The sequence below is a fragment of the Anaerococcus sp. Marseille-P9784 genome, from assembly GCF_902500265.1.
Lineage (GTDB): Bacteria > Bacillota > Clostridia > Tissierellales > Peptoniphilaceae > Anaerococcus.
In genome coordinates this window covers 437,501-495,171 of the sequence record NZ_CABVOZ010000003.1, presented here as the reverse complement: position 1 = coordinate 495,171, position 57,671 = coordinate 437,501, and the positions used below count along the sequence as shown (strand labels likewise).

43 protein-coding genes and 5 pseudogenes (2 of these 48 running past the window's edge) are annotated in these 57,671 nt (G+C 31.5%); 41 read left to right on the top strand and 7 right to left on the bottom strand.

What is annotated here, in order from left to right; genetic code table 11:
• Together GAN53_RS08995 and GAN53_RS08990 are read left to right on the top strand one after the other, a co-directional pair.
• Positions 1-8,373: the 3' portion of a helicase-related protein gene (locus tag GAN53_RS08995; protein WP_151410734.1), read on the top strand. 348 nt of this gene lie to the left of the window's left edge; only the last 8,373 of its 8,721 coding nucleotides appear in the window; the start codon falls outside the window, past its left edge; it ends in the stop codon at positions 8,371-8,373.
• A gap of 40 nt (positions 8,374-8,413) precedes the next feature.
• Positions 8,414-9,073 carry a single-stranded DNA-binding protein gene (locus GAN53_RS08990; RefSeq protein WP_151410733.1) on the top strand — a complete coding sequence of 220 codons (660 nt, stop codon included), beginning with the start codon at positions 8,414-8,416 and terminating at the stop codon, positions 9,071-9,073.
• A gap of 68 nt (positions 9,074-9,141) precedes the next feature.
• Here the strand turns inward: GAN53_RS08990 and GAN53_RS08985 are convergent, their stop codons facing one another.
• From GAN53_RS08985 to GAN53_RS08975, 3 genes are all read right to left on the bottom strand, one after another.
• Positions 9,142-10,473, bottom strand: coding sequence for a relaxase/mobilization nuclease domain-containing protein (locus tag GAN53_RS08985; protein WP_151410732.1), 1,332 nt, complete (start codon positions 10,471-10,473; stop codon positions 9,142-9,144).
• 2 nt (positions 10,474-10,475) lie between these two features.
• Positions 10,476-10,832: a plasmid mobilization protein gene (locus GAN53_RS08980; protein ID WP_000013381.1), complete on the bottom strand. Its 357-nt coding sequence runs from the start codon at positions 10,830-10,832 to the stop codon at positions 10,476-10,478.
• Positions 10,833-11,027: 195 nt separating this feature from the next.
• Positions 11,028-11,999 carry a helix-turn-helix transcriptional regulator gene (locus GAN53_RS08975; protein ID WP_000376298.1) on the bottom strand — a complete coding sequence of 324 codons (972 nt, stop codon included), beginning with the start codon at positions 11,997-11,999 and terminating at the stop codon, positions 11,028-11,030.
• A 216-nt stretch (positions 12,000-12,215) separates the two neighbouring features.
• Between GAN53_RS08975 and GAN53_RS08970 the strand changes: the two genes are divergently transcribed.
• Genes GAN53_RS08970 through GAN53_RS08950 form a run of 5 tightly spaced genes read left to right on the top strand, consistent with a single transcriptional unit; the run spans position 12,216 to position 18,205 of the window.
• Positions 12,216-13,982 carry an ABC transporter ATP-binding protein gene (locus tag GAN53_RS08970; protein ID WP_151410731.1) on the top strand — a complete coding sequence of 589 codons (1,767 nt, stop codon included), beginning with the start codon at positions 12,216-12,218 and terminating at the stop codon, positions 13,980-13,982.
• On the top strand, positions 13,975-15,723 hold the full coding sequence (locus GAN53_RS08965) for an ABC transporter ATP-binding protein (RefSeq protein WP_000912753.1): 1,749 nt from the start codon (positions 13,975-13,977) through the stop codon (positions 15,721-15,723). The genes GAN53_RS08970 and GAN53_RS08965 overlap by 8 nt, the downstream gene beginning before the upstream one ends.
• A complete protein-coding gene (locus GAN53_RS08960; protein ID WP_000440564.1) occupies positions 15,710-15,934 on the top strand; it encodes a FeoA family protein in 225 nt (74 codons plus the stop codon). Before GAN53_RS08965 ends, GAN53_RS08960 begins: the two co-directional genes overlap by 14 nt.
• 3 nt (positions 15,935-15,937) lie before the next feature.
• Positions 15,938-17,959 (top strand): ferrous iron transport protein B, encoded by a 2,022-nt coding sequence (gene feoB / locus GAN53_RS08955; protein ID WP_000724384.1) that lies wholly within the window; start codon positions 15,938-15,940, stop codon positions 17,957-17,959.
• Between the two features lie 12 nt (positions 17,960-17,971).
• Entirely contained in the window at positions 17,972-18,205 is a 234-nt protein-coding gene (locus GAN53_RS08950) for a hypothetical protein (protein WP_000908215.1), read from the top strand.
• A gap of 202 nt (positions 18,206-18,407) precedes the next feature.
• Here the strand turns inward: GAN53_RS08950 and GAN53_RS08945 are convergent, their stop codons facing one another.
• Together GAN53_RS08945 and GAN53_RS08940 are read right to left on the bottom strand one after the other, a co-directional pair.
• Positions 18,408-19,277, bottom strand: a complete 870-nt coding sequence (locus GAN53_RS08945; RefSeq protein WP_263969942.1) for an IS3 family transposase — start codon at positions 19,275-19,277, stop codon at positions 18,408-18,410.
• Positions 19,265-19,858 carry a helix-turn-helix domain-containing protein gene (locus GAN53_RS08940; RefSeq protein ID WP_151409095.1) on the bottom strand — a complete coding sequence of 198 codons (594 nt, stop codon included), beginning with the start codon at positions 19,856-19,858 and terminating at the stop codon, positions 19,265-19,267. The genes GAN53_RS08945 and GAN53_RS08940 overlap by 13 nt, the downstream gene beginning before the upstream one ends.
• Positions 19,859-20,073: 215 nt before the next feature.
• On the opposite strand from GAN53_RS08940, the gene GAN53_RS08930 reads away from it, so the two are divergent.
• The 29 genes and pseudogenes from GAN53_RS08930 to GAN53_RS08770 all read left to right on the top strand — a co-directional run bounded on the left by GAN53_RS08930 (position 20,074) and on the right by GAN53_RS08770 (position 51,527).
• On the top strand, positions 20,074-20,490 hold the full coding sequence (locus tag GAN53_RS08930) for a sigma factor-like helix-turn-helix DNA-binding protein (protein ID WP_001051307.1): 417 nt from the start codon (positions 20,074-20,076) through the stop codon (positions 20,488-20,490).
• A gap of 477 nt (positions 20,491-20,967) precedes the next feature.
• Positions 20,968-21,129, top strand: coding sequence for a hypothetical protein (locus GAN53_RS08925; RefSeq protein ID WP_000376605.1), 162 nt, complete (start codon positions 20,968-20,970; stop codon positions 21,127-21,129).
• Positions 21,130-21,219: 90 nt separating this feature from the next.
• The gene (locus GAN53_RS08920; RefSeq protein WP_151410730.1) at positions 21,220-22,896 is read left to right on the top strand and encodes a recombinase family protein; all 1,677 of its coding nucleotides are present in this window, start codon (positions 21,220-21,222) and stop codon (positions 22,894-22,896) included.
• A 314-nt stretch (positions 22,897-23,210) separates the two neighbouring features.
• The gene (locus GAN53_RS08915) at positions 23,211-23,798 is read left to right on the top strand and encodes a type IV toxin-antitoxin system AbiEi family antitoxin domain-containing protein (RefSeq protein WP_023054946.1); all 588 of its coding nucleotides are present in this window, start codon (positions 23,211-23,213) and stop codon (positions 23,796-23,798) included.
• A gap of 334 nt (positions 23,799-24,132) precedes the next feature.
• Positions 24,133-24,435 (top strand): annotated as a pseudogene (locus GAN53_RS09960) (nucleotidyl transferase AbiEii/AbiGii toxin family protein); the annotation flags it as partial.
• Between the two features lie 393 nt (positions 24,436-24,828).
• Positions 24,829-26,742 carry an ATP-dependent nuclease gene (locus tag GAN53_RS08895; protein ID WP_151410728.1) on the top strand — a complete coding sequence of 638 codons (1,914 nt, stop codon included), beginning with the start codon at positions 24,829-24,831 and terminating at the stop codon, positions 26,740-26,742.
• A 13-nt stretch (positions 26,743-26,755) separates the two neighbouring features.
• Complete coding sequence (locus GAN53_RS08890) at positions 26,756-28,651, top strand: UvrD-helicase domain-containing protein (protein WP_192574108.1); 1,896 nt, start codon at positions 26,756-26,758, stop codon at positions 28,649-28,651.
• A 481-nt stretch (positions 28,652-29,132) separates the two neighbouring features.
• Positions 29,133-29,717, top strand: coding sequence for a TetR/AcrR family transcriptional regulator (locus GAN53_RS08885; protein WP_151410726.1), 585 nt, complete (start codon positions 29,133-29,135; stop codon positions 29,715-29,717).
• 9 nt (positions 29,718-29,726) lie between these two features.
• The gene (locus GAN53_RS08880) at positions 29,727-30,704 is read left to right on the top strand and encodes a helix-turn-helix domain-containing protein (protein WP_151410725.1); all 978 of its coding nucleotides are present in this window, start codon (positions 29,727-29,729) and stop codon (positions 30,702-30,704) included.
• Positions 30,705-30,770: 66 nt separating this feature from the next.
• Positions 30,771-31,361: an MptD family putative ECF transporter S component gene (locus GAN53_RS08875; protein ID WP_151410724.1), complete on the top strand. Its 591-nt coding sequence runs from the start codon at positions 30,771-30,773 to the stop codon at positions 31,359-31,361.
• Positions 31,358-32,029, top strand: a complete 672-nt coding sequence (locus GAN53_RS08870; protein WP_002834816.1) for an energy-coupling factor transporter transmembrane component T family protein — start codon at positions 31,358-31,360, stop codon at positions 32,027-32,029. Before GAN53_RS08875 ends, GAN53_RS08870 begins: the two co-directional genes overlap by 4 nt.
• 1 nt (position 32,030) lies before the next feature.
• Positions 32,031-33,482, top strand: a complete 1,452-nt coding sequence (locus tag GAN53_RS08865) for an ABC transporter ATP-binding protein (RefSeq protein WP_151410723.1) — start codon at positions 32,031-32,033, stop codon at positions 33,480-33,482.
• A gap of 11 nt (positions 33,483-33,493) precedes the next feature.
• Positions 33,494-35,215 carry an ABC transporter ATP-binding protein gene (locus tag GAN53_RS08860; RefSeq protein ID WP_151410722.1) on the top strand — a complete coding sequence of 574 codons (1,722 nt, stop codon included), beginning with the start codon at positions 33,494-33,496 and terminating at the stop codon, positions 35,213-35,215.
• Positions 35,208-36,944, top strand: a complete 1,737-nt coding sequence (locus GAN53_RS08855; protein ID WP_151410721.1) for an ABC transporter ATP-binding protein — start codon at positions 35,208-35,210, stop codon at positions 36,942-36,944. Before GAN53_RS08860 ends, GAN53_RS08855 begins: the two co-directional genes overlap by 8 nt.
• A 19-nt stretch (positions 36,945-36,963) precedes the next feature.
• A pseudogene (locus GAN53_RS08845) lies at positions 36,964-37,726 on the top strand (recombinase family protein); the annotation flags it as partial.
• Positions 37,726-39,287: pseudogene (locus tag GAN53_RS08840) on the top strand (recombinase family protein). The pseudogenes GAN53_RS08845 and GAN53_RS08840, both read left to right, overlap by 1 nt.
• Positions 39,288-39,605: 318 nt before the next feature.
• Positions 39,606-40,520, top strand: coding sequence for an ATP-binding protein (locus tag GAN53_RS08835; protein ID WP_225791860.1), 915 nt, complete (start codon positions 39,606-39,608; stop codon positions 40,518-40,520).
• Positions 40,521-40,659: 139 nt separating this feature from the next.
• The gene (locus tag GAN53_RS08830; protein WP_151410718.1) at positions 40,660-41,487 is read left to right on the top strand and encodes a hypothetical protein; all 828 of its coding nucleotides are present in this window, start codon (positions 40,660-40,662) and stop codon (positions 41,485-41,487) included.
• Positions 41,450-42,007, top strand: coding sequence for a hypothetical protein (locus GAN53_RS08825; protein WP_151410717.1), 558 nt, complete (start codon positions 41,450-41,452; stop codon positions 42,005-42,007). Before GAN53_RS08830 ends, GAN53_RS08825 begins: the two co-directional genes overlap by 38 nt.
• A gap of 176 nt (positions 42,008-42,183) precedes the next feature.
• Positions 42,184-42,576 carry an HNH endonuclease gene (locus GAN53_RS08820; protein ID WP_225791859.1) on the top strand — a complete coding sequence of 131 codons (393 nt, stop codon included), beginning with the start codon at positions 42,184-42,186 and terminating at the stop codon, positions 42,574-42,576.
• A gap of 591 nt (positions 42,577-43,167) precedes the next feature.
• Positions 43,168-43,350, top strand: a complete 183-nt coding sequence (locus GAN53_RS09885; RefSeq protein WP_225791858.1) for a hypothetical protein — start codon at positions 43,168-43,170, stop codon at positions 43,348-43,350.
• Positions 43,351-43,501: 151 nt separating this feature from the next.
• A complete protein-coding gene (locus GAN53_RS08805) occupies positions 43,502-43,723 on the top strand; it encodes a helix-turn-helix domain-containing protein (RefSeq protein WP_070606340.1) in 222 nt (73 codons plus the stop codon).
• Positions 43,713-46,220 (top strand): DNA cytosine methyltransferase, encoded by a 2,508-nt coding sequence (locus GAN53_RS08800; RefSeq protein WP_151410716.1) that lies wholly within the window; start codon positions 43,713-43,715, stop codon positions 46,218-46,220. The genes GAN53_RS08805 and GAN53_RS08800 overlap by 11 nt, the downstream gene beginning before the upstream one ends.
• Before the next feature lie 16 nt (positions 46,221-46,236).
• A complete protein-coding gene (locus tag GAN53_RS08795; RefSeq protein WP_151410715.1) occupies positions 46,237-46,740 on the top strand; it encodes a hypothetical protein in 504 nt (167 codons plus the stop codon).
• Between the two features lie 16 nt (positions 46,741-46,756).
• A complete protein-coding gene (locus tag GAN53_RS08790) occupies positions 46,757-48,088 on the top strand; it encodes a hypothetical protein (protein WP_225791857.1) in 1,332 nt (443 codons plus the stop codon).
• Positions 48,089-48,231: 143 nt separating this feature from the next.
• Positions 48,232-49,230, top strand: a pseudogene (locus tag GAN53_RS08785) (recombinase family protein); the annotation flags it as partial.
• Positions 49,231-49,318: 88 nt separating this feature from the next.
• Positions 49,319-49,900, top strand: coding sequence for an ImmA/IrrE family metallo-endopeptidase (locus tag GAN53_RS08780; RefSeq protein ID WP_151410714.1), 582 nt, complete (start codon positions 49,319-49,321; stop codon positions 49,898-49,900).
• Complete coding sequence (locus GAN53_RS08775; protein ID WP_151410713.1) at positions 49,890-51,041, top strand: FRG domain-containing protein; 1,152 nt, start codon at positions 49,890-49,892, stop codon at positions 51,039-51,041. The genes GAN53_RS08780 and GAN53_RS08775 overlap by 11 nt, the downstream gene beginning before the upstream one ends.
• Before the next feature lie 192 nt (positions 51,042-51,233).
• Complete coding sequence (locus GAN53_RS08770; RefSeq protein WP_192574107.1) at positions 51,234-51,527, top strand: TetR/AcrR family transcriptional regulator; 294 nt, start codon at positions 51,234-51,236, stop codon at positions 51,525-51,527.
• A gap of 36 nt (positions 51,528-51,563) precedes the next feature.
• On the opposite strand, the gene GAN53_RS08765 is transcribed toward GAN53_RS08770, so the two are convergent.
• Positions 51,564-52,487, bottom strand: coding sequence for an IS3 family transposase (locus tag GAN53_RS08765; protein ID WP_151409469.1), 924 nt, complete (start codon positions 52,485-52,487; stop codon positions 51,564-51,566).
• The gene (locus GAN53_RS08760; RefSeq protein ID WP_151409470.1) at positions 52,421-52,960 is read right to left on the bottom strand and encodes a helix-turn-helix domain-containing protein; all 540 of its coding nucleotides are present in this window, start codon (positions 52,958-52,960) and stop codon (positions 52,421-52,423) included. Before GAN53_RS08760 ends, GAN53_RS08765 begins: the two co-directional genes overlap by 67 nt.
• Positions 52,961-52,990: 30 nt before the next feature.
• On the opposite strand from GAN53_RS08760, the gene GAN53_RS09780 reads away from it, so the two are divergent.
• The 5 genes and pseudogenes from GAN53_RS09780 to GAN53_RS08745 form a co-directional block, all read left to right on the top strand.
• Complete coding sequence (locus tag GAN53_RS09780) at positions 52,991-53,308, top strand: TetR-like C-terminal domain-containing protein (RefSeq protein WP_225791856.1); 318 nt, start codon at positions 52,991-52,993, stop codon at positions 53,306-53,308.
• Between the two features lie 99 nt (positions 53,309-53,407).
• Positions 53,408-55,201: pseudogene (locus tag GAN53_RS08755) on the top strand (oleate hydratase).
• A gap of 65 nt (positions 55,202-55,266) precedes the next feature.
• On the top strand, positions 55,267-55,440 hold the full coding sequence (locus GAN53_RS09880; RefSeq protein WP_225791855.1) for a hypothetical protein: 174 nt from the start codon (positions 55,267-55,269) through the stop codon (positions 55,438-55,440).
• An 84-nt stretch (positions 55,441-55,524) separates the two neighbouring features.
• Positions 55,525-57,336, top strand: a complete 1,812-nt coding sequence (locus GAN53_RS08750) for a hypothetical protein (protein WP_225791854.1) — start codon at positions 55,525-55,527, stop codon at positions 57,334-57,336.
• 317 nt (positions 57,337-57,653) lie between these two features.
• A protein-coding gene (locus GAN53_RS08745) for a hypothetical protein (RefSeq protein ID WP_151410712.1) crosses the window boundary here: on the top strand, positions 57,654-57,671 show its beginning. The gene runs 879 nt beyond the window's last position; the window shows 18 of its 897 coding nt (coding positions 1-18); it begins with the start codon at positions 57,654-57,656; the stop codon falls past the right edge of the window.

The window sequence follows — 57,671 nt, the reverse complement described above, 5'->3', positions numbered from 1 at the left end:
CATCAAGAAGTGTTAAAGGAAATGATTAAAAGCGAGGGCTATGAGGAAAGTAAAAGCACACTTGAAAACATCTTTTCTTTAAGCAGACTCTACGGTGATGAAAAAATAGATACCTTAATGAATGAACTTAGAGTAGCGGATGAGGATAGAATATCCTTTACCAAGTTTGTAAGGGACTCGGTAAGTTATACGGTAGCGTCAAGATTTAAGTTAGATTATTCGATAAATTATGAGCTTTTAAGAGAGAATTTTCAAAGACTTGACAGCATATCTCTAATGAGTCTTGGTGAAACCGTATCGGATATTAGCGGAAAGATTATTGATGCGACCATTCAAAAAAGCAAAGAACTTGAGCTTCAAAAAGAAGTTTTAAGAGGAAAAGAAGCGGGATATAATAAGATTAAAGAAGAATTAGAGGAGGTAGAAGCATATGTACTTCGACGAGATGATCAGGGAAGAAATGAAAACGAGCGAGTTCTCCGAAATGGAGAGTACGGACGAGATAATAGAGAAAATCAAGGAGAATACGCTAAACAGCTTGGAGGAAGAGACGGACTTCATAAGGAAGTATCCAAATCCGACCTACGCAGTGATGAGGCTGGAGTTTCTTTCACAGAGCGAGGAGCAGAGCCACTTCGAGATGTTAGTAGATCTATACAAGGAGAAGAAGTTGACAGGACACCTGATGGACATTCAGAAACAGGCGATAGAATTTATGAGAACAGAGAAACCGAAACTGATGGCAGCTTGGAAGATAGAGGACGAGAACAATCCGCAGTATGGGGCGATGATTTCAGCCCTCAAAGAAATGACCATCAAGGAAGTCGTGGAAATCTAAAAGAAAATACTGAGGCAGAGATAAGAGAAGCTGAAAAGGCTTCTTTTTCTTTACCTGAAAATCCCTATGGACAGATACGCCTTACGATTCCACTAACTGAGAAGGATATAGATACCGTCCTTATTAATGGAGGAAATCACGATGGCGGTAGACTTCCTGTTATTGCTGAGTTTTCCAAAGAAAAAACAGTAGAAGAATTGGGAGAATACCTCAAAGATACCTTTAAAGGAGGAAATGGATTTTACATTGATGAAAAAGAAGTATCTTCCTGGTATTCGAATAAAGGCATTCATTTAGCTTACGGAACATCGGCAAGAGAAGATGATACGCAGGTCTTAAACTGGAATGATGCTGCAAAGAGGATAAATGAACTTCTTAATAGTGGGGAATTTGCTACAAATGTAGAGCTTTTAGAAGCTCTTGATTATGAAAGAGATCGGATTTCAGAATCTCTATGGTATCTATCGCATGATTTAAGTGAAGAAGGAAAAGAGCAAGGATATTTTGAATTTTATGAAAGAGGTGGGGGCTTTCCGGAAGAAACAAAAAGACTCTCTGAGGCATTAAAAAATCCTGAATACCTAAAACAAATAATCAAAGAATACAGCAGATTTTTAGCAGGATACAAAGAAAATAGGAATGTACTAAGGTTTCACTATCACAAGGTAGATAGCCTTTATCAGAAATTACAGGAACTTGAGCTGCCACGAAAGGAATATAGCACCAATTTGACAGAACTTCCGAAGGTAAAGTCCTTTATTACAGAAGATGAAGTCCTTGAAAGTCTTTCAAGAGGAAGTGGCGTTGATAGAGGAAAAGAACGAATCACCAAGTTTTTTAAAGAAAATCATACGCTTCAGGAAAAAGCGAATTTCTTAAAAGACGAATATGGAATTGGAGGACATTCCCATGCTGTTTCCGGAGCAATGGGAAGTGATGAATGGCACGATGCTAAGGGACTTAAATTACAGAAAAATGATTGTAATGATGTGTTTCTTACTTGGACAAGTGTTGCAAAGCATATCGACGAGCTGTTTTCTAAAAATCTTTATCTTGAAGAAAAGGAAACAGAAAACAAGTCAGAGATTGAAGAACCACAATATTATTCCAAAGATGATCCTGAAAACCTAATGACCGATGAAATGCTTGAAAGAGTGCCGGAGCTTTACGCACAGGAGGATGTAGCATTACCGGATAAAGAGGTTCATGCTGCATATATCATTCCTTTCCGTTCAAATTGGACTTGGTATATGACGGAGTATGACAGGGAAAGCGGTGATGCCTTTGGACTTGTTCTTGGGATTGAGCCTGAATGGGGATATTTTAATCTTGAGGAGCTGAAGGAACTAAACGCACAAAGGCTTATTTTAGAGGATTTCCCAAAGACCTTTAGAGAGCTTAAAGACAGTGAACTTAAAAAACAGATGGATCAGCAGGAGCTTCAGTCTGTCTTTAACGGAGAACTTAGCTTTGAAAATAAAGCAGAGCTTGAAGCACCTGAAGAAACAGAAGAAGTTAAACGGGTTGACACAGTTCAGGCTACCTTATTTGATTACCTAAAGGATAGAGAAGAAGTTGAGCTGAATGAAAAAGAGGAAAGCCCTTTAGATGATTTGGCAGTTAAAGCAGGTGATACCGTCTATTTTCATCATGAAGAATACAAAGTCAGAGAAATTTCTAAAAATGAAATCACAGGAAGAAATGACTTATGGCTTGATCCGGTAAGAAGTGGTAATCATCAAATACCGATTGTAACATTTGATGATAATGAGGACTTATTAGAGCAGGTAAGCCTTGAAAGACCAAACTTTATCGTTGGAGATGAAGTCAGATACAAGGATAAAGACTATACCATCACACGCTTTGATGATATGGGAAATAACCTAAAGACGGTAACAGTTAAAGATAATACTGAATATCTTGGCGGTATGATAACAGGCTCCGATGTCATTCCTTATCGTCTGGAAAGCGACCTTGAGAGGATATTTGAAAATCTGACATATAAACATCCAGAGCAGACTACTGAAGAAGTAGAAATAAAGAAAGCAGAAGCTCATAACTTCAAAATTACGGAAGAAACGCTCCCTAACAAACTATCACCAAGTGAAAGGTTAAACAATAACCTTGAAGCAATCTCGATGTTAAATCGAATTGAAAGAGGTGAGAGAGATTTAGATATTACCGCTCAGGAAGTTTTAGCAAGGTATGTTGGCTGGGGAGGACTTGCTGATGTATTCGATGAAGAAAAAGGCGGACAGTGGAAAGAAGTGAGGAGCTTTCTAAAAGAGAACTTATCTCAGGCAGAATATGAAGCTGCAAGAGAATCTACTTTAACGAGCTTTTACACACCGAAAACAGTGATTGACGGAGTGTATAAGACGCTTTCGGATATGGGATTTAAACAGGGAAACATTTTAGAGCCAAGTATGGGAATAGGGAACTTTATAGGCAATATCCCTGATGAAATGAATAAGTCTAAGTTTTATGGTGTAGAGCTTGACTCTGTAAGCGGTCGAATTGGAAAACTCTTATACCCTGAAAGTGATATACAGATTAAGGGGCTTGAAGAAACTTCTTTCTCAAATAACTTCTTTGATGCGATTATCGGCAATGTACCCTTTGGAGAATACAAGGTAAATGACAGGGAGTATAACAAAAATAACTTCCTTATCCATGATTATTTCTTTGCCAAGTCCATTGATAAAGTAAGAAACGGCGGTATTATCGCCTTTATTACATCAAGTGGAACGATGGATAAAAAGGACGAAAGTGTAAGACGCTACCTTGCAGCAAGAGCAGAGTTTTTAGGAGCGATAAGACTTCCGAGCGATACCTTTAAGGGCGTAGCAGGAACAGAAGTAACCTCAGATATTATCTTCCTAAAGAAAAGGGACAGTATCAGAGAAAGGGATGAGGACTGGATTCACCTTGCTGAAGATGAAAACGGGCTTTTATATAACAAATACTTTGTTGATCATCCTGAACAGGTGCTTGGTTCTATGGAAGAAATATCTGGAAGATTTGGGAATACAATAGCTTGCCTGCCAAAAGAAAACACAGACTTAAAGGAGCTACTGACAAAAGCAAGCGAAGAAATCTCTAAAAATGCTAATTATGAAGAAATAGAGCTACTTGATGATGAAATTACCTCAATTCCTGCCACAGATGATGTTAAAAACTTTTCATATACCATTATTGATGATGAAGTTTATTACAGAGAAAATTCCCTGTTTGTAAAGAAAGAAGTAACGGATAAAAACAAGGAAAAGATTAAAGACTATCTTGAGTTAAATGCTGCCTTAAAGGATGTTATTTCCAAACAGAAAGAAGATTTTTCAGATGATGAAGTAAAGAAAGCTCAGGAAAAACTAAATGAAATTTATGACAGCTTTTCTAAGAAGCATGGATATGTCAATAACCTTTCTAATACCAGAGCCTTAAAAGAGGATAGCAACTTCCCGCTTGTTTCTTCCATTGAAATCCTTGACGAAGAAGAAAACTTCAAAGCAAAGGGAGATATTTTCTCCAAGCGAACAATCACAAAGGCGAAGGTTATCGACCATGTAGACACTTCCCTTGAAGCTCTTGTTTTATCGGTATCTGAAAAAGGATATGTGGATTTTGAGTATATGGGAAGCCTTACAGATAAAAACAGACCGACTTTGATAGAAGAACTTAGAGGGGAAATCTATCTAAACATCAGAGAAGAACAAAACTTTTATAGACCATTATCTTTTAACCTTGAAGATGGAGATCTACCTTTTGCCTGTGCAAACGGCAGTAATTCATATAAGTACGGCTATGTAACAAAGGATGAGTATTTAAGCGGAAATATCAGGGACAAAATTGCCATAGTAGACAGTTACCTTGCAAAGTTAAGGGAAACGGAAAGAGAGTTGCCTCATCTTGGCTATGCGGAAGATGGGAAAGAAAAAGAGCTGATAAGCTATGAGATGAACCGTTTGGAATATCAAAAGGCAGAGCTTACAAAAGTTCTTCCAAAGGAGCTTGAAGCAAGTGAAATCAATGTAAGACTCGGAGCTACTTGGATACCGATTAAGGATATTGAAAAATTCATCTTTGAAACGCTGAAAACTCCGGGATATGCCAAATGGGATATTAAGGTTAAGTTTTCAAATCTGACAAGTGAATGGAATGTTGAAGGAAAGAGCAGGGACAGAGGAAATGACCTTGCAGAGATGACCTACGGCACCTCAAGGGTAAATGCCTATAAGCTGATTGAAGATGCTCTAAATTTAAAAGAAACAAAGGTATTTGACCAGATTGTAAATCCGGACGGCTCGAAAACTTCTGTATTAAATAAAAAGGAAACGCTTCTTGCAGGGCAAAAGCAGGAGCTTCTAAAAGAAGAATTTAAGAACTGGATATTTAACGATCAGGAAAGAAGAAACCGTCTTGTAAAGATATATAACGAGCGTTTTAACTCTATCCGTAACAGAGAATATGACGGCAGCAACCTTTCTTTTGAGGGAATGACCACAGAAATTGATTTAAGACCTCATCAAAGAAATGCCATAGCAAGAAGCCTTTATGGAGGAAATACCTTGCTTGCCCATGTGGTAGGTAGTGGTAAGACCTTTGAAATGGTGGCGTCTGCGATGGAAAGTAAAAGGCTTGGAATGTGCAGTAAGTCCTTGTTTGTTGTCCCCAATCACTTAACAGGTCAAATCGGTCGTGAGTTTATGCAGCTATATCCGTCAGCTAATATTATGGTTGCAGATAAGAAAGACTTTGAGCCGAAAAACAGAAAAAGATTTATCGGAAGAATTGCCACAGGAGAGTATGATGCCGTTGTAATCGGGCATACACAGTTTGAAAAGATCCCGATGAGTAAGGAATATCAGGAGAAGCATATCCAAGATCAGATTGATGAAATTATAAACTATGTGGAGGAATATAAGCATGACAGAAATCAGAACTTTACGGTAAAGCAGCTTGAAAAAACAAAAAAGAAGCTGGAAACAAGGCTTGAAAAGTTAAACGATGATTTTAAAAAAGATGATGTCATTACCTTTGAAGAATTAGGTGTAGATAAGCTCTTTATTGACGAGGCACATAATTACAAAAATCTATACCTTTACACAAAAATGAGGAATGTAGCAGGTATTGGACAGTCTGAAGCCTTTAAGTCCTCCGATATGTTTATGAAGTGCAGATACATGGATGAAATGACAGGTGGAAAAGGTATTGTCTTTGCCACAGGAACGCCTGTCAGTAACTCGATGACAGAGCTTTATACTATGCAGCGTTATCTTCAGTATGAAAGCCTTAAAAAGAATAATTTGGAGCATTTTGATAGCTGGGCTTCTACCTTTGGTGAAACGCAGTCAGCTTTTGAATTATCTCCTGAAGGTACAGGGTATAGAGTAAAGACAAGATTTTCCAAGTTCTATAACCTTCCTGAACTAATGTCTATGTTTAAAGAAGTTGCGGATATTCAGACAGCAGATATGCTAAATCTTCCAACACCTGAAGCACACTATGAAGTTATTAAAACTTTGCCAAGTGAGGAGCAAAAGGAAATCCTAAAGAGCTTATCGGAAAGAGCTGATGATGTGAGAAACAGGGTAGTAGAGCCTGACGAAGATAATATGCTTAAAATTACCAATGACGGTAAGAAACTCGCCTTAGATCAGCGTTTAATCAATCCTTTACTTCCTGACAATCCTGACAGCAAGGTCAATGTGTGCGTGAAAAATGTCTTTTCCATTTGGGATAAGACAAGAGAAAATAAGTCCACACAGCTTCTTTTCTCCGATATGTCAACTCCAAAAGGAGATGGAGAGTTTAATATTTACGATGATATTAGAGAAAAACTTGTGGCAATGGGAATACCGAAAGAAGAAATAGCCTTTATCCATGAAGCAAATTCCGATAAGCAAAAGGATGAACTCTTTGCAAAGGTAAGAAAAGGCGAAATTCGTATTTTGATGGGTTCTACACAGAAAATGGGAGCCGGAACGAATGTGCAAAACAAGCTGATTGCACTTCATGACCTCGATGTCCCATGGCGTCCTGCCGACCTTGAGCAGAGAGCCGGAAGAATTGTAAGACAGGGAAATGAAAACAAAGAAGTTAGCATATACAGATATGTAACGGAGAATACCTTTGATGCGTACCTTTGGCAGACCATCGAGAATAAACAGAAGTTCATTTCTCAGATTATGACAAGTAAAACACCTGTAAGAGTGGCGGAAGATGTGGACGAAAGCAGCTTAAACTATGCAGAGATTAAAGCCCTTGCTACAGGTGATCCGAAAATCAAGGAAAAGATGGATTTGGATAATGAGGTTACAAAACTTAAAATGCTTGAAGCAAACTACAAGTCCAACCGTTACAGATTAGAGGATAAGGTTGCTAAAAACTATCCGGAAGAAATTTCAAGAACGGAAAAACTCATAGAAGCTGTCAAGAAAGATATATCAGAAGTTGAACCTAAAGCGGAAGGAGAGGAAAAGTTTACTTATATTACTATCGGTGGTGAGAAGATATTAGATAAAAAGTTAGCCGGAGAAAAGCTGCTTGAAGCTATTTCTACAGTAAAAATCAATGAAAGCAAAGTTATCGGGAAGTATAGAAACATGGATTTAGAGGTAAGTTACAACTTTTTCACCAATGAGCATAACTTCAGTTTAAACGGTGCTGCAAAGCATTCAGGAGAGCTTGGAACGAGTGCGGACGGTAATATTACAAGGCTTGATAATGCTCTTGAGAAAATGCCTGAGAAATTAAAGAGACTTGAAGAAAAACTCATCAGCACAAAGGAACAACTGGAAAATGCCAAAGAAGAATTAAAAAAGCCATTTGAAAAAGCGGAAGAATTAAAGTCTAAGATACTAAGGCTTGCTGAGTTAAATAAGCTCCTTGATATGGGAGAAGTGGAAGAAGAGAGAAATGACAATCCTCTTGTGGAAGATGTAAAACGAGCCATCATAGACTTCTGCAACAGAGAATATGAAGAAAACCATAGTTATGATGAGTTTGATACTCTATATCCTGACTTAAAGCATATCGGCATCGCCTATACCAATACACCTGACGAAAGACACGGCATCCAATATGAGCTTAATTTAGAAGCTAAAACATGGACACAGTATATTGATGATACTCCAATCAAAACAGAGAGCTTTGACTATGAAAGCAAGGGAGAAAATGAAGCTCTAAGGAATATGAAAAATGAAATAGAGCTATCCTCTTTTGAAGATTTAGTCTATGTGGATTCCGAGGACTTAAAGGCAACTCTGGGACTGGACATTGATGATGAAGGTAACTTCTATGATCCACTTTCTAAAGACCTTGATAATGATGGAATTGCTGACAGATATGACAATGACTTTAAGGACAGCGATTATTTTGAGTCAACCTATGATGTTGAAGATAATTTGCATACCAAAGAAGAAGCCACACAGAAAACGGGTGATAAACCATCTATCTTAGGACAGATAAGAGCCTATCAGGAAGAAAGTAAAACAGAAGAAAAGCAAACTGCAAAAGAACAGGAATATGTACGATAAGGGAGGGAAACCTCCCTTTTACCATGAAAGGAGATAAAACATGGATTACAAAACAATGAGAAATCAGATAGAAGATATGGTAAGTGATAATCACAAGGACTTTGTTAAGGCAGTTATCAGCATGGAAAAAGGTATCAACGATGAAAGTGCTTTGGATAAGCTCTATGAGGCTTATATGGACAATGACAGCCTTAATTTACTGCATGAGGAATTTGATTACATGATTGAAGATTTAAGAGAACAGGGGCAGATTAAAGATCTTCCTTATGTTCAAGAGGAGAAAGATAATCTTGTCAATATCGTTGGAAATATTGTAGGAAAGATCGATGTAGTTGAAAGAGAAAATAAGAACGGCGAAGCCTTTAAGGTAGTAAACTTCTCTGTGGCATCTAAAGATGATGAGGGCAATAAGGTATATCATAATTGCTCCGCATACGGAGAAAAGGGTGATATTCCAAAAGACTTTAAGCAGGGAGATTTTGTAAAACTCTTTGGACAGATCAGAACTTCCGTTGACGATAACGGCAAGGAACATACTAACATCAGGATACTTTCTTCAAAGCTCTTAAAGGCAAAAGAACAGATGAAAGGTCGAGATGAAAAGAAAGAGTCTGTGCTTGGAGCTATCAAAAAATATCAGGCTGAAGATAAGGAAAAGCCTAAAGAAAAGAAAGAAACATCAAAAGAAGCTGAAAGATAAACTTATGGTCGGTGTGGTCTTGGGACTGCACCGACTCTTTTTTTATTTGCGAAAAAAGGAGATGAAGATTATCTCTCCATCTCCTTACCCATATAAATTCCGTAATTTTTTCGTATCTTATAAAGCTCGTCCATAGTGGATTTTGAGGAAGAATACTCTTGCATAAGGGTGTTCTTTTTTTCTTGTAATTTATCAAGCTCAGCTAAAATATCCTTTGAATTTGGGAGCTTGGAATAGGATTTTTTAAGCTCTGAGAGAGCATTTTCATATAGGGTAATCTGAGCTTTGTACTCTTCAAAAAATGCCTTGTCAGACGGATTAGCAGTATATTCCTTGTAGCACGCTCTGTATTTTTTAACGGTATGAACTTGCTCCATAGTGGTAGAAAGCTTCTGCATTTCCTTATCAATAGCCTTGATTTTCTCTTGTATATTTTGCCTTTCATCGGCTGCTTTTTGAATATACTCGTCAAGCTGTTTAACGGATTTAATGCCATGTTCTCTGATATAAATAACAGACTCAGCCATTGTATGAAGGTTATGTTTGGTTGCCCAATATTCATAGCCTTTGCTTTCTTTTACTTTAACATTTGTGTTCATGTCAATAACATTGCCGATGCGTTTTTTGACGGCAGGAGTCTTGATAAACTCTCTTTCTGCAATTCGTTCTTTTAATCTTTCTTCGGTATAATCTTCTCCGATTGTTTTAGCCCTTGTAAATCTCGCCTTATCTTTTGGCTTAAAAGCAATGTGCTTACCGTATTTGATTTCATAGCCAAAATCAGCCATCTTCTTTAAAAATTCGTCCCAATCCTTAGACTGTTTAATCATTCTGTCAATGTCAAATTGAAGTTTACTTTTCCAAGAAGTTCCATGCTTTGCCTGTTCATTTTCATACCAAGATTTACCGTTAATCTTATATTTTTTCTTATAGCTTTCGTAAAACTCGTCAATGACAGATAGGCTATTTTCTTTGCAGAGTTTATCACTCTGATAACGGATTTGGTGGTAGCTTTTCTTGTTAGACTGGTAGCACCTACCTGTTACCATATTTACATTATTGAAGATGATGTGATTGTGGATATGCCCCTTATCTACGTGAGTAGATAAGACAAATTCGTACTCATCTTTGAGTATCTTTTTACACAGCTCCATACCAATCTGGTGAGCCAATTCAGGACTTGTTTCTCCCGGTAAAAATGATTGAATGAGATGTCTTGCAAGAACGGTTCCTTTTGTTCCTGCGTCATTTCGTGTCCTTAAAAACTGAGTATGAGCAGTTGATTCGTGGCATTTATGAGTGCTTACTAAAAGCTGCTCGTCTGTTTTATCTCCATTTACAATGTAGTCGATAGCAAGATTAAGAGTCGATTTTATTGGATGTATTTTTGTAATAGCCATTATTATTCACCTTCCGTTTCAGATGTTCTTTTCAGAAGTAGTGAATGAATTTGCCACAGCTCTTTTGAGAAATGTTCAATCTCTTTTTTTATATCACCGATGTCCTCTTTGTAGATTACACCTGTCGAATTTACTCGCTTTGCAATCTGATTGATGTTGTTTGTTGCATTAGAAAGTAAGCCTTGTAAATCTCTGAAAGGCTCTAAATCCACTTGATAAATTTCCTTTTCCAAAACGCATTTGCGGATGAAATGGCTCATGTTTCTACACTTCGCAAGTCTTTTTTTCTCTTCAAAAAGAGCCTTTTCTTCTTCAGTTAGTTTAATTTCAAGTCTTTCGTTTCTTATTCTATTTGCCATAGTTAGTTCCTCCTTTGAATGTATTTCGGGGTCTTAGGGTTCTCCCTAACAAGCTAAAAATTGATAAAAAAAGAAGCAGATCCCAAAGGGCTGCTTCATCAATTTTTCCGTAAGTGTCCGTACACTTACTGTGCTTGCTACAAAAGACTGATTATGGTAGCAAGCGTTAAGCACATATTGAATTCTAATATTAGTTTAAGTAATTGTACTTCTATATTTACTTGGTGTGATACCATAAGTTGATTTGAATATTTTAGCAAAATGTCCTGTGTGTGTATAGCCAACTTTTTCTGCTATCGTAGATATTTTATACTCAGGATTTTTCAGCAATAATAATGCCTTATTAAGCCTTAATTCTTTTAAGTACTCGTAGGGAGGAACACCGTAGTATTTGCGAAAAGCTAATTGAAATCGTGCAGGACTCATTAAAGCAATTTTAGAGAGTTCAAGTCCGTCAATATGAACCGATAAATCTTTTTTCATAGCCGATACAGCCCTTTTCAGATTTTGCTTATCTTTTTTAGTTAAAACAACGGATATATTTTTTTCCTTTTCTTCTAACTCTGTAATTATGATAGATAATAGTTCCATAACTTTGCTTTCCAAATATAAAGGCAAAATCTTTCCTTCAGCTTGGGATTCTCTTATCTGTTGAAATATAAAATTCAACTGCGGAGAATTTTGAGTTTTTAACAAATAAGAATTGAGAATCTTTGCTTTTTCATATTCAAAATCATCATATTTTAATTTTAAGAAAGTATCAAAGTATTCTTTGGTTAAGATTATTTTCGTAAACTTTACAGGCTTATTTGCCTCACAATAGGTATAAGTTTTCTTTTCTGTATTTAAGTAGCAATAGATACCTTTTTCTACATTATTTAACTTCCTTCCACCAACTTTAAATGAGCTACTTTCTGTTTCAAATTGACTAATCTCTAAATACTTTTCAGATACTTCAGTTATTTTTTCAAGTGTTTTGTTTGGAGTAAAGTTAGCGATTAAAATTAGAATTAAACTGCTGTCAAATTTTAGTATGCGAAAAGTACCTTTGCCAAAATGGGGATCTATTTGAAAGATTTGTTTGTTTTCAGTTGATAAAGTTGGAACAGGAATAAAAGGAGCGTCATGTACTAAGTTTGTTAAATAATCAATTACTGTTCTATCCATCAATTCTGCTCACCTCTTTTAATATCACAAATTTATTTAATTATATCACAAATTTATAAAAATGTAAATAGAAATACTGATGAAAAGCTTACAAATAAAGGGGTTACAAGGAATACCGAAATTCGTGGTTAGATTTTGAGTTATAAAAAATTAGCTTTATAATAAATGTAGTTAGTTAGATATAGCTAACGGTCAGGAAAGGAGATGGAATAACTAATGGAAAAAAAGAAGACAGGGATATCTTATGTATTCCAATTAGCAAAAAATGAGAGAAAAAAGCTACATTTAGGAATGTTTTTATCTGTCATTTCTGCGGCTTTATCATTAGTTCCTTATTTTGTAGTTTATAAGATATTACTAATGATATTCCAGAAAAATATTTCGTATACAGAAATTTTAATGTGGGCAGGTATAGGAATTATAAGTGCTGTTTTGCAAGCAATACTAATGTCCTTTGCGGGCATTTTATCTCATACAGCAGCTTTTAACACAATACACAGAATTAAGCTGAAAGTTGTAAATCATATTTCAAAATTTAATTTGGGATTCTTTCAAGAGCATGCCCCCGGAGAAATTAAAACATTGTTGTTTGATGATGTAGATAGAGTTGAAAATTTTTTGGCTCATAGCACTTTGGAATTAGCTCAGGCAGCAGTTGTTCCGGTTATTATGTTCATTTTCATGTTGAAATTAAATTGGATGATGGCACTTGTTATGCTTATTCCTATGATTTTGGGATTAGGAATTCCTATGATGCTAATGAAAAATTATCCGGATATGTCAATGGAGCTATCCGAAGATATTGCTGATTTAAATGCTTCGGCAAACGAATTTATAAAGGCTATGCCTGTAATAAAAATGTATCATTTAACAGCAGAAAAATTTGAACAATATAGAAGCTCATTGAATGCGTATATTACTTGTTGGAAAAAGATGTGTATGAGCTCTTGCTATCCTTTATCAATAACCTTAGTGGTTTTGGATTCAGCAATCTTATTTACATTGCCGTTCGGAGGATATTTCTTTTTGAGAAATTCTTTATCAGCAACATCCTATTTGCTATTTATTATGCTTACAATGTGCTTTTTTGTTTCGTTCTTAAATATGGTAACAATCTTTATGCAATCTATGGAGCTTGGAAGCGGATTGGATAACATAAAAAAAATAATGGATATGGATGAATTGAAAGACGGAACAAAAATCATAAACAAGAATGAGTGTATGAAAATAGATTTTAAAGACGTTACTTTCAGTTATGACGATGAAGAAACAAAAAATAAAGCATTACAACATATAAATTTATCCTTAAAACCGAATACAATAAATGCTTTTGTGGGACCTTCCGGTGCAGGCAAGACAACTGCTGCACAATTGATTGGGAGGTACTGGGATGTAACAAGTGGAGCAATTAAAATTAACGACATACCGATCAATGAATTAAAAATAGATAATTTGATGGACATTACATCATTTGTTTTTCAAGATGTATTTCTTTTGGAGGACACTCTCTATGAGAATATTCGTATGGGAACAGATACAGATGAAAATAAGATTATTGAGGCTGCAAAAGCAGCACAAATTCATGACTTTATTATGAGTTTACCGAATGGATATCAGACAAGAATCGGGGATCAAGGGGTGAAATTGTCAGGTGGACAGCAACAAAGAATCTCAATCGCAAGGGCAATACTCAAAGATTCTCCAATTATTATTTTTGATGAAGCAACTTCCTATTCAGATATAGAAAATGAGTATCAGATACAGTTAGCACTTCAAAACTTGTTGAAAAATAAAACAATCATTATGATTGCTCATCGTTTGCATACTATTAAGAATGCAGATCAAATTGTTGTATTTGATGAAGGGGAAGTCGTAGAGGTTGGAACACATAAAACTCTTTTAGAAAGAAAAGGGGTCTATGAAAGTATGTGGAATACATACACAAAAGATTACTTTGGAGAGGGGGTAAGTGCAAATGCTTAAGATTATTAGAACACTTCTGAAAGATAAAAAAGAAAAATTGTATTTACCGATTTTTCTAATGGTTATTGATTCGATAGGAAGCATTGTTTTGTATTTAATGCTCTATTTTACCGTTGTTAATATATTGCAAAATACATTAACTAAAACCTTAATCATAGAATATACGGTAATATGTTTCATCAGTATGGTTGCAAGGATACTGATTTATAGGCATGCATACTATTTGAGCTTTTCAAGAGGAGCTGAAATGTGTGGAGATATGCGTTTGGATTTAGCAAATCATTATAGGAGTTTGAGCCTTGGTCATTTCCAAAAAAATAGTAGTGGTTATCTATTATCAACTCTTACAAAGGATTTGAGTAGTTTTGAACTGATCATAACGCACACTTTACCATCGGTTATTAAAACGGCAGTTACAGCAATATTGATTTTATTAGGCACATTTTTTATCGATTGGAAGCTCGCATTATTAGAGTGTTTAGTATTGCTTATCGCATATCCTATGTTGATATGGGGCAACAAATTGATAGAAAAATACGGGGCAAGAAAAAGAAATTTAAATTCTAAGATGATTTCTATTATTTTAGAGTACATTCAAGGTATGAAAGCGTTTAAGTCAGCTAATATGACAAGTGAACATTTTGAAAGAATGATAAATACACTTGAAAATGTTAGAAAGACAAGCGTAAACGCAGAAAAGAAAATGGCGTTACCTACAAGTATGTACTTTATCACAGTTAACTTTTTGCTTCCGATAGTTCTTCTTATAGGAGGATATTTGCTTATAGATGGTAGTGTTAGAACTGAACAGTTTGTGGCTTTTATGCTTATGAGTTTAGCATTATCTGCACTTCTTATTGCCTTTCAACATTCCTATGGACTATTGAAAGATTTGAAATTAGCTGCAAGTAATCTTGAGAAAGCTTATGAAACGAAGCCATTGCCTTATTCTGAAAATGAAGTTGAATTAGAAAATTTTGATATTCAATTTAAGAATGTAAATTTTTCTTATGATAGAAATAAAACGATTCTGAACAATATTTCTTTTGAAGCAAAAGAAGGAACTTCTACAGCTTTAATTGGTCCTTCCGGTGGAGGAAAAACTACAATCGCTAATTTGATTGCAAGATTTTGGGATGTAAATAGTGGAGAAATTATAATTGGTGGAAAAAATATAAAATCCATAAAACCTGATGTGTTGCTTAAATATGTTAGTCAGGTTTTTCAAGATAATGTACTGTTAACCGATACTGTTTATAACAATATCAGGGTTGGAAAACCTAATGCAACAAAGGAAGAGGTTTATCAAGCTGCAAAATTAGCTTGTTGCCATGAATTTATTTTGAAAATGAAGGATGGATATGAAACGGAAATAAAAGATGGAGGAAGTACATTATCCGGCGGTGAACGACAAAGGATTGCTATTGCAAGAGCGATTCTGAAGGATGCACCAATTCTTTTGTTGGATGAATCTACAGCTTCTCTTGATCCTGATAATGAAGCTAAAATCAATAATGCTTTGGAGCATTTAATGCAAGGAAAGACAGTTTTTGTTATTGCTCACAGATTGAATACCATTAAAAACGCTAATCAAATTATTTTGATAAATAACGGAAGAATTGAAGAACAAGGAAATCATAATGAACTTTATGGAAAAAAAGGACATTACTATGAAATGGTAAATACACAGGAAAGAGCGAAAAAGTGGATGATAAAGGAGAATAGTTATGGAGAGGCTTAGTACTTTGAAAGAAAAGACAAAAGGTAAAGTTGTTGAAATTATTGGTGATACACATTTTCAAAGCAGAATAATATCTATCGGAATAACTGTCGGAAGCGATGTTGAAGTTATCCAGAATTATAAAAAGCAACCTATTCTCATTTATTGTAGAGATACGATGATAGCTGTCAATAAGATAGAGGCAGAGAAAATAATGATGGAGGAACTTTGAGATATGAAGAAAATAACGATTGCTTTGCTGGGGCAGCCTAATTCCGGAAAATCGACTTTGTTTAATGGGTTGACAGGCTCAAATCAACATGTTGGAAATTGGCCGGGTAAAACCGTTGAGAAAAAAGAAGGCGAATTTTCGTATAAAGATACCAATTATACGATTGTGGATTTACCAGGAACTTACGGATTATCAGCAAATTCAGAGGAAGAAGTTATAACAAGAGAATATATAGAAACCGGGAACGCAGACTTAATTGCTATTATGGCAGATGCTTCACAATTAAATCGAAGTCTATTTATGCTCTCTGACTACATTGGAATAAATATTCCGGTTGTCTTAATCATGAACATGATGGATGTTGCTACAAGTCAAGGGAAAAATATAAATATAAAGGGGTTACAAAAATCCTTGAATATACCTGTCATTCCTATCGTTGCGGCAGATAAAAAGGAATACAAAGAGTTTTATGCTTTTCTGGAGCATTCAGATAGAGGAAAAATTTTATCTGACGAAAATTTAGAAAGGGCATATGAAAATATTGTTGGAGATAACTATAAGCTATTAAAAAAACATATCCCTGATAAAGGTATAGGTGTATTTTCAAAGTCGTGGATTATCGGAAAATTATTAGATCAGGATGCAAAAGTAATTGCGTTAGTAAAAGATAATGTTGAAAAAGTCGAATTTGAAGAAATAGAGAACGTATTAAAAAGCATAAAAAATGGCAATTTAATAACCGGTAATTGTAAATTTGAATGGATAGATAAACTGCTAAATGCAAATGTTGTTCAGAAAAAGAGAGTATTTAAGAGAAGCAAATTTGATCGTATAGCCACAAGTAAAGCTTTCGGAAAACCTATGGCTATCGGAGTTATCATTTTAGGATTAGTTGCTTCTATGCTCATCGGATTTCCGCTAATGGGGTTATTTGGGTTTGTTATACCTAAAATATCAACATTGTTGGCAAAGGGGCTTGTTGCCATTGGAGTATCAAATTGGCTGATTTCACTTTTGTGTGGAGCCGTAATGACTGCAATTACTTTTGCATTGCAAATGGCAAGTTATGTATTGGGAATTAGCTTAGTATTTGGATTCTTGGAAGATGTAGGATATATGGCAAGAGTTTCCTATGTCTTTGACAACACTATGTCGAAATTAGGATTGCAAGGAAAAGCAATTATGCCGTTCTTGTTAAGTTTCGGTTGTAATATAGGTGGAATCACAGGAACGAGAGTAATTGATTCATGGGGACAGAGGGTTATGACGATTGCATTATCTTGGGTAGTCCCTTGCGGGTCAACATGGGGAGTAGTCGGGCTTGTTACAGGAACATTCTTCGGAAAACAGGCAGTATTTGTGATATTAAGCCTATTTGCAGTTGCTTTTCTACATTTACTAATCACATATAGGATTTTTAGAAAATCGCTTTATGAGGGAAGTGAACATTTTGGAATGATTATGGAACTTCCACCATATCACAAGCCACATTGGAAAAATTTACTTTCTTCTGTAATGAATAGGATGGGAAATGTACTGAAAAGGGCATTGAGTATCATTATCCTTATTTCTGTTATATTTTGGATTCTTGCCTATACGCCTGATGGAAATATAGCTAACAGCCTTATTTATAAAGTAGGAACATTTATAGAGCCTGTAACAAAATTGTTTGGGTTACCATGGCAATTATTTATGGCTTTTGTTGCTTCTGCAATGGGAAAAGAATCGGCATTAGGAGTAATGGCATCATTATTTACTTCTTCAGGAATATGGCATGCAGTTGAGGTTAAAGGGACAGTAGATACCGCTATTCTAAGCAATAATATGTTGACAATGATTTCAAAGCCGGAAGCCTTAGCATTTACTTTTGCCTTTTTCTTCAATATGCCTTGTTTAATGGCTCTTGCAGCTACTGCACAAGAAACACATTCAAAAAAATGGACGATAAAAATAGCACTGTATTATATATTATCGGCTCTAATTATATCTTGTGTTGCATATCATATTGGACTACTGATTTTTTAAGGTGTGATAAGTATGCTTATACAACTATTAGAAGTATTGAAAAAGAAAAAGACTTGCACTTTGCAAGAACTTGCTGAACTGACAGGTGAGGATTTAGATAGTGTAAAAATGAAAATTGAATATCTCGAAAATAATGGATATTTGGTAAAAACTAAAAGGTCTGCAACAAGTAAATGCCAAAGTCAATGTTCGGGATGCTCGAATTGTGTTGTTAATCAAGATGATATTTGGATTGTAAAAGATTGATAATAAACGGTAAATAAATGGAGGAATAAAATGGGAAAGTCTATATGTTTATTTCAAATAATAAGTCGCAATAAAAATAGCCCTTTTTCTATAAACTTTATATCTTAAGGTGACCCCACAAAGTTGGACCTAATACCAGAGTTAGAACTAAACTAGCCCTGGTATTTCTTTGTCCTATCCTACCCCTAGGGGTAGGAAATTTTTATGCTGCATTCTTCTTTCTGTATTCTATTGGTGATAAGTATCCTAATTTTTCTTTTATTCTTTCTTCGTTGTAATATTTTATGAAATCTTCAATTGTTTGTTTTAAGTGCTCGTATGAATAGAATTTATTTCCGTAATATATTTCTTGTTTTAATATCCCAAAGAAATTTTCCATTGGTGAGTTGTCTAAGCAATTTCCTTTTCTTGACATGGATTGAGTGATGTCATTTTCTTCTAGTTTTGATGTGTATTGCTTTACTTGGTATGCCCAGCCTTGATCAGAGTGGAATATTCTTTTTTCTTTATTTTTATTAGTTACCTCTATTGCTTTGTCTAAGGCTTTTAAGATTGGTTCTATTGTTGGGTGTTTTGATATTTCATAGCTAAGTATTTCACTGTTGTACATATCTAGGTATGGGTTTAGATAGAGTTTCTTTATTTGATATGTTCCTGTTTTATCTTTTTCTAAATACTTAAATTCTGTTGTGTCTGTTGTTATTTGTGTGTATGGTGTTTCCACTTTAAAGTTTCTTTTTATTTTGTTGTCTGATATTTTTCCTACCTGTCCTTTGTAGGATGAGTATTTTCTTGTTTTTCTTGAATAGCTTTTTACTTGAAGTTTTAACTTTTGAACTAATCGTTGTACTTTCTTTTTGTTTATTATCAGTCCTGATCTTTTTAACATTGCTGTTATTCTTCTGTAGCCGTAGTTTGGATTGTCTTTTCTTATTTTAAGTATTTTCTTTTCTAATTCTAGATCTTTATTTGGTTTATTTAAGCGTTTTTGCCAATACATGTATGTTGATTTGGCAATGTTAAAGTATTTTAACAAGTCTTTTAGTTTGTATTTATCTCTTAAGACTTTGATTGTTTCAGCAATTGTCTTATTTCTGTATCTGTCATTTGAGACAATTCTATCTTTTTTTTTATTGCATCATTTTCTAATTGAAGCCAATAGTTTTCTTCTTCTAATTTCTTTATCTTTTCTTTTAGTTGTGCTTGTGTTAATGATTCATTTTCTAAATTAGTTATGTTTGCTGATGATTCTATTTTAGTGTCTTTTGATCTCTTTGGGGATTTTGGCATTTTTGAAGGTCTTCCTCTCTTTTTAGATCTAAGTCCTTCAATTCCTTTTTCTCTATATTCATTGACCCATCGGGTGATTATTGATGGATTATTGATTTTAAGATTGTTTGCTAGGCTTTGATAGGACATTTCTCCTGTTAAGTACAAGTTTACTACATTTAACTTGAATTCCAAAGTATATTGTGTATTTTTTCTTTTTACTTTTAGTCCTTCATAGCCTTGTGATTTGTATGCATTTACCCAGCTTTTCACTACGCTTTCTGATGGTATGCAATATTTGTCTGATAAAGATTTATATGAGATGTTTGATTCTAAATATTCTTTTACTACTTTCATTTTGAATTCTGTGCTATATTTTGCCATTAAAAAACTGACCTCCGTTAGTTAGTTTTTAGGTCTAACTTTTGGGGGTCAGTTCAATCTGTCAGTCTTTTCATATACTCACTCGTCTAAACAATTAAATACAATTAAGGAAAGAACGGGTTTCGTTCATTTTAGAGGACTTTTTATGCCTATGTGCAGAAGTCCTCCTTTTTTTGTCTAAAAACGCAGACAAAAAAAGAAATGGAGGAAACTTTATGGCAAAAGAGTATTACCTTTATGTCAGAGGGCAAAAGGTAAAAGTCAGTGAAGATATTTATAAAGTCTACTGGCGAGAAAAAGAACACGAAAAGTATTTAGAGCAGGTGGACAAGAAAAACCACTTGCTCTTTTTTTCATCATTGGATCATGACGGGAATTTTGTGGATAACCTTGCTGATGAAAGTGTGGATGTAGAAAAAATAATTGAAACTCAGATCTTAATTGAAACAGTCAGAAAGGCTATGTCAAGGCTGAATGATGAAGAAAGGGACATCATAGAGCGTTTGTATTTTAATGATGAAACATTATCGAGTGTAGCAAGAAGTAAGAAAGTAAGCTATCAAGCTATACAATGGCGAAAAAACAATATTCTTAAAAAGCTAAAGGTGCTTTTGAAAGAATTTATAAAGTAAACGCCTTGTAGATGGGGGCAGATTTTCCTTTATAAATTGAAGGGAGATCTGTCCTTATATTTTTTTAAAGAAGTGATGAAAACAATAAAGTTGAAGAGAATCTCTCTTAAAGCCGTTAGGCTATTGTTCCTTGAAAACTGAATAGACCAAGGTAGGACTTTATCTACTTGTGGAGGATTATGACTTACGCCATGACCTTTCTGCTGAGAATAATTTCGGTTTAATGAATACTGAGTGAGTCAAGGAAACAAGAAAGCGAGCGATAAATAAGAATACATAAAAACAGATTTGGCAACCTGTTCAATGAAGCAAGTAGTGATAATGATACTTCAATAGTTTAAGCCGGCTCGTCTGGAATAAGAGGCGGAGGTGAGATTCCTATGTTGCTGCCAAGCACCTATCAATGTCGTTAAACTTAAAATGTAGAAGAAAACATATTTTGATTATAGAAAGTTTGTAAAGGAAGGAGGGGGGTCTGTGGATAGTGACTGGAATGGATTGGCTGATTTAATAGCAAATCTGATTACAAAATATGCTGGTGTTTTAGATTTAGATAATCTGCCCGATCCAACGCCAGCAAAAAATCAAGAGATTAAAAATAGTTTTGACATGGCAAAAACACTAATTGAGGCGGACTAATAAAGGTGTTATAATATACTTGAAATGATAGTCCAAACTTAAATTCAAAAAATTATATATGATATAGAAAGTTATATTGAGGTTAATGCTATGTCAAAAGAAAAAATAAAAGTATACCTCTATACACGAGTATCTACGTCAATACAGATAGAGGGGTATTCGTTAGAGGCACAAAAATCACGAATGAAAGCTTTTGCTATTTACAACGATTATGAAATTGTTGGAGAGTATGAAGATGCCGGAAAGTCAGGAAGGTCTATTGAAGGTAGAATACAGTTCAATCGAATGATGGAAGATATAAAATCTGGAAAGGATGGAGTATCTTTTGTTCTTGTGTTTAAGTTAGCAAGATTTGCAAGAAATGCCGCTGATGTTCTTTCTACACTTCAGATAATGCAGGATTATGGAGTTAATCTTATCTGCGTTGATGATGGCATTGATTCATCTAAAGATGCCGGGAAACTAATGATTTCTGTTTTATCAGCTGTGGCTGAAATAGAAAGAGAAAACATCCGTATTCAAACAATGGAAGGTCGCATTCAAAAAGCAAGGGAAGGAAAATGGAATGGTGGCTTTGCTCCGTATGGATATAAACTTGAAGATGGCAAGCTGTTTATAAATGAGGAAGAGGCAGTTGCAATAAGAACGATTTTCGACCAGTATGTAAATACTACGATAGGAGCCAATGGGCTATCTAAATACTTAGAGAATCATGGAATTAGAAAAATCCCAAGACAGAATGGAAAGAATCCTTTGTTTGATGCAGGTCTTATAAGAAAGATATTAAAGAATCCTGTATATAATGGGAAAATAGCATTTGGAAGAAGAACTTTAGAAAAAGTTCATGGTACAAGAAATGAATATAAGCAGGTTGAACAAGATGAATATCTAATATCTGAAGGTATACATGAAGCTATAGTTTCCGATGAAGTTTGGCAAGCTGCTCAGGTTAAGCTAAAATCTCAAGCAAAGAAATATGAGCATGTGAATAAAGGAAAAGATACACGCACACACTTGCTTTCTGGAATTGTAAAATGCCCTATATGTGGAGTGGGAATGTTTGGAAACAAGTGTACCAAGAAAAAGAAAGATGGCACAAAATATAAAGATTTTTATTACTATGGTTGTAAACATAGGCAGATGATAAGAGGTCATAAGTGTACATTCAGTAAGCAAATTAGAGAAGAATTGTTAGATGATGCTGTTGCAGAGGTGATTGTCAAGATTGTAAGTAATCCGAAATTTGCTTCTATGATGCAAGAAAAAATCAACATGAAGGTGGATACCTCTGAAATAGAAAAAGAAATAGATAATTACCAAAAGGAATTGAGGAAGTGTCATTCTACAAAGTTTAAGCTAATTGAGGAAATAGATAATTTAGATGTTGAAGATAAGCACTATAAGAGAAGGAAACAGGATTTAGATGATAGACTATATCGTATGTATGACAAAATAGATGAATTAGAATCATCACTAATTGATGCGAAAGCAAAGAAACAGACTATTGAAGCTGAAAAACTCACAGGAGATAACATATATAAGGTTCTGATCTATTTTGATAAACTCTATAAAGTCATGAATGATGTAGAGCGTAGACAGTTAATTACAGCTTTGATTTCTGAAATTCAAGTTTATGAAGAAAAACAACCTAACGGACAGTGGCTAAAATCAATTACTTTCAAGCTCCCAATTATAGACGATGACTTGAATATAAGTTTGGACAATAATGAACAAGTTGAGACTATAGCGTTGATACAAAAGATGTAAATTTAGAAATCCTGTATTTTAAGCAGTTTTATAAGCATTTTGTCTTTGATAGAGATGAAGAAGGATACGTCAAAAAGACTCAAAAAAACTACATGGACGTAAGAACAGTTTTGCAACTGGTATGAGGAGACACAAAAAATAATATAAACTCATTTTGTACTTTCTACAAGAGTAGCTTAAAAGGCTGCTCTTTTTTTATTAAAGGGTGTAAGGTTTCGTTACATCCTTTTTCAAAAGATGGAAAACTCATAAGCAACTTTACATATTCGCTTTTATAACATATAATAAAAGCGGAAATGAGAGGAGAGAGGACTATGAATACACTTAAAGAATATATCCAAGAAAATTTAGTAATCACCAACAAAGAAGCAGAAGAACTTGGATATACTAGGCATAATCTATCAGAATTAACAAAAATCGGACAATTAGAAAGATTAAGACCAGGTCTATATCAATTAAAAGGAAAAGTAATAGACGATTTTGTTTTAATATCATCAAATAGTAATCGAATTATATTTTCACATCAAACAGCCCTCTATCTCCACGACCTATCAGATAGAACTCCAAATGTATTTCATATATCTGTGCCCCAAGGCTATAATGCAAGCCATATCAAAAAAAGATATGAGGATCTACAAGTTCACTATGTAAAAAAAGACTTATACGAACTAGGAAAGACAGAAATAAAATCACCACAAGGCAACCTTATTCCAGTTTACGATATAGATCGAACAATTTGCGATATCATAATAGACAGAGAAAAAATAGATAAGCAAATTTTTACAGAAGCCATAAAAAGATACTTTAAATCACAAAATAAAAATCTAAGACGACTCATAAAATACAGTAGATTATTTAAAATAGAAAATGAAATTAGAAAATACATGGAGGTATTATCGTGATTATTATCGAGAGTATAAAGGGAAAGATAAGAAGTTTAGCAGAGAAGAAAAATACGTTCTTAAGAGCCTTAAAGTATAATATATTTGTACTTTTTATTTTTGGCGTTTCTTATTTTTTGAAATATGATATAAATAAGACACATACAAAAGAAATATTATTAATATTATTTCTATGTGAGGTTTCTTATTGGTTAACGGTTATAATTGGATCATTGGTTATTAAGAAGTTAAAAGTTAATAAATAAATTTTGGCACCTATTTTACAAAATGATAGGTTCTTTTTTGATTTCGGAAAATTAATGATGGGATATTGGCTAATATAATATGAAGTCGTAGAAGAAATATAACAACAACACGAATGCGAGATTTCTACGACCTATAAACCCTCTACAAGCTAAAAAAAGACCAGATAGACTATGAAATTTTAAAAGAAGCAATAGAGAGAACCTCAAACAAAAGAGGAAGCCAGGATATAATACAAGACTATGAGGAAATAATCGAGGACATAAAAGAGGATTCATACCTAAGATCCTTGTGGGAAATATATATCAGTGAAAATAAGTATATTGGAGATCTGAGCTTTGATAAGGTTGTTGATGTAGTGATAATTATTTCAAATAGGATTAATGAGATGTAATTAAACGGACACTGTCTGGCAAATTGTATACAAGAAAATAATAAGTATGAGAAGTGGAATTAATCTACTTCTTTTTTAATACTTAAATGTTATTTCAAGGAGAACGTTTTTATATTAAGCGGACATTTAATGGTATAATATAATAAATATTAGTTTTCAATGTAAGGTATATAGAGAATTTTTAGTTATAAAAGATTATTCTAAAAAACAATAGATCTATATATGAAAAATTTTGAGCTAATGGAAGAGTGGAAGTCAGCATAAGTACTTTTATAAAATGAAGAATTTAAAATATATAAATACGGATGTTTTGCTTGGAATCTTCTATTTTGGGGTTAGTTTTATTGAGGAAATAGTTGAATGCATTATTGGAAATAAATAGGAGTATTGGACATGTATTTATCAGAATTAAAAATTAAAAACTTTAGATGTTTTGATGATGGTGATTATGTAATTAAGTTTAATAATGGACTTAATGTTTTAGTTGGAGAGAATGATTCGGGTAAATCAGCAATAATAGATGCTATAAGATACGTATTAGGAACTACTGACATGAGTTGGAACAAATTAACTCCAGAAGATTTTTATAATGAAGACACGTCTTTAGAAATTGATATAGTGTGCAAATTTCAAGATTTAAATGTAGAGGAAAGGTCAGCATTCTTAGAATGCCTTACTTACGAGGGAGAAAATGGAAAAAAAGAATGTTTATATATAAATTGGAAAGCTAGGTATTTAAATACATATAATCCACCTAGAGCTTTAACTAGAATTACAACAGGATATAGTGGATCTGGAAATAATATTTCTCAAGAAGCTAGAGAACTGTTGAGAACAACTTATTTACATCCCTTAAGAGATGCTTATAGCGAAATGCGTTCTGGAAAAAATTCAAGGTTATCGAGAGTTATGCAAAATATTTCAAGTATCGATACTGGAAACGATAGCTATAACTATGGTGATGATTTAAATAAACTTTCTTTATTAGGAATTGCAAATTTATCAAATTATTTATTATCTAATCATAAAGCTTTGAGTGAAATTAATTTAGAAATGACTAAAATTATAAAAGAAAAAATGTTACTTGAAACTGATACCTTTAACACAACGCTGGAAGTTGCAGGATCAAATTTAAATGACAAGAGAAAGGTAATGTCATTACTAGAAAAATTAGATTTGGTAGTTGACAAAGATAGTAGTAGTTTAATGGGAAAAGTTGGTTTAGGAACTAGTAATTTAATGAGTATGGCTTGTGAACTTCTGTTACATAAAGATTCAAAGAATAATAATAAACCATGTTTTTTATTGATTGAAGAACCAGAAGCGCATATTCATGCTCAAAGGCAATTAAAATTAATTCAGTCTTTTGAAGATGATTCTGAAACTAATAATATACAAGTGATAATGACGACACATTCACCTTTGCTAGCATCTGTTATAAAGCTATCAAATATTATTATTGTTAAAAAGGGAAAAACGTACTCATTATCAAAAGAACATACTAATTTATGTGAAGATGATTATGTTTATTTAGAAAAATATTTAGACGCAACAAAGTCTAATCTTTTTTTTGCAAGAAGTGTAATGATTGTTGAAGGACCAGGAGAATCCCTATTATTACCAACTATAGCAGAGTTACTGGGTTGCAGCTTTACTAATTATGGCGTTTCTTTAATCGATGTTAGAAGTACGGGTTTAAGAAGATATGCAAGAATTTTTCAAAGGAAAAATGATAAAGAATTATTGGATATTAATGTTTCTTGCATTACAGATAGAGATATTATGCCTGATTGTGCTCCGCATATTTGTATAAATCAAAACTACAAAAATATTGAAAATTGGCCGGACAAGAAGATACGTAATTGGAGAGTAGAATCTGATTTTTCAGATGATGAAAAATGTAGACATTTATCGAATATAGATTCTAAAGCAAGTGGTCAAAGTGTTAAAACTTTTATTTCAGAACATTGGACTTTAGAGTATGATTTGGCATATGAAGGTTTGCAAGATAAGGAAATGACTAAAATATTAATAACTTCTCTTATTAATGTGAGTTATAAGCCAATAAACAGAGATAAAAAAAATAAAGAGCTAAATAATATGCTTAATAGTTATGAAACAATAGAGGAAAGGGCTTCATATTTTTACAGCTATTTTACTTCAAAAAAAGCATCTAAAGCGGATTTCGCGCAAGAGCTTTCAATAAATTTAGAAAAAGAATATTCAGATAAAGATAGTAATGAAATTGCAAGAGTAATCCCTAAATATCTGATAGAAGCAATAAAATATGTTACAAAGGGAGCATAGTATGAGAGGGATATTGAATGATTTGGAAATAACATCTCAAGACATTGAGTGGATTACAAGTGCAATTGGTAACAATATAAAGTTTGACGAATCAAGGATTGAAATAATTAAAAATATGGAATCTGTTGATATACAAGCATTTCCAGGAAGTGGAAAAACAACAATATTGATTTCAAAATTAGCAATACTTGCTAAAAAATGGAAATATTCAACTCGTGGTATTTGTGTATTATCTCATACTAATGTAGCAAGAGAAGAGATAGAACGGAGATTAGGAAATACAGAAGTAGGTCAAAAAATTTTATTGTACCCACACTTTATAGGAACTTTTCATTCTTTTTTTGATACTTTTGTCACTATACCATGGTTAAAATCAAGCGGATATAAAATAAGCATTATTGATAGTGAAATGGTGATGAGATATAGATGGAAAAAGATTCCGTATAGTACTAAATTGTATTTACAAAAACAGTATAAAAATGAAAATATATGCGAGTACAAAGGAGATATTGGTAAAATAGATTGGAATAAGAATGGAAAAACGAAAGAAATTATTTTATCTATTATTGAAGATACTCAAAAAGACGGATATTTTACATTTGGAGAAATGTTACTTTTTGCTAAAAAAATATTGAATGAAAATAGAAATATTGCGAAATCAATACAGCATAGGTTTCCTATTTTATTTATCGATGAAGCACAAGATACAGATGAGTTTCAATGGGAGCTATTAAATATGGTATTTGAGTATGATTCTAATGTTGTTATGCAATGTTATGGTGATATGAATCAGGCTATATATAACAGTGTATTTATTAAGAACAATTCTAATTATTTCCCTAGAAATGCTCCATTATTATTGAAAGAAAGTAAGAGATTCAATCATAAAATCGCAGAATTAGCTAATTCAGTAGCAGTATCTGAAGAAAGAATGAATGGGACTGATAATGATTTTTCTGATAATATAAAAAATACTATATTCCTATTTGAAAAAGATAGTATTAATAAAGTTATTGATGAATTTGGGAGATTGGTTTTAAATTCTTTTACAGACGATGAGATAAAACGATACGATAAAGATGGAATACATGTAATAGGTATGATACATGATAAAAAAGAAGAAACAACAGAAAAGCAATTTCCAAAAGGTGTCTATGATTATTGGACAGATTATAGATTTTGCTCAGATAGTAAATATAAAAATCCTAATTATATAATTACTTATTTTAGAAGAGGAAATGAAGCATTTAATTATTCTGGAGAAAATGAGGAACGAGTAGACTATATATGTAAAGGAATTATGAAACTAATAAACAATATAAATGGTACTATCAAAATATACGATAAAGGGAACTTATTTAATTCAATGCTTAGGGAATTACAAGAAGATAAAGCAAAAATATTTCGAAATAAGATGTTGGATTTGATAAGTTGTATCAATGATTTATCGGAAGACAACTGGGCAAATTTATTATATAAAATTCAGAGTATAATTAGTTTGTTTTTAGATCAAGAAAAAAGCATTGAAGGGCTTGAATGTGTTAAATGGGTTAAAAATGAGATTGATATTAAAAATGAAAAAAATGTTATATATAAATACGTTGACAATGAAAAGAATAGAAGTGTAGATATGATATTTGGTAGTATTCACTCGGTAAAAGGAAAAACACATTTAGCCACACTTGTTGTTGAAACATTTATGAGATCACATAATATAAAGTCAATAAACAATTATTTATATGGAGGAAAATCTAATATTAATAAAACTATAGAGAAAAGATTAAAATGTCAATATGTTGCGTTGTCAAGAGCCAGAGGATTAGTTTGTATGGCTATCCCAAAAGATTCTATAAACAACGATATTAAAGAAGGATTACAAAAGGATGGATGGAATATAGTTAATGTATAAATAAATGGATTTTTAATTCTATATTAATTCAGAGAATTTCTAATAATTATGCTGTAGTTAACCGTTAATTCGATGAATAAAACTCTTTTATGAAAATATTCTTTTTTCTATCCTCTCATAAAACTATTTGCTATTTTATTCTTCATTATAAAATATATTTTGGGGTCTTAGGGTTCTCCCTAACAAGGTAAAAATTAAAAAAATGGAGCATTCCGTAAAGGGCTGCTCCATTAATTTTTTCGTAAGTGTCCGTACACTTACTGTGCTTGCTACTAAAGTTATAAGCGTTAAGCCTGTATTAAGTTTTATTGATTATACCGCATTTAAAGAAATTAATAAAGAATTATAAAGGGCGTTCAAACAAATATCTTAAATAAGATTACTAAAATCTAAAAGAATCTTGTATTGAAATTAATTATCAAATGAGTTACAATAAAACTGACGGTATCGTCGGAATTATTTATTGTTAGGAGATAAAGTTTTGAATGATAAAAAATTGAAAGTAGGAGAAAAAAGGAAGTTAGAAATTCTAGAAGCGGCAAAGAAATGTTTCTTAGATAAGGGTTTCCAAAATACAACTATGGAAGATGTTATAGAAAAAGTCAGTTTAAGTAAAGGTGGTGTTTACTATCATTATGGTTCAACCTATGAAATGATTTATGATTTTATGAAATCAGGTATCAAATATAGAGGAGAAAAAAACAAAACTATCGACACATCTAAGTTAACGACTTTAGACGCAATTACTGAGATGATGATGGAAAGAATTTATGATGAAAATGAATTTAAAAGCATATATGCAATTTTTTTGAAACTACAAAATGAAGATAAAAGATTGTGTGAAATGTTTGAAAATTTAAAAGAAACAAACACAGAAATTTTATCGTCTGCATTTCCTCCAAACGATAAGCTCTCATCTATTTTTGAAGATGAGTTTTTAGTGACCTTTGTAAATACTTTGATTTTAGGATATGAAAGTTTAAATCAAAAAGAAATTTTTATTGAAAATAAAGAAACAATCAAAAAGATGTTAGAAGGTTATTTGAGAGAAAAACTCATTAATTAGGAGATTTTTATGGGTAAGGAGTTAATGTGCCATCTTTATGGAAGAAATTTAGAAAAAATAATAGAAAATTCTAAAGGGAGAATTTGTGAATTTTATAATTTGGAAAATGGGAAGTATATAGTTTCGAAGTACGAAATTTTCAAAGGGGTAACAGTTTTTTATAATGATATACACACTTCTGTCATAAAGAAAAAATTATCAAAAAATTTAAATCAAAGCTATGAGATTAATCATTGTAGAGAAGGAAGATTTGAATGCGTGTTAAGCGATGGAACTATTACTTATATGGAATCGGGAGATTTTGCAATCAATGCAAGTAGTAACAGCTCTGAGGAATCTTTTTTTCCTATATCTCATTATCATGGTGTGACTTTTTATATTAATCCAAAAGAATTTGATAGCGAAATATATTTTTTAGAGGAAATGTTAGGGATTAAATTTGAAGGTGTTTTAAGAAAATTATGCAAAAAGGACAAAGTTTTTGTACAAAGAGCTACTCGGCATATTGAACATATTTTTTATGAAGTTTATAAAGTTCCAGATGAAATTCTAATTGAATATCTAAGGGTAAAATTTCAAGAACTTTTCCTATATATTTCAAGCCTTGATACCAGTAACAAGATAAGCGATAGGAAATATTTTATTAAGACAAATGTTGATATTGTAAAGAAAATAGATGAATTTATAAAGAATAATTACGAAAAAAATATAACTTATGATAAACTATCAGAAATCTTTAAGATAAATTCTACCACAATGAAATCTTGCTATAAGAGTGTTTTTGGGCAAACAATTAAGGAAGCTATAACAAGTAAAAGATTGGAGGTAGCAGCTGATTTTTTGAATAATACATCAATTTCAATTACGGAAATTGCTATTAGGGTAGGTTTCACAGATCATGCTAAATTTTCAAATACTTTTAAAAATAAGTTTAATCTCACTCCTTCAGAATACAGAAAAATATCTAAAACAGCACATTTAGTCTAAATAGTCAAGAAAATAAGCTTAGTCTATTATAGAATGATAATTGTTATCAAATAAGGAGGTTGAATTATGGAAAGTAAAAAATTAACTATAAAAGATTTAGCAACCATAGGAATCTTTTCTGCAATCATGATTGTTGTATTCATTGCTTTTTCAATGATCACAGGGGCATCATTATTTTTCAATATGATTTTTAATGCTGTGTTTACTGCACTAATTTTAGGACCATTTTTTGTTTATATGGCTATGAAAGTAGGCAAACCGGGAGTTGCATTAATTTATAATATTATACAAGCTATATTAGCAACTGTCTTTATGGGCCCTTTTATGATTCCATGGTTTGTAGGTGGCGGGATAATTGCAGAGTTATCTATGCTTGGTACAGGTAGCTATAGGAATATAAAAAGAATTACTATTGCTTGGATAATTACATCATTAACTAGAGCGGCTCATGGTATGAGCGAAATATGGTTTTTTAAAGATGCCTTCATTAAGTCTGGCGTATCTCCAGAACAAGTTCAAATACAAACTCAGTATTATACAAATCCAAAATGGATTCTTATTTCTTTAGCATGTACTATTGTGGCGGCAATTATTGGTTGCTATTTAGGAAATAAGATGACAGAAAAGCATTTCAAAAAGACAGGCATAATAAAATGATGCATTTGGACTTACGTTCCAAATTAGTAGTATTTTTAAGTACAGTATTTTTGGTTTCAGTATTGTCCAAAGATACTGTACTTTTTTTATTAGCCGCCATTTTAGTTATTTATGTATCACTGCAAGGATATAGCAAATCTACTATAAAACTAATTATTGCAATGGGCGTTTTAAGTTTTTTGAGATTTGTCTCAAATGGTGAAGGTTTTGGCATTTTGATTCCTGATATGTTTCTGTTTATGGTTATAAGAACATTAGTTATAGTTCTATCAGTAATACCAATTTTAAAAACACCTCCAGGAGAGATAATGGCAATAATGAAAAAAATGAAAATTCATAGAAATGTTGCTTTGCCACTTATTTTCATGATGAGATTTTTCCCAGTAGTTAAAAGTGAGTTTAAAGAAATTATCGACTCGTTGAGATTAAGGGGATTAATTTCTATTAAAAAACCATTTTTAACGATGGAATATTTATTTGTTCCTATGATGTTTTCATCTTCAAAAATAGCTGAAGAACTTGCCGCCGCATCGGAAGTAAGAGGAATTTCTGCATCTGGAAAACATAGCTCAAGAAGAGAAATAAAATTTAGAAATCTTGATGTTATTGTTTGTTTAATCACCATCTTTATCACAATGAGCATGATTTTTCTGGAGAGGAGTTATTAAGATGATCAAGTTAAAAAATGTAAGCTTTGCCTACAGTAAAGATTCAGCAAACATCTTAAAAAATATTAATTTGGAAATTAATGATGGGGAATGTGTTGCCTTTATAGGGGCGAGTGGTTGTGGTAAAACTACCCTTACAAGACTTATAAATGGTCTTGCTTATAAATTCTATGGAGGGAAATTAAAGGGAGAAATTTCCATAGATGGAATAAATCCCCTGGAAAAAGAATTATATGAAATAGGGAGGAAAGTAGGATCTATTTTTCAAAATCCCAAGAGTCAATTTTTTGCAGAAAATGTAGAAGACGAAATTGCCTTCGGGCTTGAAAATTATGGGATAGAAAGAGAAAAAATAGATGAAATAATCAATAATTCCTTAAAATCTATTAATGGAGAAGATTTAAAAGATAAAAACTTATTTCATCTTTCAAGTGGAGAAAGACAAAAAATAGCAATTGCTTCAATAAATGCACTTAATCCACCTATTTATGTTTTTGATGAACCGTCTGCTAACCTAGATATGAAAAGTGTAGAAGCTTTAAGAAAACTTATGCTTTTATTAAAGAAAAATAAAAAGACAATAATCATTTCAGAGCATAGGCTATACTACCTTAGAGGAGTAGTGGATAAATATTATTATCTTGAAAATGGGGAAATTAGCAATGTTTTTACAGAGGAAGAACTATTATCAAAAAGTGAAGATTTTTTCAATAAGTTAGGATTAAGATTCTTTTCTTTAAATAAAATATCTCCTAAAATAAATAAGTTAAAAGAGATAAATTCTATGAACTTAGAAAAAATTTCTTTTTCCTATAATAAGAATGTCCTTATAAAAGATTTGACCTACGAATTTAAAAGTGGAAATATTTATGGAATTATTGGGGATAATGGCATAGGCAAATCTACTCTATTTAAAATTTTAAGTGGACTTATGAAAAAAGATAGTGGTTTTATATCTATAAATGGAGAAAAATTAAACAAAAGAAATAGGCAAAAAAGAATATACTACCTGTCAAATAATCCTGATAGTAATCTTTTTGAAGTTTCAGCAGAAGACGAGTTAAAACTAAATAATAAAGATGCAGATACAGATAAAATATTAGATGATTTTAACTTAGAAAATATAAAAGACATCCATCCACAAATCATGTCAGGCGGACAAAAACAAAGATTAACTATCGCTTCAGCAGAACTTTTAGAAAGAGATGTTTATTTATTTGATGAGCCAACAAGTGGTTTAGATGGACATAATATGCAAATTATTTCAGAAAGAATGAAAAAATTACAAGAAAAAGAAAAAATTATACTTATAATTTCCCATGATTATGAATTTTTGTGTAATTCCTGCAATAAAATTCTTTATTTAGACGGATACTCTTTTGAGGAATTTTCTACAAAGGAGGATAAAGAAAAAATATTAGCTATATTAATTGGAAAAAAATTTAATATTTAGGAGGGGATTTGATGGATTTAATAAAACAATATGTAAGTAAAAGAAAAGGATCATATTTTGCATCCGTACTACTAGCCATAGTGGGAGTAGTGGCAGGACTTTTATCTTATATATACATGGCAAAAATCATTGTAAATTTGATTAATGGCGTAAGCGGCATGAATTTATACACTCCACTTTGCATAAGTATTTTAATAACATTTGTTATTAAAGAAGTGGCAGCTGGAATATCAACAAGTATTTCCCATACGGCAACCTTTAATTCATTAGGAGAAATCAGAAATGATATTTCCAAAAAATTATTTAAGATGCCATTGGGAGATGTATTATCAAGATCATCTGGAGAATTAAAAAATATTATAGTTGAGCAAGTTGATTCTATGGAAACTTCACTTGCCCACTTAGTGCCGGAATTTACGGCAAATTTAGTAGGACCTATTCTATTGTTTATTTACATGTTTACATTAGATTGGCGATTGACCTTGCTATCACTAATTCCATTTGTGGTAGGAATGTCTATTATGATGTCTGTTATGAATGCTCATTATAAGGAAATGTTTGGAAAGTCAGTTGCTATTGGTCAACACATGAATAATTCTATTGTCGAGTATATAAATGGTATTGAAGTAATCAAGACCTTTAATCAAAGCGAATCATCTTATAAAAAATATGCTGATGCAGTTTATGATAATGCAAACTTTTATTATAACTGGATGGGTGAATCTATGAATAGGGTTGCCATAGGTAGATTACTTTCTCCTATGGGAATTATTACAATCATACCCTTTGGGATTTTATTTTATATAAAGGGAAGTATTGATTTAGAAAATTTAATTACCTTAATCGTCTTATCCTTTGCTACAGTTTCTAGCATTTTAAAAATCATGAACTATATGGATGATATGTCAAGAATATCAACTATAACTTCTGAAATAGGAAAAATTTTAGATTCAAGAGAGTTAGAAAATATTGACAAGGGAGAAAAAATAGAATCCTATAATATAGAACTTCAAGACGTAGACTTTTCTTACGATGGAAAAAAGAAAGTCATTGATAATCTTTCTATGGAAATAAAAGAATCTAATGTTTCAGCACTTGTTGGTCCTTCTGGGTCAGGCAAGTCCACAATAGCAAAACTCATTGCGGGATTTTGGAATGTAGATAAGGGATCTATTAAAATTGGCGGAGTAGAAACAAAAGATGTGTCGCTCGAAAACTTGTCTTCACTTATTTCTTTTGTATCCCAAGACAATTTCCTCTTTGATATGACTATAAAGGAAAATATTAGGCTTGGAAATAAGAATGCCTCTGACGAAGAAATTATAGATGTATGTAAAAAATCTGCCTGCCATGATTTTATTATGAATCTATCTAATGGTTATGATACAAGAGTTGGTGAAGGTGGAGGTCATCTATCTGGAGGAGAAAGACAAAGAATATCTAATGCTCGTGCCATGCTAAAGAATGCACCAATCGTAATTTTAGATGAAGCAACTTCTTATATAGATCCTGAAAATGAAGCTCTCATACAAAACGCCTTGGCAAATCTAGTTAAGGGTAAAACTTTAATCATAATAGCTCATAGATTAAAGACAATTGTTGATGCCGATAGGATATTTGTTATTAAAGATGGTAAATTGAATTCTTATGGTACTCATGAAGAACTATTAAAGTCATCAGAGCTTTATAAGGAAATGTATGCTGCAAATTTAAGGGGTGATGAAAATGCTTAATGTATTTAAAAAGATATGGAATTTTTCAAAAGAAGAACAGGTATATATTAAGAAATCTATTCTCGCTGGATTTTTGCACGCAGTATTTAATGCCCTTGAGTTTGGAGCAATTTACTATATGCTAGTAAATATATTTTCTAAAACTTTAGACTATAAAACTATCTTTGTTTGTCTTGGAATATTAGTTATATCCCTTGTTGGAAAGATAATAACACAAAAATCATCACAAATGGCACAAACACACGCTGGATATTTTATGGCAGCTCACAAGAGAATAGAAATAGGAGAAAAGATAAAAAGAGTTCCTATGGGTTTCTTTTCAAGCTTTTCACTAGGAAGATTAACTACTATTGCTACATCCTCACTTTCCCAAGCAGAAATGTGGGTGCCTATGCTTTTGGTTCTTGTACTTGGTGGAGTTTTAAATACTTTAGTCTTTGTCCTTGGAACTTTAATTTTTAACGTAAAGGTAGGACTGGTTGCTGTAGCAGGTGTGGTAGTATTTTTCATCGTTACATCAATGATGGAGAAAAAATCATCAGCTAATGCAGACAAAATGACAGAAACACAAACAAGACTTACAAAAGAAGTATTAGCAACTTTACAAGGAATGCAGGTTATAAAATCCTATAATCTTGGTGGAGAAAATAACATAGCTTTGAGAAAGTCTATAAAAGATACATCAAATATACTTTTAGATTTAGAAATATCTGTAGCACCATACACAGTTATCCAAAGAATTGTAATGGGAATAACAACAGTAGCTATGGTCTATGTATCATTAAAATTAAATTTATCTGGTGAACTTCCACTTGCTGAAACAATTCTTATGATTATGGCATCCTTTATTATCTTTGAAGGCTTAATCGGGGCAGGATCAAACATGGCGATCCTAAGAGCTTGCGAAAATGCGATAGATTCTGTAGATTTTATCGACTCTATGCCTGATATGAGAGAAGGAAGTATTACAGAGCCTATAAAAAATCACAATATAGTCTTTAAAAATGTCAGCTTCTCTTATGATGACAGACCCATTTTAAAAAATGTCTCAGCAGAGATAAAAGAAAATACCATGACTGCCATAGTTGGTCCATCTGGATCTGGTAAAACAACATTTTGTAATCTTATTGCAAGATTTTGGGATGTAAATTCTGGCGAAATTTTAATAGGTGGAAAAAATATTAAGGATTATAAGATAGAAAATCTTATGAATTCAATTTCCATGGTATTTCAAGATGTATATCTATTTGAAGATACAATTGAAAATAATATAAAATTTGGAAAACAAAATGCAAGCCATGAAGAAGTAGTTCAGGCTGCTAAAAAAGCAAGATGTCATGAATTTATAGAAGCTTTACCAGAAGGATATGACACTATCATTGGGGAAGGTGGAGCAAGTCTATCAGGTGGAGAAAAACAAAGAATCTCAATAGCCAGAGCCATGCTAAAAGATGCGGACATCATAATCTTTGATGAAGCCACAGCAAGTATAGATCCAGAAAATGAAGATAAACTTAAAGAAGCAATAGAATCATTAACAAAAGACAAAACAGTAATTATGATTGCCCACAGACTAAAGACAATTAGAAATGCTGACCAGATTTTAGTCTTAAAAGATGGAGAAATAGTAGAACGAGGAAATCACGAAGACCTGATTAAGAATGATGGACTTTATTCTGACCTTATCAATGCAAAAGCTAAAGCGGAATCATGGAAATTAAATAATTAATATAAAAGAAATATTTAAAGTCTTTGAAGAAGAAAATATAGATACTTTGACAATGAATGGAGAGTTACTATTAACAATATTAAGTTCAGTAGCTCAACAAGAAGTAGAAAATACCTCGGCCCATGTAAAAAAAGGATTAAAAATGAAAATGAAAAAAGGGGAGCTTATTGGTTTTCAAGGTTGCCTTGGTTATGATTATGACCCTACAATAAAAAGTATCTCTATAAAATGAAGAAGAAATAAATGATAATACTTTAGTCAAAGATTTGAAAAAGTTAGAAAACCAATTAAACAGAATCATTAGTCAAGAAAGAAAGTTAGTTGATCTTCATTTAGAAGATAGTATAGACGAAGAAGTTTATGCTAAAAAGTATAAAAAACTTATAAAACAAAAAGAAGAATTACTTGATGAAAAGAAAACACTAGAGCTAACTATCAAAGATGAAAACTCTATTAAAGAAAGACTAAAGCAATTTAAAAAGGTCTTAGAAAACAAAGAAATTATAGAGGAATTTAACAGAACAGTATTTGAAAGCATAGTTGATAAAGTCGTGGTGGGCAGAATCGACAAAGACGGAACAATCCATCCATATGACCTGACATTTTACTTCAAAACAGGAGTTAAAGATAGTCAAGATTCTAATAACTTTAAAGATAAAAGAAAAAATGCCAAAGACAATGACATTAATAAATTGTGCTCCCACAAGAATGACGAGGATAAAAATTTATGTTCCCAAGCAAAAGACAATGCACCAGTACAATTTAATCGAGGCGATAGATGATGAATAGTAAGGTTATAGTTATACCAGCGAAGAAGAAAAAAGGAAATTCCATCAAGGAATCAGAAAAGAAGAAACTGAGAGTGGCAGCTTATGCGAGGGTATCAACAGATAGCGATGAACAGGCAAATTCTTATGACACTCAAGTAGACCATTATACAAATTATATTAAGAAAAATCCAGATTGGAAATTTGCGGGAGTTTTTTCTGATGAAGGAATCAGTGGAATCTATACCAAGAAAAGAGCTGGCTTTAATAAAATGATTGAAGAAGCCATGGAATGAAACATAGACTATATCATAACAAAGTCCATATCGAGGTTTGCCAGAAATACCCTAGACTGTTTAAAGTATATTCGTAAACTAAAAGAAAATAATATCCCAGTCTATTTTGAAAAAGAAAACATCAACACCATGGATGCCAAGGGAGAAGTCCTACTTACCATTATGGCATCTCTTGCTCAACAGGAAAGTCAGTCCTTATCGCAAAATGTGAAGTTAGGCTTTCAATATAGATTTCAACAAGGTCAAGTGCAAGTAAACCATAATAGATTTTTAGGCTATACAAAAGATGAATCCGGAAAACTTGTCATCGTTCCTGAAGAAGCAAAAATTATAAAAAGGATCTACAGAGAATATTTAGAAGGAACAAGCCTACGAGATATAAAGGAAGGACTTGAAAAAGACAAGATAGTAAATGGGGCGGGAAATAAGAAGTGGCATGTATCGAACCTCAATCAAATATTAACCAATGAGAAATATATGGGGGATGCCTCTTACAAAAAACATACACTGTAGATTTCCTGAATAAGAAGAGAGTAAAGAATGATGGAATAGCACCTCAATACTATGTAGAAAATAGCCACGAAGCCATCATACCAAAAGAAATCTTCATGAGAGTTCAAGAAGAAATGTATAGACGAGCTAACATGGTGAGCGGCAAAGGAAAGAGAAGAATTTATTCAAGCAAATACGCTCTTTCAAGTATTGTATACTGCTCTAAATGCGGAGATATTTACAGGCGAATAGCATGGAATAGTAGAGGAAAGAAATATACTGTTTGGAGATTCTGTACAAGAGTAACCCATGGACCAGAAGCATGTGAAGCAAGAACCATAAGAGAAGAAGACCTACAAGAGGCAGTTGTAGAAGCCATCAATCGGCTTATTGTTGAAAGCAGTGAATTAAAAGAAATAATAAAAGAGAATATTGAAAAAGCCATCACAGGTGATGAAAGTGGCAGAATTGAAGAAATAGATAAAGAAATGTTGAAAGTGCAAGAGGAACTTTTTAAAGTCGCAAATGCCAAGAAAGATTATACAGACCTTGCAGACAAGGTGGAAGAGTTAAGAAATGAAAAAGAAAAGATACTCCTAAGTATTGCGGAAAAGAAAAACGAACAAATCAGACTAATAGAATTAGAAGAGTTTTTAGACAATCAAGAATTGGAAATAGAAAGCTATGATGAAAAATTGGTAAGGAAACTTATAGAGAAGATAGTAATTTATGAAGAAAATTTAAAAGTAGTATTTAAATCAGGACTTGAAGCTGAGATTGAAAAGTAGGCAGCTCTAGATATAGGGCTGTTTTTGCTTTGCTTACAAATGGTATAATATAAATAATAAATATTAGTGGAGAGGGTATATGGTTGAACTAGAAGAAATATTGGAATTGATAAATCTTAGGCAGGAAGGTGGGTACTGGGATTTCAAGAAAGAATGGTATAAATCTAATAATAAATGAAAGCAAGATTTGCTTCATGATATTATATGTATGGCAAATAATTTGGAAAGCAGAGATGCCTATATAATAATTGGTGTTGATGAAGAAACGACTATGCTATAGTTGATGTAACAGATAATGAAGGTAGAAAAAACACTCAAATGTTAGTCGATTTTCTAAAAGATAAAGAATTTGCTGGAGGTATAAGACCAACTGTTTATGTGAAGAGTTATACACATAGTAGTAAAAAAATGGATGTGATTATTATTAAAAATGACAAAAACACCCCATACTACTTAACAAATAATTGTAAAGGAATTAGAGCAAATCATATTTATACGAGAATTCAAGATGTAAATAGTGCTAGAGATCGATCTGCAGATCTAAATAAAGTTGAATATTTATGGAAGAAGAGATTTGGATTAACTTCTTCACCACTAGAAAGGCTAGAGTTGTATTTGGAAGATTATAATAATTGGATTGATGGGCCTAATGGTGAAATGCAAAAGTACTATAAATATTTTCCTGAGTTTACGATAGAATACATGTCTGTAAAAGATGGTAGAGATGGTTATGAATACTATTTATTTTCCCAAACAGATTCAAGTCCACATTGGTATGACATACAATTTAAATATCATCAGACTCTTTTAAAAGAGTTACTTGGAGTCACCTTAGATGGAGGAAGATATTTTACACCATGCCCAGAAATAGCTGGTATTACTCTAGATAAAACAAAAAATTATAATTGGGACTTTTCTTATAGGTACTTTACAAAAGGAACTTTTAAATACAAGTTAAATGAGTTTTTCTACTTGCAAGAAAGTTTTAGTGAGGAGTACTCTAGAATGGGATTTTTCGAGGTTGTTCTTTTGTTTGAATCAGAAAACGAGCGTATGGAATTTGAGAAATTTGTAAGGAGAAATTGGTATAAAAGAGATATGTATTTGAATAATGTCTATATGCCGCATATTCCTAATTTACCTAATTACAAAGAGGGAGTTTTTATAGAAGAGTATGAAAACGCATTAGTTTTAAATAAAATGTTAAGTGAGTTTAGAAATAACCAAAACTAGATATATTCCCACATACGAGGCTTTTGGAAAATAACCAATGTTATCCATACTGACCTCTCAAGCCATGTGGAATGTATAACTTTTATTTCTAAGATAGATAAAACAACTATAAAAATTTTTATTTAAGTAGGAAGTGAATATGGAAGGCAGTTTTTTAGAAAATGTATGGATAGATTCAAAGATTATTGAAGATTGTATTATTGGTAGGGTTGTAAATGTTGGTAAAATTTATGGGTTAAATAGTGCTTATGAAATATGGAATGAAGCAAATAATACTATATTAAATTGTAATGATAATAAAGAAAAACTAAATCAGGGATTCTTATCTCTAAAAAGAGCCTTTAATGTAACGTCAATGGAGTTAAGAAAAAATTTAGGGATTGACAATATAAAATACAGTTCTAAAAAGAAAACAAAAGATTTTTTAGGGGATCTAGAATATTTTGAAATTATAAAAACACTGACATTAAATAAGTATCTTAATCTTAGAAATCTTATAGAACATGAAAATCAATCTCCACCTTCAGTTGAAGATTGCTTATCTTTATCAGAATATATATGGAATTATATTAGGAATACAGCTAATATTCTTAATCAATTTACAGAATATATTAGCATTACTAGCAATAATAATAAAATTTTATTTGAATATATTATAGAAGAAAAGAATAATATGTACTTTCCTCATTTGTATGTTACAGCTTTTGTAGAATCAAAATTTGTTTCATATCTTTATAAAGAGAAATCAATAAATGTAGAAAAAATAAACTTGTTAAACAAGTTTGATTTACAGAAAGAAATAGAGTTTGAAAAAGAATCTGAATATATAGACGATTTAAGTCATATTGCTATTAAAGGAGAAATTCTTAATCAAGATATTATTGCTGAGTACATTAAAGTATTGATTTTACCAGAATATGGAGGTTTAGATGACATATCAATCCAATCAATTTTCTCAAAAGTATGAGATAATTGATTTTGAAATTTTTTTAACGTCTGATTGTGAATATGATGATATTATGTTTGGAAGAATAGATTTTTTTAAATATTTATGGCAAGACGAGGTAGAAGTTAAAAAGTTTATAGCTAGTATAACCTTTTATATCTTTAGTGTTTATAATATTGAAGATATGTTACTATTAGCTGATAATATTTCTGGTGATTTAGAATATGTGGCAAGTGCTTATAACGTTTATTGTAATGAAGTTGGAGGAATAGGCTCCGTTGCTATAATAGATGATTTTAATCTAATAGATGAGCCGAAGGATTTTTATGAGAAAACACAAATGATTAAATACTTTTTAGCAAAAACAATAGAGAAATTACAAATAATAGGTACAGGGACATTGCTTTTTATATCCAAGGCTTTGATTTTAGATATTAACAAATCAGATAGACTATACTTAATAAATGAATTACTAGATATTAATTGCATACCAATATATCAAGATAAAAGTGATATTGTTTTAGCTAGGAATTTAGTTTAGACATTATAAGCTAAACAAATATTGATTAATGCTAGATATAGGGCTTAAAATAAAATTTATCATATAATATTATCATATGAAGTGGAAAAAAGACTTAAATACGAAAATATTTCTAGAAGATTAATATGGAATATAATTGTAAATTTAAAGTAACATGTAAATAATTGGGAGAAAAGATGACTAAAGAAATTAAAACAATGAAAGAAGAAATATGTGATTATTGGTTTTCTAGAATTGATGAAAGCAACTTAAGTGTTGATGCATCGGAAGCATTAGAAAGATGTTGGAGATGTGGATCAAAAAGAAGGCTAGAGAGATGTCATATAATTCCAAGATCCTTGGGTGGTGAAGATATTCCATCGAATTATGTTTTACTTTGTAAAAGATGCCATTTAGAAAACCCTAATGTTTATGATCCTGAAATTATGTGGGATTGGCTTGAAGCATATAAGGAACCCTACTATGATACATTTTGGATAAACCGAGGCTTGGAAGAATATGAGAGAATCTATAAAAGTAATTTTAAAGATGACATTGCCATATTTAATCAATTTATAACCAAGAAATAAGCTAAAGAAATTTTAGGAGAAGATATAGATAGCTATGCTACGCATCATTTTGGACAAATGTATTTAAACTCTTCAACTATAGCTGGACTAATGAGAATTTTAATTAAAAAATTGAAAAAAAAGTATGAAATTGATTAAAAAACTAAAATATCTTATAAATTAATATAATAATTAATAACAAATACTCTGAATAAATTTGCGTTTTGAGCTTAAATTGAATAACATAGAAAAAATGTAAAATGAGAGCTGATAATAATAGGTATGATTCAAGACCGATTAAGTCAGATTTTGACTACTCTATGTATAAAGGCAAATATATTCATAGAAGGCAAATATATTCATAGAAGGCAAATTGTGAGTAATATTTTAGAATAAATTTACTATCAAAAATTTATATAGATATATTCCCACATACGAGGCTTTTGAAAAATCTCAAATTTTATCCATACTGACCACTCGAGCCACGTGGAGACGGTAGTTCTATTGTCCAAACTAAATACAGAACATCATTTAGATATAGAAATAGGGTAAGATGAATTATCAGAAATTGACTTTTCAAAAGAGGCAACTTATGGAGAAATTAAAAAGTATGTGTTAGATAAATACGGGTTAAAAGTTTCAAGCCTATATATTGCACAAGTAAAAAGGGAATGTGGTCTAATAGAAAGGGAAAACTACATTATTAGCAAGAAAGAAAATCAAAGAGTACCAAATTGTCCAGAAGAAAAAGAAAAAGCAATAGAAAATGCTTTAGAGTATTTTGGAATGATTTAAGAAAAATAATGCCTCAGATTAGATTCTGAGGTTATTTTTTACTCGTTTTAAAGCAGTAAATCGTATAATTGAAAAGAATCAGTGTTATATGTTATAATTAGGTAGTTAATCTATACATTTAGAAAGGTAAAATATAGAATTGGAGAATGATATGGGATTTTCATATAATAAATTATGGAAGTTATTAATAGATAAAAATATGAAAAAAACAGACTTACAATGTGCAATAGCAACAACCCCCAAGACAATAGCAAAAATGGGAAGAGACGAAAATGTAAGTTTGGAAACATTAGGAAAGATTTGTGAGTATTTTCAATGCGATATTGGAGATATTATTGAATATAAAAATGGAGTTAAAATAAATGATAAATAATGCTCTTACTTATATTTCTTTATTTTCATCAGCAGGAGTTGGTTGCTATGGATTTAAACAAGAGGGATTTGAATGTGTAGCAACTAATGAAATTATTGATAGACGTTTAGAAATCCAGAGAATAAATAAAAAGTGCAAATTCGATAGTGGATATATAAGCGGAGATATTCAGAAGCAGGAAACTAAAAATAAAATTTCAGATGAAATAAAAAAATGGGAAAAGCTTGGTAATGACAACATTGATGTTATTATTGCAACTCCACCATGTCAGGGAATGAGTGTAGCTAATCACAAGAAAAATAAGAGCGATTTACAAAGAAATAGTTTAATAGTTGAAAGTGTAGAGATTGTTAAAGACATTAATCCTAGATTTTTTATTTTTGAAAATGTTGCTACATTTTGGAAAACAGGTTGTACTTTAAAAGATGGAACGATTCTACCAATAGGCGAAATGATTGAAAGTAAACTTTCAAATAATTATTTAATTTCTAAGCGAGTAATAAATTTTAAAAACTATGGATCAAATTCATCAAGGACAAGAACATTAGTTATTGGTGTTAGAAAGGATTTGTCTGATATTGTAGTACCTATAGAACTATATCCAGATTATCAAAAAGAAAAAACTTTGTTTGAAGTTGTAGGTGATATGAAAAGTTTAAGTTGGGGAGAATACGATGACGATGACTTTTTTCATAGTTTTAGAGAATATCCTAAAAGAATGAGAAAATGGATATCAGATCTTAAACCTGGAGAGGGAGCGTTTGATAACAATGATCCTGAGAAGATACCTCATAGAGTTATAGATGGAGAAATTGTATTTAACAAAGCTAAAAACGCTGATAAATATACAAGGCAAGAATTCAATAAAGTAGCTCCATGTATACACACAAGAAATGATCAATTGGCTAGTCAAAACACAGTTCATCCTATCGATGACAGAGTTTTCTCTATTAGAGAACTTATGAAAATGATGACAATACCAAGTGATTTTAAATGGACAGAGGAATCTTTAGATACATTAAATTCATTAAGTATTGAAGATAAGAAAAAAATGTCTAAGAAGACTGAAATGAATATTAGACAAAGTATAGGAGAGGCTGTTCCTACAAGCATTTTTAGGCAAATAGCTAAAAAGGTAAAGGAAAATATTTTTAGAAAAAGCTTGAAAGATAGGGAGATTTTGGATGTTATAGATGACAAAAAATTAGAAGATATTAGCAATCTAACTGATTTTTTAAAATATAATATAGACACATATACAAAATCAACAATTTTAAGAATAATAGAAATGGCAAATACTAAAAGGCAAACACATTCAGCTTTTTATACGAATAGATTTATAGTAGAACATATAATTGAGGATTTGCCAGAATTTGAAAAAGATGAAATAACTATAGTAGAACCATCAGTTGGTGCTGGAAACTTCTTGAAACTTCTTTATAAAAAGTATGAAGATAAAAAGCGAGTAAATCTTATATTAATTGATATAGATGGGGATATATTAAGAATTTTAGAATCATTAAATAATGTTCCAGACAACTTTAATGTTAGCTATATTTGTGATGATTTTTTAAGCTATGATTTTAATAATCTAAATATAGATTTAGTGATCGGAAATCCTCCCTTTGCTAAAGTTAGTGGCAAAATATTAAAGAAATATTTAGAAAATAATTATAATAAGTATACTAAGAATTTAGCTGAAATGTTTTTAGAAAAGGCAATAAGAATTTCTGATTATGTTTCATTGATATTACCTAAAAACATCTTAAATACACCTGAGTTTATAGAAACAAGGAATTTGTTAAAAGAGAATTCTATAGACTATATACATGACTTTGGGGAGTTAGGTTTTAAGGGTGTTCTTGTTGAAACAATAAACTTGATGGTAGATACAAGGATAAAAAGACAAAATACAATAGTAAAATCAATTACTGATAGTACTATTTTCAAACAAAAGTTATCTTATATTTCAGACGAAAAACTTCCTTATTGGGTGATTTATAGGAACGAGTTTTTTGATAATATATTTGAAAATATGGAATTTAATATATTTGATGTATTTAGAGATAGGCAGATTACAACTAAGAATTCTACATTGGAAAATATGCAAGATTCTAATGAATATGTAAGAGTATTAAAATCTAGAAATATTAGCGATGACGGAAGTGAAATAATAAATATTGATTCTTATGCTTCTTATATAAGCTTAGAAGAGTTAGAAAATCTTTCAGTAAAAAAATTTTTGGATAGAGATGATGTATATATGACACCTAACATGACATATAAGCCGAGAGTAATGAAAAAAGAAAAAGGATATGTTGTAAATGGATCTATTGCATTATTAATACCAAAAAATAATGAACATCTTAATGATGAACAAATGACATATTTCTCAACAGATGAGTACAGGGAATTTTATAAAATAGCAAGAAATAAGCAAACACGATCATTAAACATTGACAAAACAAGTGTATTTTGGTTTGGGAGAAAAATATAAAAAAGGAGTAATACATATGATTGAATTAGATTTTACTACAGATAATCCTAGATGGGGAAATTCAGGAATATTATTTTTTAATATCGAGGAGTACTCTAAGACGTTGGGATTCTTATCAAATTTGAGACATTATAAAGGCTATGGAGAAGGTAAGTCTAAATTTGATGAAAGCATAAACATTCACATTGAAGGAAATTATATTGATGGAGCGTGGGCAAAAGAATGTAGAATTCATTGCTATAAAAGTCGTGATGATTTTAAAAAAGAACTAAATATTTTTGAAAGAGCATCTAGTTCGGGAGTAGGAAATATTACGTTTAGAATAAATTCAAACAACTATATTAATCATTTAATTGATGAATATGGATTTAATGTGGTAAATTCAGGCAGTTATATAAGCACTGTATATCCACAAGAATATAACAATATATTTGAGTTGTTTTTAAAAAACATTAATGGCTATGGCGATAAGGAAAAAGAAATACTTATAAAACAATTTAATTATGGTTTTGATTTATAATTATGGGTAAAACTATATGAATTTATTTACTGATTTTTTAGATAAATATGACTATGATGTTAGAAAAACTGGTGATGCAAGATGGATTGATCAGAAATGCACTTATGATGTAGTTTCAATAATTGCAGATTGCATAATAGAGTATGTGGATGAGAATGAAGTGAAAGAATTTACTGTTTCTGATATATGGCATAGTGAATATGCAAGAGAAAATGTAATTTCTATTTTTTCAAAACCTGATCCGGAATTAAAAGCTGGGAATGAATATGACAAGTATTTTGGACAACCAATAAAATTATTAGGTTATAGTAAGATTCTTGATGTAAGAAAAGAGAAGAACAGATATTACTATTCTATAAATAATAGGGAGTTATTAGAGAAAATTGCTTTAAGGCCGACCAATGCTTTGAACTTTTTGCATGAATATATAGCTAAGGTTTTAAAAGACAGTGGAATATGGGATTCTTTTGAAGAGTTCTTTAAAATACAGACTAAAGAGTCTTATAAAGATGTTAGGGACACCTTTATAAGATTCACTATAAACAATACAAAAATAAATGGAGAAACAGAGTGTGGTAGGATTTTTACAAAGGTTATAAATCCTCTCGCTTTTAAATTAAAAAAACAAGGTACCGAGAGAGGTAGAATTTCAAAAAACACCATTACATTAAGTGATTTACAATATAATCGTGCTAACTGGAGAGATGAGCTAAGTGGTAAAGATAAGTCAATTACTAGATCTGAACATGAACCAACAGTTGCACAATTGCAAGCGAGAGCTATGGCTACTTACACGGTCAATAAGGCTAAAAAAGCAATGCGTAAATTTAATGATAGTATTTATAATGGAAAATCTGAAGTCTACCAATCAACTGAGATGGTAAATGCAACTCAAGCACACCATATTTTTACTCAATCAGACTATCCAACTATTGCAGATTATGTTGAAAACTTGATAATGCTAACGCCAAACCAACACTATTCTATGGCTCATCCTAACAATAAAACACAATATGTGGATAAAGATTTTCAATATATATGTCTTATTGCAAAATCAACTAAAATATATCTAGATTTAACCTCTGAGAAAGAGGATAAGTTCTATGACTTTGAAGACTATAAGTTTGTATTAAATGCTGGTCTTGAAACAGAAGACTTCAGCTCTATAAGTTATTTAGACTTTGCAAGCATAATTGAAAAGATTGACTATTACTATATAGACAATATTAGTAACAACAAATATTATAAATTAATAGATGACAATAGGTTAGATAAAAATTCTATTTATTTAAGTAATATAGATAGTTTGAAAATGGTAGCAGAAGATCAGGAAAAATATGAAATATAGAGTAGAGGCGTTTAAACTATATGAATATATTTAATTTATTGTAACGATATTTTTGAATCAATCAATGATTTAGGAGGAAGAGTTGTTTTTTAATAACGGTGCATACTTTTTACTAGATAAAGAACTTAAAACTTCGGCTGGTAAAAGACAAAGAGGGAAAACTTGTCATTGTTCCTGAAGAAGCAAAAATTATAAAAAGGATCTACAGAGAATATTTGGAAGGAACAAGCCTACGAGATATAAAGGAAAGACTTGAAAAAGACAAGATAGTAAATGGGGCGGGAAATAAGAAGTGGCATGTATCGAACCTCAATCAAATTTTAACTAATGAGAAATATATGGGAGATGCCCTATTACAAAAGACTTATACAGTGGATTTTCTAAATAAGAAAAGAGTAAAGAATGATGGAATAGCACCTCAATACTATGTAGAAAATAGCCACGAAGCCATCATACCAAAAGAAATCTTCATGAGAGTCCAGGAAGAAATGGATAGACGAGCTAATATGGTAAGTGGAAAAGGGAAGAGAAGAATCTATTCCAGCAAATATGCTCTTTCAAGTATTGCCTATTGTTCTAAATGCGGAGATATTTATAGGAGAATTGCTTGGAACAACAGGGGAAAGAAATATACCGTTTGGAGATGTTGTACAAGAGTAACCCATGGACCAGAAGCATGTGAAGCAAGAACCATAAAAGAGACAGATCTACAAGGAGCAGTCGTAGAATCCATCAATCGGCTTATAGTTGAAAGCAGTGAATTAAAAGAAATAATAAGAGAAAATATAGAAAAATCCATCACAGGTGATGGAAGTAGCCAGATAGATGAAATAGACAAAGAAATGTTGAAAGTGCAAGAAGAACTTTTAAAAGTTGCAAATGCCAAGAAAGACTACACAGACCTTGCAAAAAGGGTTGAAGAATTAAGAAATGAAAAAGAAAAGATACTTCTAGATTTAGCGGAGGAGAAGAATGAACAAAGCAGGTTAAAGGAATTAGAAGAGTTTTTAGACAATCAAGAATTAGAAATAGAAAGATACGATGAAGACTTGGTAAGGAAACTTATAGAGAAGATTATAGTTTATGAAGAAAAACTGAAAGTAATTTTCAAATCAGGAATTAACATAGAACTTGAAAGATAAACATAGATGTAGTTAACGATTTAATTTTTAATGTAAAATGTTAAATTTATCGTTTATCTGGTATAATTATATAAAAAGGAGGTGCGACATGCTATATAATGAAATATTTACTGATGAATTTTTAAATAAATTTGGTAACTATAAAGATGGAATTTCAAAACTTACGTTAAAAGAAGATGTATTTGAAATTGATGTTAAAGCCATTGCTGAAATTTGTGACATTTTAATAGAATATAGTTGTGTTGAGTCCTCTGGGTTTAGCGTTAATAATGATACTAATGCTGAAGATATTAAAAATGAAATTTCAGTTAATCAGTTTGAACCAGAATATAGGCAGAGATTCACTATTGCGCATGAATTAGGGCATATTATTTTAGGACATAAAGGTATATCATATAGATTTTCGGATGTGTCCAAATATAAAAATACGATTGATAGAATGAATGAAGTAGCTGCTAATAAATTTGCAGCGGAATTAATAATGCCTGAAAAATTAGTGAAACTGGTATTAATAGATTCGATTCAAGAATTGGGATTTTCAATTCATCAAAAATTTGATGAAAATGACATAAATCAATTGGTTGATTTATCTTCTAATAAGATGGGAGTATCAACTCAAGCCTTAAATTATAGAATTAAAAATCTAGGAGTTTTTGTTGATGAAAAATAATCAAGAAGTTGACAAACTATCTTATAATGACCTCCTTGATAACTACAAGCAAGGTAATTTTTTTGATGAAGCTGTAATAAATATTAAATATACTAAAAATATACTTTCTAATGATAATGGTGAGCGTTTATATAAAATTGTAGGATTGGAACTAGATATTTCAGATAGTGATGAAAGAAAAGAAAAATTAAGCCGATTTATAGACATTTGTAATGAAGCAATAAATAAGAATAAATATCCCACAGACTGGCAGATTTTTTATTTATACAAGGAACTGTTCCAATTTTTCATAAATGATAAAATAAAATATAATTATTTTAGAGGGCAATCGAGCAAACATGATCCATTACCGGGGATACTAAGGAGTACAATTCAAAACTCATATAGGTTAAATTTTGAAAATTTATATAGAAAAATATCTAAAGAATTTCCTGATAAGATTGAATATATAGAACTAAAGAATGATGAAAGTATAGAGGAAAGAGAAAATCAGCTATCATTATTGCAACATTATGGATTAAAAACGAGCCTTCTTGACATAACTAGCAATCCATATATTGCGCTTCTATTCATGCTATCTGGAAGATTTGATGAATATAAAGAACCATCTTTATTTATGTTTAAAATCGATGAAAATTATGGTGGAAGCGACTATCTGTTTACAGAAGTTAGAAAAGATAAAATAAATGAAAGAATAATAGCTCAAAAAGGGGCATTTTTGAATTTTGATAAATTATGTTTTAAAAAGAAATTAAAGAAGATTCCATTAGTTAAGATTGTATTGCAGTTTTCTACCGAAAAGCTATTAGATGAAATTCAGTCAGAAAGAAATAAACTGGAAGAAATGGCGTCTGAAATAAACTCGTCTTCAGGCGAAAAAAGAGATGCTCAAATAATTGAAGAAAAATCAGAGTATTTAAAAATCTTAGAAGAAGAAAAAAATAAAATAGAGGAATCTAAACTTCTTTGTTTAAATTTCATGCATGATGAATTAATAAGAAAATTGAGGGAATATTATTATTTTGAAGAAGATTTATTTCCAGATTTTGAGAAGAGAATTGATTATTTATCAAATAAGTATCAATCAGAATCAACAAAAAAAGTTGTTTCTGATGAGATGAAGCCCGATAGTAACAAATAAACATACTATTGGGTTTTTATTATTCGTTTCAAAAATAATGTAAACATTTCATTAAGTTATAAAGGCTTGATATGTTCCCACATACGAGGATTTTGAAAAATTTCAAAATTTATCCATACTGTACTCTCAAGCCACGTGGAATCCATAGCCTTACTTACCAAGAGCAATTAATCAAAAGGAAGGTGTAATTATATGAGTAAAAACTACACTAAAGATCTGATAAAAAAAGAATTTATGATACTTTTAGATGAAAAAACACTTGATAACATAACTGTCACTGAGTTAGCTCAAAAATGTCAGATAGAAAGAAAAACCTTCTATTATCATTATGAAAACTTGGAACAATCAATAAGAGAAATATTTGAATCTGAGCTTGATATTGTTATTGAAGAATTTAACGAAAATCTCTCTTGGGAAGATAGTTTTATTTTGGCTGCAAAATTTATCTTGGATAATGAAAAAGCTATAAGACATATGTATCAATGAGCTGCACCCATAAACACGGAATAACTTAATAATATTTTAAGCGGAATGTAATCTGTAATCAACAGGGGACATTCCGTTTAATTTTGCCTTTATCCTGTCTTCATTGTACCATTTGATGTATGATTCTATTTCTTTTCTTAATTGTTCATAATTCTTAAATTCTACACCGTAGTACATTTCTTGTTTGAGTAGACCAAAGAAGTTTTCCATTGGTGAATTGTCTAGACAATTCCCTTTTCTTGACATACTTTGTCGTATGTTTAGTTTTCTTAGCTTGCTAGACCATGAGCTATGTTGGTAATGGAATCCCTGGTCTGAGTGTATTACTAAGTTGTCTTTAGTACTAATACCTTTTATTGCTTTGTCTAACATTGAGTTGGTCAGTTTAATAGTTGGGTGATGGCTTAGTGTATAGCTAATTATCTCACTGTTGTAAACATCTAGTATTGGTGATAGGTATAGTCTTTCTTCACGTCCCTTGATTCTAAATTCTGTTACATCTGTTAGCCATAGTTGATTTGGTCTGCTGGCTTTAAAATTACGATTTACAACATTAGGAGCTACTTTGCCTACCTGTCCCTTGTAGGATGAGTATTTTCTTGATCTAGTTTTAAATTTAGTGCATAGGAGTCCTTCTTGTTTCATGATTCTTAGAACTCTTTTATGGTTTACTATTAGACCCTTGTTTCTTAGGGCGGTATTTACTCTCCTGTATCCATATCTTCCTTTGCTGGCTTTAACTATTAACTTGATTTCTTCTTTGATTTCTTTGTCTTTGTCTATTGGATTTTCTAATTTGCTCTTCCGCTCATAGTATGATGATTTAGGAAGTTTTGCTACTGTTATCCATTCACTTATCTTTGTACCAGGGTGTTCTTCTAGAAGACTTAGTATTATCTTTGTTTTTTCCTTGCTTCTGCTTCTTCTTCCAGTAGCAAGGCTTGAAACTTTTTTTCGAATAGTATTTGCATTTTTAGAAGTCTATTTTCTTCTCTAAGTCTGATTAGTTCTTCTCTTTCAGTCTCTACTATTGGTTTTTGATTCTTAGATTTCTTATCTGCTTTAGACATATCTTTATTAGGCCTTCCTCTATTATCTTCTAGCCCAGATAAACCACGTTGTTGATATGCTTTCTCCCAGTTAAATATTACTGAGCCATTGCTGATATCAAAATGTTCTGCGGTTTCTCTGTATGATAGATTATTGATTTGCCTATATTGTATTACAGATAGTTTAAATTCACTAGTGTATTTATTATTGTTTAGCTTTTTAGATAAGTTATCAAAGCCTCCTGAGTTATATTTGTTAATCCAATTTTCTAGAGTACTATCAGGTATGTAATATTTGTTTGCTATTGCAGGTCGCCCACCTGTTTCACCTGATAAGTATTCTAGCACTAATCTAATTTTAAATTCTTTTGTATATTTTGGCATGAAAAAACCCCTCCATCCGTATTCCGGATTTTGGGGTTCGGCTCACAATCAGACTATAAAGCTGATGTAGAAAAATATGTTTTTTCTATGGCGGGTGAAGTAATTAGTAAATATGTTAATCATATATCAAAGGAGACTAGGGCAAAAGATATTGATATTAATCTAATTTCTTATTTTTATCAGTGCGCCTTAAGTAGTGCACTAATACAATGGATAGCTACAAATATGAAAACTGATCCGGTAGTGATTACTAATAGGATAGGTAAATTAATGGATGGTAATATTTTATTGTCATTAAAAAGGAGTGAAAAACTAGAAACCTTTACTCAGAATACTCTAATTGAGTAAAATTTACACAAACCACTAATATTGGTAGATGAAATCATTCTCTTTTCATGATTTAATATAAATATAAGATGATAATGATAAGTTATTAAAGGAGAAGTTATGGAACTTAAAACTCATGATAAAAGATTAAAACTTACTAATGGAGATTTTCAAAGACTAGTTAAGGCTAGAAAGCCTAAAGGAATCTAAGAAAAATCAGCTTACTTAATAGGAACAGGTATTGCTTCACTTACTGCTGCTTGCTTTCTAATCAGAGATGCTCATATGGAGGGTAATAAAATTACTTTCTTAGAGCAATTAGACATACCTGGTGGATCACTTGATGGTGAATACATGGATACAAGAGGTTATGTCGCTCGTGGTGGTAGAGAAACGGGTGCACATTTTGAATGTCTATGGGATATTTGGAGTTCTATTCCAAGCTTAGAAAATCCAGAAATGAGTGTTTTAGATGATTATTTTTATACCAATTACGATGATCCAAACTATAGTAATTGCCGTATAACTCATAAACAAGGTGAACGTTATGATGATGGTAAATTTAATCTTACGCAAGATCAGGTTAAAGAAATAGCTGAACTTACTATGACTCAAGATGAAATTCTTGAAGATAAAGCTATTGAAGATGTGTTCTCAGATGGACTCTTAAATTCAGACTTTTGGACACTTTGGAGAACAATGTTTGCCTTCGAAAACTGGCATTCTGCCCTAGAAATGAAACTATACTTAAACAGATTCATCCACCACGTAGGAGGTCTTACAAACCTATCAGCTCTTAGGTTTACAAGATATGACCAATACAATTCAATTGTAAAACCTATGGTTAGATACCTTGAAGATCATGGATGTAAATTCCAATATAATACAAAAGTGACAGATGTTGACTTTGATATTTCAGAAAATAAAAAAGTTGCTACAAAAATTATAGCTGAAGATAAAGATGGCAATGATAAGTCTATTGATCTTACAGAAAATGACCTAGTCTTTATCACTAATGGATCAATGACAGAAAATTCAAGCTATGGTGATGATAATACACCAGCCGAACTTAGTGATGAACAAACTGGTTGCTGGGAAATGTGGAAAAACATTGCTAAAAAATCAGATGATTTTGGAAAGCCTGAAGTATTCTGTTCAGATGTAGAAAAAAGTAACTGGGAATCTTGTACAGTAACTTGTCATGATGATTCAGTTCCAAAATATATTGAAAAAATAACAAAAAGAAGCCCTTATGGTGGAAAAACTGTGACAGGTGGTATTGTAACTTGTGTTGATTCAAGCTGGTTAATGAGCTGGACTATTAATAGACAAGGTCAATATTCAGAACAACCTGAAAATGATGTTGCTGTATGGGTTTACGGTCTATTCACAGATGTTGAAGGTGACTACATCAAGAAGAAAATGAGAGATTGTACAGGTAAGGAAATTACAAAAGAATGGTTATACCACATCGGTGTTCCTGTAAATGAAATTGATGCACTTGCTGAAACCTGTACAGCAGTACCTGTTATGATGCCTTATATCACATCTCAATTTATGCCAAGAAAATCCGGAGACAGACCTTACGTAGTTCCAAAAGATGGAGTTAACTTTGCTTTCTTAGGACAATTTGCAGAAACTTTAGATGATCCAGGAAGAGATACTGTATTCACTACAGAATATTCTGGAAGAACTGCAATGGAAGCAGTTTATGTACTTTGTGGTGTAGAAAAAGCTGTTCCATAAGTGTTTGCTTCACGATATGATTTAAGATATCTTCTAAACGCAATGGTCGCTCTATCAGATGGCAAAAAACCAGACCTTCCACTTACTCCACTACAAAAAATGAAAGTTGTAAAACTAATCAAAGGTACTGATGTGGAAGAGATGCTAAAAGAATTTAATATTATTTAATAATATATAAACTAATTTGGGGCGATAATATATCGTCCCATTATTTTTTATTAAGGAGACCAATGATGAATAACAACTTGAATAATCAAGCTGTGCCTACTTTAGAAGAAATAGAATCCATATATGAAGATATTTTAAGAAGCGAATCTAGGTCAAATGAAGAAAATGACTTGGAAATTTTAGGAGAATTTTATAAAAGATTTAGGAAAGAAGAAAATAAAAGAGAAGAATCAAAGTAAGAAAATGCAATAATAAAAGAATATAGAAATTATTTAAAAAATGAAGAGAATAAGCAAAAAAAATTAATAGAAGAACTAGAAAATTTGATAAGCTATGAGAAATTCTTCTTAGAAGTAGAGAGAAAAAGAAATCAAAAATATTATAACAGCAATTTTTATGGGAGCAACGAAGCTACTAGATATAGGGTAGATAAGATTAATTCTTATTCAAAAGAACTTGGGGAAATAATAAACAATTCTCCTGATGCCTGGAGATATTATTATCATAGGCAACTAATTAATGATACACAAACAGGATATAATCAAGACCTTGTAGAAGTAGAATATGTAATACAGGCAAAGAGAAAAATAATAGAATCCTTAAAACAATCAACTCCCGTATATATAATAGGCCACCTAGGAAGTGGAAAAACTCAGATGGCAAGAGAAGCAGCAATTGAATTTACATTAGAAAATATAATTCAAGAAGAGCTAGAAGATCAAATGGGAAAATGGTTTTTGAAAAATCAAAATGCCAGTGAAGATGAGGCTATAGAAAAATTTAGTGAATTAAATAGAGATAGAAGAAATTATTATAAAAATTTACTAAAAGAAGGCAATCAGGTAGAAATTGAAAAAATATATCCTTATTTTATATCAGGTTCATATAATCTAACCTATGAAGATATGTTTGTAGAAAAAACTCTATCGTTAGAAAAAACATCTTCCGATGAAACTAATTTAGAGTTAATCGATGAAGTGGTGGATCAATATTTTGCTTGGCTAAAAACTCATAAAAACCAACTGGAAAATATTGAACCAGAAAAGCAAGAAATAATAAAAAGCAAAGTTTGGGATAGTATTTCAGAAATCTTTATAGCTAGGAATAGTATTTATGGAACAGTAGTAAAAAAAATAGAAAGAGAAATATTATTAGCTGTAAGAAATGGTAGACCTGTCATAATTGATGAGCTAAATACCATTGCTATGCAAAATTTAATAGGACTTAATGACATACTACAGAGCAAGTTTGGAGCCAAAGCTTACGTTACGGGAATTGGACCAGTGACTATAAAAAAAGGCTTTGGTCTAATTGGTACAGGAAACTTATCAACAGACTTAGTAAGTTATGAAGGTACAAATGAACTCAATCCTGCTTTTAAATCGCGTTTTTTAACAATAGAATATAATTATGTAACTCAAAATACTGTTGGATCTTTAAAAAACCAAACTAATCCAGAGAAAAATGAACTTTTTAGGATTTTGCTGGTTAGACTTGCTGATAATAATGGAAACTTGCACATTCCAACTCCTACAAGAAGCTTAGAAGAAATATTTAGATTAGCTCAATTATCTAAGGTGAGTCAGGAAGTCTTTATGGGTAAGTGGCTGTCAACTAGTAAAGAAAATTCAACTAACGAAACCCCTGAGCTTAAAGAATCAGTATTATCCTTAAGGAATATTCTAAGAATATTAGATAATTGGAATTTAGGAGAAGAAAAAGACTTAACTTTAGCCCTATGGGATGGTTTTATTAGTTCAATAACAAATCCAAAAGACCAGGCGTATAATTTATCCCAAGCAGTAAGATTTGGATTTTTCAAAGAATCCGAAGGATGGGATATTAATAATGAAAATCTAGGAAAAGTTGTCCTAGAATATGATGATTTAAGGACTAGGCCTTACCAATATATCAGGGGAGAAATTGAAACTCTAAGTTACCTAGACCTAATAAAAATAATATTTGGTCCAGCACCAGAAAGAAAAGAACTACCTGATTTTCTAAAAGCTATTGACAATGGGGAAAATAAAATTTCCGTAGAAGAATATGAACAATTAGATGAAAGATTAAATCAGCTAGAACATTCAAAGTATCTCATAGATTATATAATAGACATGGAAAATAACAGAAAATGAAATTTTCAATAAACAAAAATAAATATAGTGAAAATTTAACAGATCTAAGAGAAGACTTAAATTATACTTTATAAGAAGGCTATATTGATGAGAGATTTAAAGAAAAACTATCTGAACTAGAAAAAGATGAAAATAAAATCCTTAATGAATTATTGCCTTATTATAGGCTTTATGCACCAGAGCTATATGAAACAAAAATAGATGAAATTCCGGTAAAGATCGAGGGAAGCTATAAACTTAATACTTACCTTAAAAGTTACTTATGTATTGAAAAGAACCTTTTTATATTATCTGGTGTAGATCAAAAAACATATTTTATGAGAATTTTAGAAGAG

What these genes read in the sequence shown, in the direction of transcription:
- GAN53_RS08985 (WP_151410732.1), bottom strand. Translation starts at nt 10,473, where the DNA reads ATGGCTATTACAAAAATACATCCAATAAAATCGACTCTTAATCTTGCT.
- GAN53_RS08895 (WP_151410728.1), top strand. Translation starts at nt 24,829, where the DNA reads ATGTATTTATCAGAATTAAAAATTAAAAACTTTAGATGTTTTGATGAT.
- GAN53_RS08950 (WP_000908215.1), top strand. Translation starts at nt 17,972, where the DNA reads ATGCTTATACAACTATTAGAAGTATTGAAAAAGAAAAAGACTTGCACT.
- GAN53_RS08835 (WP_225791860.1), top strand. Translation starts at nt 39,606, where the DNA reads ATGTTAGTCGATTTTCTAAAAGATAAAGAATTTGCTGGAGGTATAAGA.
- GAN53_RS08775 (WP_151410713.1), top strand. Translation starts at nt 49,890, where the DNA reads ATGAAAAATAATCAAGAAGTTGACAAACTATCTTATAATGACCTCCTT.
- GAN53_RS08880 (WP_151410725.1), top strand. Translation starts at nt 29,727, where the DNA reads ATGGGTAAGGAGTTAATGTGCCATCTTTATGGAAGAAATTTAGAAAAA.
- GAN53_RS08855 (WP_151410721.1), top strand. Translation starts at nt 35,208, where the DNA reads ATGCTTAATGTATTTAAAAAGATATGGAATTTTTCAAAAGAAGAACAG.
- GAN53_RS08980 (WP_000013381.1), bottom strand. Translation starts at nt 10,832, where the DNA reads ATGGCAAATAGAATAAGAAACGAAAGACTTGAAATTAAACTAACTGAA.
- GAN53_RS08865 (WP_151410723.1), top strand. Translation starts at nt 32,031, where the DNA reads ATGATCAAGTTAAAAAATGTAAGCTTTGCCTACAGTAAAGATTCAGCA.
- GAN53_RS08930 (WP_001051307.1), top strand. Translation starts at nt 20,074, where the DNA reads ATGGCAAAAGAGTATTACCTTTATGTCAGAGGGCAAAAGGTAAAAGTC.
- GAN53_RS08825 (WP_151410717.1), top strand. Translation starts at nt 41,450, where the DNA reads ATGACATATCAATCCAATCAATTTTCTCAAAAGTATGAGATAATTGAT.
- GAN53_RS08830 (WP_151410718.1), top strand. Translation starts at nt 40,660, where the DNA reads ATGGAAGGCAGTTTTTTAGAAAATGTATGGATAGATTCAAAGATTATT.
- GAN53_RS08790 (WP_225791857.1), top strand. Translation starts at nt 46,757, where the DNA reads ATGAATTTATTTACTGATTTTTTAGATAAATATGACTATGATGTTAGA.
- GAN53_RS08870 (WP_002834816.1), top strand. Translation starts at nt 31,358, where the DNA reads ATGATGCATTTGGACTTACGTTCCAAATTAGTAGTATTTTTAAGTACA.
- GAN53_RS08975 (WP_000376298.1), bottom strand. Translation starts at nt 11,999, where the DNA reads ATGGATAGAACAGTAATTGATTATTTAACAAACTTAGTACATGACGCT.
- GAN53_RS08860 (WP_151410722.1), top strand. Translation starts at nt 33,494, where the DNA reads ATGGATTTAATAAAACAATATGTAAGTAAAAGAAAAGGATCATATTTT.
- GAN53_RS08800 (WP_151410716.1), top strand. Translation starts at nt 43,713, where the DNA reads ATGATAAATAATGCTCTTACTTATATTTCTTTATTTTCATCAGCAGGA.
- GAN53_RS08780 (WP_151410714.1), top strand. Translation starts at nt 49,319, where the DNA reads ATGCTATATAATGAAATATTTACTGATGAATTTTTAAATAAATTTGGT.
- feoB (WP_000724384.1), top strand. Translation starts at nt 15,938, where the DNA reads ATGAAGAAAATAACGATTGCTTTGCTGGGGCAGCCTAATTCCGGAAAA.
- GAN53_RS08990 (WP_151410733.1), top strand. Translation starts at nt 8,414, where the DNA reads ATGGATTACAAAACAATGAGAAATCAGATAGAAGATATGGTAAGTGAT.
- GAN53_RS08875 (WP_151410724.1), top strand. Translation starts at nt 30,771, where the DNA reads ATGGAAAGTAAAAAATTAACTATAAAAGATTTAGCAACCATAGGAATC.
- GAN53_RS08965 (WP_000912753.1), top strand. Translation starts at nt 13,975, where the DNA reads ATGCTTAAGATTATTAGAACACTTCTGAAAGATAAAAAAGAAAAATTG.
- GAN53_RS08960 (WP_000440564.1), top strand. Translation starts at nt 15,710, where the DNA reads ATGGAGAGGCTTAGTACTTTGAAAGAAAAGACAAAAGGTAAAGTTGTT.
- GAN53_RS08920 (WP_151410730.1), top strand. Translation starts at nt 21,220, where the DNA reads ATGTCAAAAGAAAAAATAAAAGTATACCTCTATACACGAGTATCTACG.
- GAN53_RS08760 (WP_151409470.1), bottom strand. Translation starts at nt 52,960, where the DNA reads ATGCCAAAATATACAAAAGAATTTAAAATTAGATTAGTGCTAGAATAC.
- GAN53_RS08805 (WP_070606340.1), top strand. Translation starts at nt 43,502, where the DNA reads ATGGGATTTTCATATAATAAATTATGGAAGTTATTAATAGATAAAAAT.
- GAN53_RS08770 (WP_192574107.1), top strand. Translation starts at nt 51,234, where the DNA reads ATGAGTAAAAACTACACTAAAGATCTGATAAAAAAAGAATTTATGATA.
- GAN53_RS08820 (WP_225791859.1), top strand. Translation starts at nt 42,184, where the DNA reads ATGACTAAAGAAATTAAAACAATGAAAGAAGAAATATGTGATTATTGG.
- GAN53_RS08940 (WP_151409095.1), bottom strand. Translation starts at nt 19,858, where the DNA reads ATGGCAAAATATAGCACAGAATTCAAAATGAAAGTAGTAAAAGAATAT.
- GAN53_RS08795 (WP_151410715.1), top strand. Translation starts at nt 46,237, where the DNA reads ATGATTGAATTAGATTTTACTACAGATAATCCTAGATGGGGAAATTCA.
- GAN53_RS08915 (WP_023054946.1), top strand. Translation starts at nt 23,211, where the DNA reads ATGAATACACTTAAAGAATATATCCAAGAAAATTTAGTAATCACCAAC.
- GAN53_RS08970 (WP_151410731.1), top strand. Translation starts at nt 12,216, where the DNA reads ATGGAAAAAAAGAAGACAGGGATATCTTATGTATTCCAATTAGCAAAA.
- GAN53_RS09880 (WP_225791855.1), top strand. Translation starts at nt 55,267, where the DNA reads ATGAATAACAACTTGAATAATCAAGCTGTGCCTACTTTAGAAGAAATA.